Source organism: Kitasatospora sp. NPDC004614, from assembly GCF_042873675.1.
Taxonomy (GTDB): Bacteria; Actinomycetota; Actinomycetes; order Streptomycetales; family Streptomycetaceae; genus Kitasatospora.
The window spans coordinates 1-57,671 of the sequence record NZ_JBIALR010000026.1; the positions used below are offsets into that span (position 1 = coordinate 1).

General features: G+C 72.1%; 42 protein-coding genes, 4 pseudogenes and 1 riboswitch (1 of these 47 running past the window's edge). Of the genes and pseudogenes, 26 read left to right on the forward strand and 20 right to left on the reverse strand.

Annotated elements, in window-relative coordinates:
• Positions 1-874: 874 nt before the first annotated feature.
• Together ACFYST_RS33325 and ACFYST_RS33330 are read left to right on the forward strand one after the other, a co-directional pair.
• Positions 875-1,312, forward strand: a pseudogene (locus tag ACFYST_RS33325) (serine protease); the annotation flags it as partial.
• A 201-nt stretch (positions 1,313-1,513) separates the two neighbouring features.
• Positions 1,514-2,242, forward strand: a pseudogene (locus tag ACFYST_RS33330) (putative Ig domain-containing protein); the annotation flags it as partial.
• Positions 2,243-2,496: 254 nt separating this feature from the next.
• Here the strand turns inward: ACFYST_RS33330 and paaK are convergent.
• From paaK to ACFYST_RS33355, 5 genes and pseudogenes are all read right to left on the reverse strand, one after another.
• On the reverse strand, positions 2,497-3,837 hold the full coding sequence (paaK, locus tag ACFYST_RS33335) for a phenylacetate--CoA ligase PaaK (RefSeq protein ID WP_387867819.1): 1,341 nt from the start codon (positions 3,835-3,837) through the stop codon (positions 2,497-2,499).
• Positions 3,834-3,953: pseudogene (locus ACFYST_RS33340) on the reverse strand (phenylacetic acid degradation protein PaaD); the annotation flags it as partial. The gene paaK and the pseudogene ACFYST_RS33340, both read right to left, overlap by 4 nt.
• A 261-nt stretch (positions 3,954-4,214) precedes the next feature.
• On the reverse strand, positions 4,215-5,351 hold the full coding sequence (locus ACFYST_RS33345; protein ID WP_387867989.1) for a 50S ribosomal protein L11 methyltransferase: 1,137 nt from the start codon (positions 5,349-5,351) through the stop codon (positions 4,215-4,217).
• 12 nt (positions 5,352-5,363) lie between these two features.
• Entirely contained in the window at positions 5,364-6,338 is a 975-nt protein-coding gene (locus ACFYST_RS33350) for a radical SAM protein (protein WP_387867821.1), read from the reverse strand.
• A gap of 738 nt (positions 6,339-7,076) precedes the next feature.
• The gene (locus ACFYST_RS33355; protein ID WP_387867823.1) at positions 7,077-7,367 is read right to left on the reverse strand and encodes a hypothetical protein; all 291 of its coding nucleotides are present in this window, start codon (positions 7,365-7,367) and stop codon (positions 7,077-7,079) included.
• Between the two features lie 178 nt (positions 7,368-7,545).
• Here ACFYST_RS33355 and ACFYST_RS33360 point away from each other — a divergent pair, with 178 nt between their 5' ends.
• From ACFYST_RS33360 to ACFYST_RS33390, 7 genes are all read left to right on the forward strand, one after another.
• Entirely contained in the window at positions 7,546-8,379 is an 834-nt protein-coding gene (locus ACFYST_RS33360) for a Scr1 family TA system antitoxin-like transcriptional regulator (RefSeq protein WP_387867825.1), read from the forward strand.
• Entirely contained in the window at positions 8,369-8,584 is a 216-nt protein-coding gene (locus ACFYST_RS33365; RefSeq protein WP_387867828.1) for a DUF397 domain-containing protein, read from the forward strand. Before ACFYST_RS33360 ends, ACFYST_RS33365 begins: the two co-directional genes overlap by 11 nt.
• Before the next feature lie 322 nt (positions 8,585-8,906).
• Positions 8,907-12,929 carry an AAA domain-containing protein gene (locus tag ACFYST_RS33370; protein WP_387867830.1) on the forward strand — a complete coding sequence of 1,341 codons (4,023 nt, stop codon included), beginning with the start codon at positions 8,907-8,909 and terminating at the stop codon, positions 12,927-12,929.
• Positions 12,930-12,965: 36 nt separating this feature from the next.
• On the forward strand, positions 12,966-16,382 hold the full coding sequence (locus tag ACFYST_RS33375; protein WP_387867832.1) for a DUF4132 domain-containing protein: 3,417 nt from the start codon (positions 12,966-12,968) through the stop codon (positions 16,380-16,382).
• A 356-nt stretch (positions 16,383-16,738) separates the two neighbouring features.
• Positions 16,739-17,311, forward strand: a complete 573-nt coding sequence (locus ACFYST_RS33380; RefSeq protein ID WP_387867835.1) for a transposase — start codon at positions 16,739-16,741, stop codon at positions 17,309-17,311.
• 172 nt (positions 17,312-17,483) lie between these two features.
• Complete coding sequence (locus tag ACFYST_RS33385; protein WP_387867838.1) at positions 17,484-19,442, forward strand: PIG-L family deacetylase; 1,959 nt, start codon at positions 17,484-17,486, stop codon at positions 19,440-19,442.
• 264 nt (positions 19,443-19,706) lie between these two features.
• Positions 19,707-20,108: a helix-turn-helix domain-containing protein gene (locus ACFYST_RS33390; RefSeq protein WP_387642120.1), complete on the forward strand. Its 402-nt coding sequence runs from the start codon at positions 19,707-19,709 to the stop codon at positions 20,106-20,108.
• Between the two features lie 47 nt (positions 20,109-20,155).
• On the opposite strand, the gene ACFYST_RS33395 is transcribed toward ACFYST_RS33390, so the two are convergent.
• The 3 genes from ACFYST_RS33395 to ACFYST_RS33405 all read right to left on the reverse strand — a co-directional run bounded on the left by ACFYST_RS33395 (position 20,156) and on the right by ACFYST_RS33405 (position 24,514).
• Positions 20,156-20,977 (reverse strand): SWIM zinc finger family protein, encoded by an 822-nt coding sequence (locus ACFYST_RS33395; RefSeq protein ID WP_387867840.1) that lies wholly within the window; start codon positions 20,975-20,977, stop codon positions 20,156-20,158.
• The gene (locus ACFYST_RS33400) at positions 20,974-23,811 is read right to left on the reverse strand and encodes a DEAD/DEAH box helicase (protein ID WP_387867841.1); all 2,838 of its coding nucleotides are present in this window, start codon (positions 23,809-23,811) and stop codon (positions 20,974-20,976) included. The genes ACFYST_RS33395 and ACFYST_RS33400 overlap by 4 nt, the downstream gene beginning before the upstream one ends.
• A 64-nt stretch (positions 23,812-23,875) precedes the next feature.
• Entirely contained in the window at positions 23,876-24,514 is a 639-nt protein-coding gene (locus ACFYST_RS33405; protein ID WP_387640842.1) for a PadR family transcriptional regulator, read from the reverse strand.
• A gap of 129 nt (positions 24,515-24,643) precedes the next feature.
• On the opposite strand from ACFYST_RS33405, the gene ACFYST_RS33410 reads away from it, so the two are divergent.
• The 3 genes from ACFYST_RS33410 to ACFYST_RS33420 all read left to right on the forward strand — a co-directional run bounded on the left by ACFYST_RS33410 (position 24,644) and on the right by ACFYST_RS33420 (position 27,046).
• Positions 24,644-25,582, forward strand: coding sequence for an ATP-binding cassette domain-containing protein (locus ACFYST_RS33410; RefSeq protein ID WP_387867844.1), 939 nt, complete (start codon positions 24,644-24,646; stop codon positions 25,580-25,582).
• A complete protein-coding gene (locus ACFYST_RS33415; protein ID WP_387867846.1) occupies positions 25,579-26,373 on the forward strand; it encodes an ABC transporter permease in 795 nt (264 codons plus the stop codon). The genes ACFYST_RS33410 and ACFYST_RS33415 overlap by 4 nt, the downstream gene beginning before the upstream one ends.
• A gap of 271 nt (positions 26,374-26,644) precedes the next feature.
• The gene (locus ACFYST_RS33420) at positions 26,645-27,046 is read left to right on the forward strand and encodes a hypothetical protein (RefSeq protein ID WP_387867847.1); all 402 of its coding nucleotides are present in this window, start codon (positions 26,645-26,647) and stop codon (positions 27,044-27,046) included.
• A 76-nt stretch (positions 27,047-27,122) separates the two neighbouring features.
• Here ACFYST_RS33420 and ACFYST_RS33425 read toward each other — a convergent pair whose 3' ends face one another.
• The 3 genes from ACFYST_RS33425 to hcp form a co-directional block, all read right to left on the reverse strand.
• The gene (locus ACFYST_RS33425; RefSeq protein WP_387867849.1) at positions 27,123-27,551 is read right to left on the reverse strand and encodes a hypothetical protein; all 429 of its coding nucleotides are present in this window, start codon (positions 27,549-27,551) and stop codon (positions 27,123-27,125) included.
• Positions 27,552-27,766: 215 nt separating this feature from the next.
• On the reverse strand, positions 27,767-28,756 hold the full coding sequence (locus ACFYST_RS33430; RefSeq protein ID WP_387867852.1) for a 2Fe-2S iron-sulfur cluster-binding protein: 990 nt from the start codon (positions 28,754-28,756) through the stop codon (positions 27,767-27,769).
• 32 nt (positions 28,757-28,788) lie between these two features.
• A complete protein-coding gene (gene hcp / locus ACFYST_RS33435; protein WP_387867854.1) occupies positions 28,789-30,465 on the reverse strand; it encodes a hydroxylamine reductase in 1,677 nt (558 codons plus the stop codon).
• A 356-nt stretch (positions 30,466-30,821) separates the two neighbouring features.
• On the opposite strand from hcp, the gene ACFYST_RS33440 reads away from it, so the two are divergent.
• The gene (locus tag ACFYST_RS33440; protein ID WP_387867856.1) at positions 30,822-31,481 is read left to right on the forward strand and encodes a DUF4232 domain-containing protein; all 660 of its coding nucleotides are present in this window, start codon (positions 30,822-30,824) and stop codon (positions 31,479-31,481) included.
• Between the two features lie 12 nt (positions 31,482-31,493).
• Here the strand turns inward: ACFYST_RS33440 and ACFYST_RS33445 are convergent, their stop codons facing one another.
• Both ACFYST_RS33445 and ACFYST_RS33450 read right to left on the reverse strand, forming a co-directional pair.
• Positions 31,494-32,696: a C40 family peptidase gene (locus ACFYST_RS33445; RefSeq protein WP_387867859.1), complete on the reverse strand. Its 1,203-nt coding sequence runs from the start codon at positions 32,694-32,696 to the stop codon at positions 31,494-31,496.
• 165 nt (positions 32,697-32,861) lie between these two features.
• Positions 32,862-33,533, reverse strand: a complete 672-nt coding sequence (locus tag ACFYST_RS33450; protein ID WP_387867861.1) for a hypothetical protein — start codon at positions 33,531-33,533, stop codon at positions 32,862-32,864.
• Between the two features lie 94 nt (positions 33,534-33,627).
• On the opposite strand from ACFYST_RS33450, the gene ACFYST_RS33455 reads away from it, so the two are divergent.
• Complete coding sequence (locus ACFYST_RS33455; RefSeq protein WP_387867864.1) at positions 33,628-34,848, forward strand: MFS transporter; 1,221 nt, start codon at positions 33,628-33,630, stop codon at positions 34,846-34,848.
• Positions 34,849-35,270: 422 nt separating this feature from the next.
• Here ACFYST_RS33455 and ACFYST_RS33460 read toward each other — a convergent pair whose 3' ends face one another.
• Positions 35,271-36,521, reverse strand: a complete 1,251-nt coding sequence (locus tag ACFYST_RS33460) for a hypothetical protein (RefSeq protein ID WP_387867867.1) — start codon at positions 36,519-36,521, stop codon at positions 35,271-35,273.
• A 281-nt stretch (positions 36,522-36,802) separates the two neighbouring features.
• On the opposite strand from ACFYST_RS33460, the gene cobF reads away from it, so the two are divergent.
• Both cobF and metE read left to right on the forward strand, forming a co-directional pair.
• Positions 36,803-37,564, forward strand: coding sequence for a precorrin-6A synthase (deacetylating) (cobF, locus tag ACFYST_RS33465; protein ID WP_387867869.1), 762 nt, complete (start codon positions 36,803-36,805; stop codon positions 37,562-37,564).
• A gap of 63 nt (positions 37,565-37,627) precedes the next feature.
• A riboswitch (cobalamin riboswitch) is annotated at positions 37,628-37,850 on the forward strand.
• A 147-nt stretch (positions 37,851-37,997) separates the two neighbouring features.
• Positions 37,998-40,304 (forward strand): 5-methyltetrahydropteroyltriglutamate--homocysteine S-methyltransferase, encoded by a 2,307-nt coding sequence (gene metE, locus ACFYST_RS33470; RefSeq protein WP_387867871.1) that lies wholly within the window; start codon positions 37,998-38,000, stop codon positions 40,302-40,304.
• Positions 40,305-40,718: 414 nt separating this feature from the next.
• Here the strand turns inward: metE and ACFYST_RS33475 are convergent, their stop codons facing one another.
• A complete protein-coding gene (locus ACFYST_RS33475) occupies positions 40,719-41,366 on the reverse strand; it encodes a CAP family protein (protein WP_387867873.1) in 648 nt (215 codons plus the stop codon).
• 474 nt (positions 41,367-41,840) lie between these two features.
• On the opposite strand from ACFYST_RS33475, the gene ACFYST_RS33480 reads away from it, so the two are divergent.
• The 3 genes and pseudogenes from ACFYST_RS33480 to ACFYST_RS33490 all read left to right on the forward strand — a co-directional run bounded on the left by ACFYST_RS33480 (position 41,841) and on the right by ACFYST_RS33490 (position 43,905).
• Positions 41,841-42,224 (forward strand): hypothetical protein, encoded by a 384-nt coding sequence (locus ACFYST_RS33480; RefSeq protein WP_387867875.1) that lies wholly within the window; start codon positions 41,841-41,843, stop codon positions 42,222-42,224.
• 20 nt (positions 42,225-42,244) lie between these two features.
• Positions 42,245-42,340, forward strand: a pseudogene (locus ACFYST_RS33485) (GNAT family N-acetyltransferase); the annotation flags it as partial.
• Positions 42,341-42,633: 293 nt separating this feature from the next.
• Complete coding sequence (locus tag ACFYST_RS33490; RefSeq protein ID WP_387867877.1) at positions 42,634-43,905, forward strand: response regulator; 1,272 nt, start codon at positions 42,634-42,636, stop codon at positions 43,903-43,905.
• On the opposite strand, the gene ACFYST_RS33495 is transcribed toward ACFYST_RS33490, so the two are convergent.
• Together ACFYST_RS33495 and ACFYST_RS33500 are read right to left on the reverse strand one after the other, a co-directional pair.
• Complete coding sequence (locus ACFYST_RS33495; protein WP_387867880.1) at positions 43,894-45,261, reverse strand: carotenoid oxygenase family protein; 1,368 nt, start codon at positions 45,259-45,261, stop codon at positions 43,894-43,896. The two genes, ACFYST_RS33490 and ACFYST_RS33495, sit on opposite strands and share 12 nt — an antisense overlap.
• Entirely contained in the window at positions 45,258-46,010 is a 753-nt protein-coding gene (locus tag ACFYST_RS33500; RefSeq protein WP_387867883.1) for a TetR/AcrR family transcriptional regulator, read from the reverse strand. Before ACFYST_RS33500 ends, ACFYST_RS33495 begins: the two co-directional genes overlap by 4 nt.
• 235 nt (positions 46,011-46,245) lie before the next feature.
• Between ACFYST_RS33500 and ACFYST_RS33505 the strand changes: the two genes are divergently transcribed.
• Positions 46,246-47,307: a TolB family protein gene (locus tag ACFYST_RS33505; protein WP_387867886.1), complete on the forward strand. Its 1,062-nt coding sequence runs from the start codon at positions 46,246-46,248 to the stop codon at positions 47,305-47,307.
• 34 nt (positions 47,308-47,341) lie between these two features.
• Here the strand turns inward: ACFYST_RS33505 and ACFYST_RS33510 are convergent, their stop codons facing one another.
• Both ACFYST_RS33510 and ACFYST_RS33515 read right to left on the reverse strand, forming a co-directional pair.
• Positions 47,342-48,943 (reverse strand): multicopper oxidase family protein, encoded by a 1,602-nt coding sequence (locus ACFYST_RS33510; protein WP_387867888.1) that lies wholly within the window; start codon positions 48,941-48,943, stop codon positions 47,342-47,344.
• Positions 48,936-49,388 (reverse strand): hypothetical protein, encoded by a 453-nt coding sequence (locus ACFYST_RS33515; protein WP_387867891.1) that lies wholly within the window; start codon positions 49,386-49,388, stop codon positions 48,936-48,938. Before ACFYST_RS33515 ends, ACFYST_RS33510 begins: the two co-directional genes overlap by 8 nt.
• Before the next feature lie 159 nt (positions 49,389-49,547).
• Between ACFYST_RS33515 and ACFYST_RS33520 the strand changes: the two genes are divergently transcribed.
• The 6 genes from ACFYST_RS33520 (at position 49,548) to ACFYST_RS33545 (ending at position 57,543) form a co-directional block, all read left to right on the forward strand.
• Positions 49,548-50,429 (forward strand): LysR family transcriptional regulator, encoded by an 882-nt coding sequence (locus ACFYST_RS33520; RefSeq protein ID WP_387867892.1) that lies wholly within the window; start codon positions 49,548-49,550, stop codon positions 50,427-50,429.
• An 89-nt stretch (positions 50,430-50,518) separates the two neighbouring features.
• Positions 50,519-51,115 (forward strand): TetR-like C-terminal domain-containing protein, encoded by a 597-nt coding sequence (locus tag ACFYST_RS33525; protein ID WP_387867895.1) that lies wholly within the window; start codon positions 50,519-50,521, stop codon positions 51,113-51,115.
• Positions 51,112-51,627, forward strand: coding sequence for an SRPBCC family protein (locus ACFYST_RS33530; RefSeq protein ID WP_387867897.1), 516 nt, complete (start codon positions 51,112-51,114; stop codon positions 51,625-51,627). Before ACFYST_RS33525 ends, ACFYST_RS33530 begins: the two co-directional genes overlap by 4 nt.
• Before the next feature lie 51 nt (positions 51,628-51,678).
• Entirely contained in the window at positions 51,679-54,012 is a 2,334-nt protein-coding gene (locus ACFYST_RS33535) for an ATP-binding cassette domain-containing protein (RefSeq protein WP_387867992.1), read from the forward strand.
• Between the two features lie 73 nt (positions 54,013-54,085).
• The gene (locus ACFYST_RS33540; RefSeq protein WP_387640770.1) at positions 54,086-54,403 is read left to right on the forward strand and encodes a trypco2 family protein; all 318 of its coding nucleotides are present in this window, start codon (positions 54,086-54,088) and stop codon (positions 54,401-54,403) included.
• A 2-nt stretch (positions 54,404-54,405) separates the two neighbouring features.
• Positions 54,406-57,543 (forward strand): NACHT domain-containing protein, encoded by a 3,138-nt coding sequence (locus tag ACFYST_RS33545; RefSeq protein ID WP_387867900.1) that lies wholly within the window; start codon positions 54,406-54,408, stop codon positions 57,541-57,543.
• A gap of 39 nt (positions 57,544-57,582) precedes the next feature.
• Here the strand turns inward: ACFYST_RS33545 and ACFYST_RS33550 are convergent, their stop codons facing one another.
• On the reverse strand, positions 57,583-57,671 hold the final stretch of the coding sequence (locus ACFYST_RS33550; protein ID WP_387867902.1) for a helix-turn-helix transcriptional regulator. The gene runs 901 nt beyond the window's last position; only the last 89 of its 990 coding nucleotides appear in the window; the start codon falls outside the window, past its right edge; it ends in the stop codon at positions 57,583-57,585.

The following is a 57,671-nucleotide window of genomic DNA, read 5'->3' on the forward strand; positions in this document are numbered from 1 at the left end:
TGACCTCAGCAATCTGGCACAACGACCGGACCGGCCAGCCGGTCATGCGCTCGCTGACCGCCTACGACCACTAACCCTTCGCATCATTCATCTAGCGGAAGATGAAGCATCCGCTGAATCCTCCCAGGTCACTGCCGCGCCTGCTCGGCGCGGAGCCCCAGAGTGTTCTGGCCCCTCGCTGGATCGCAAACCACGGTTCGCAGGTCGCCCCCGTTCGGAGGGGGAGGGGCCAGCCGTCGATCGGCGGGGCGAATCGAGTTGTCAACGTCGAGACGGAGCCGACGGCGGCCGCGCCCTGATCCTCACCACCCACGGGCGCGGTCTCCGTAGCCGACCGGCTCGTCTCCACCGCCGACGGGCGCGTCGGCCTCCAGGGTGGCAGTGGCGGTCGGACGCTCCGTCAACTCTTCGGATTCTCCGGCACTCTCTTCTCACGCCTCGCCCTGATCGCCACCGGGCAACTCGCATCCCCGGAGCGGGGGCCAAGGTGCGCGGCCCATCGGCGACGAACGGGTTTCGGTCATACGCGATTTGACGGCGCGCCAGAAGTCCGGCCCGACGGGGGCTTCTGCGGAGGGCTTCGATTGCGAGTTCCGTCGACATGGTTGACCGCATTGAAGTGGCCATGGCATTTTCGTGCGGCGCAGGCGTGCACCAACCGGTCGCACGTCCGCAATCCCCCACGAGGAGAGCCATGTTCAAGAGATTCGCCGCCGCGCTCGGCGCGGGCGCGGTCGTTGCGGGTGCCCTGACCTTCGGTGCCGCTCCCGCGCAGGCCGTTCAGGCGGGCGACCTGACCTCCACCATCGCGCTGAGCAACTGCTCCGCCTCGCTGGTCCGTTACCCGAGCTCGGTGGACACCGACCGGGCGATGATGCTGACCAACGGCCACTGCCTGCCCACCATGCCGTCGGCCGGTCAGGTCATCCAGAACGCGAGCGCCAGCCGCAGCGGCACGCTGCTCGACTCCTCCGGCACCTCGCTCGGCACCGTCCAGGCGGACAAGGTGCTGTACGCGACGATGACCGGCACCGACGTCGCGCTGTACCAGCTCACCGACACCTTCGCCGCCATCACCTCCAAGTACGGGGCGACTGCGCTGACGATCAGCGATACCCACCCGGTCGACGGGTCGGCGATGTACATACCGTCCTCGTACTGGAAGCAGGTGTGGAACTGCTCGATCAACGGGTTCGTCGGAACCCTGCGCGAGGACCAGTGGACCTGGCACGACTCGCTGCGCTACAGCACGGGCTGCAACACCACGCACGGCACGTCCGGTTCGCCCATCGTCGACGCCGCCAGCAAGAAGGTCGTCGGCATCAACAACACGGGGAACGACGACGGCGCGATGTGCACCATGAACAACCCGTGCGAGGTGGCCGCGGACGGCACCACGACCGTCACCAAGGGCCAGAGCTACGGTGAGGAGACGTACTGGTTCACCACCTGCCTGGGCACCGGCCGGGTCATCGACCTGAACGTCAGCGGCTGCCTGCTGACCAAGCCGGCCGGCGCGGCCGTGTCGGTGACCAACCCGGGTAACCAGTCCACTGCGGTCAACGGTTCGGTCAACCTGCAGATCCAGGCATCCGGCGGCACCGCGCCGCTGAGCTACTCGGCCACCGGCCTGCCCGCCGGCCTGTCGATCAACGCCTCCACCGGCCTGATCAGCGGGACCGCCACCACTGCGGGCGGCTCCTCGGTGACCGTCACCGTCAAGGACGCGGCCAACAAGACCGCCTCCGTCACGTTCTCCTGGACGGTCGCCACGAACCAGGGCACCTGCACCCCGGCGCAGATGCTCGGCAACGCGGGCTTCGAGACCGGCACCGCGGCCCCGTGGACCACCACCTCCGGCGTGGTCGACAGCTCCGCCTCGCAGGCCGCGCACAGCGGTTCGTGGAAGGCGTGGATGGACGGCTACGGCTCCAGCCACACCGACAGCATCTCGCAGACCGTCACCATCCCGACCGGCTGCAAGGCGACCCTGAGCTTCTGGCTCCACATCGACACCGCCGAGACCACCACCTCGAGCGCGTACGACAAGCTCACCGTCACGGCGAACGGCACCTCGGTCGCCACGTACTCCAACCTCGACAAGAACACCGGCTACACCCAGAAGACCGCTGACCTGTCGGCCTACGCCGGTCAGTCGGTGACGGTGAAGTTCAACGCCGTCGAGGACGCCTCGCTGCAGACCTCCTTCGTGATCGACGACACCGCGATCCAGACCAGCTGAGCCCCACGGCCCGGCGGAGCCACCCGAACGCTTCCGGTGGATCCGCCGGGCTGAGTCCTCAGCGCGGCGGGGTCGGGTGTCAAGGCGCCCAGCACAGGGTGCGGCCCGCGCCCCGCCGAGCGACCCGGCGGGCCCCGTCGCCGGGCCTCGGCGGGGGTCCGGTCGGGGACGGGGGCGCCGGGCCGGGGGACGCCGGGCCGGGGGACGCCGTCGGACGGAGGACGGGTCATGCCATCAGGGTCCCAGACGTGTGATCACGACTTCCGTGAGTCGACGACCCGGCGCAGCTTGCCGAGCGAGCGTTCCAGGGTGTCCTGGTCGACGACATCAACGCCGACGGTCATGCCGACGCCGTCCTTGACGCCCTTGGCGAGGGCTGCGGCGGCGGCCCCGCGCTCGTCGGCGGTCGCGTCCGGCCGTGCTTCGACACGCACGGTCATGTGGTCCATGCGTCCGCGCCGGGTCAGTTCCAGCTGGAAGTGCGGGGCGAGGGCGGGGATGCGCAGGACGATCTCCTCGATCTGGGTGGGGAAGACGTTGACGCCGCGCAGGATGATCATGTCGTCGCAGCGGCCGGTGACCTTCTCCATGCGGCGGAAGGCGGGCCGCGCGGTGCCGGGCAGCAGCCGGGTGAGGTCGCGGGTGCGGTAGCGGATGATCGGCAGGGCCTCCTTGGTGAGGGAGGTGAAGACCAGCTCGCCGCTGTCGCCTTCGGGCAGCGCCTCGTCGGAGAGGGGGTCGACGATCTCGGGGTAGAAGTGGTCCTCCCAGATGTGGAGGCCGTCCTTGGTCTCGACGCACTCGCCGGCCACCCCCGGGCCGATCACCTCGGACAGGCCGTAGATGTCGACGGCGTGGATGTCCAGGCGCTCCTCGATCTCACGGCGCATCTCCTCGGTCCACGGCTCGGCGCCGAAGATGCCGATCTCCAGGGAACTGGTGCGCGGGTCGATGCCCTGGCGCTCGAACTCGTCGAGGAGCGTCAGCATGTAGGAGGGGGTGACCATGATGATCCTGGGCCGGAAGTCCTGGATGATCTGGACCTGGCGGGCGGTCATGCCGCCGGAAGCCGGTATGACGGTGCAGCCCGCGCGTTCGGCGCCGTAGTGGGCGCCGAGGCCACCGGTGAACAGTCCGTAGCCGTAGGAGTTGTGCAGGATGTCGCCGGGGCGGCCGCCGGCCCCGCGGATGCACCGGGCCACCATGTCCGCCCACATCGACAGGTCGTTCGCGGTGTAGCCGACCACGGTGGGGCGGCCGGTGGTGCCGCTGGAGGCGTGGATCCGGCGGACGTCCTCCCTCGGGACGGCAAACATGCCGAAGGGGTAGTTGTCGCGCAGGTCGGCCTTGGTGGTGAACGGGAAGCGGGCGAGGTCGGCGAGTGTGCGGCAGTCCTCGGGCCGGACGCCGGCCTCGTCGAACTTGCGGCGGTAGAAATCGACGTTCCGGTAGGCGTGTTCCAGGGTGCTCCGGAGCCGGGTGAGCTGGAGTGCCTTCAACTCCTCGGGGTCCAGGCGCTCACCCTCGTCCCGCAGACCGGTCGGGAGTGCGTCGCCCAGTCGCCGGGGTCCGCTGACGGAACGCGTCGTGCTCATCGTGTCTCCTTCACGTCCTTGAGGCTGCGGCTGCGGCTGCGGAACTCCGCGATCACCTCGTCGCCGCGCAGGACGGTGATGTCGCGGATGCCGATGCGGCCGAATCCGGTGCGCTCGTGCCACTCTTGTCGCCCGACCGAACATTCGGTTACTGTCTCGATTTCGGCCAAGTAATCCAGCATCGGCAGTGCCTGTCAAGAGGTGAGCGCATGTCGCCGAACCTGGTGGTTCTCCTCCGCCCAATGCGCCACGTCCGCGCAGTCCTTCGCCTGTCCGACCTACCGTTCACCGGCAGTACAGGTCCCCAGGAAACACCGCCAAGCGTTCCTGGGGCCCTGCCCGGTCCGCGGTCACTGCCGGCGGACGCTCAGGGCGGCTCAGCCGCCGATCGTCTCCGACCAGCGGCCCCGTGACAGGTGGATCACGCCGTCGGGGTCGATGCGTGCCGTGCAGCCGAACAGCGGCAACCCGCCCTCGACTTCGCGCCAGTTCCTGATCCGCTCCAAGTCGTTCCACAGCCGGCGCGGGCCGCTCTGGTGGACGGTCGGCGGCTCGTAGCGCTCCGCCTCTGCCCGTGCCCACGACCCGTCAGGGTGCACGAGGTGGGCCACACGCCTACCCGGTCGCTCTTCGAAGTCGATCTCGATGCCCGGCACCGTGATCGTGAGCATTGACCACGTTTCCCAGTGCTCACGGATGTCCGCCACCGGGTATCGGTACGTTCGTACCTCTTCACCCTCGGACTCCCGAGCGATCTTGAACAGGTGGTCCGGACCGGCGGGGTAGTTCGGACCGTGACGAGTGACCATGAATCCGGCCCAGTCCCGTTGGACATGGCCGGTGGCTCCGCCGCCCGGGTCCTTCCACGCGGTCAGGATCAGGGCGGTGTCGGCGATGGTGGTGACGAGCCGCCCGCCACGGCGGAGCGCCTTGAGCCACGAGACCGGTACGGGGCGTGCGGCCACCGTGGCGACGATCCGGTCGTAACTCCCGGGAATGGGCCCCGTGGCGTCCAGCGTGAGGAACTCCGGTGCCAACCCCATCGCGGCGAGACGGTCCGTCGCCGCACGGGTCAGGTACTCGTCCACGTCCACGCTCGTCACGTGCTCGGCGCCCAGCCTCCGACAGGAAATCGCGGTCAACCCGCCTGCCCCGGTGCCGATGTCGAGCAGGTCGTGTTCGGCGTTGATCCGGGCGTGCCTCAGCATCTTGACGACCAGCTCCGTGAGCGTGGCAGAACTCGTCGCGCGGCCCGTCGGAACGTCGTCCGGCGCCGCATGGTCCGCGTGGAGTCCACCCACACTGGTAACGACGGAGGTACTGCCGTACGCCCGCCGGAACCACAACTCCGGGTCCTGCGCGCCGACCTGGAGTCGCCAGCCACCGGCTTCGACCGGCTCCCACCATCGCGGCATCAGCAGATGCCGGGGCACCTCCGACACCGGCCGTCGCCAGCGGGAGTCGGGGTCGGTTGTCTGCTCGGCCAGTTCCTGCGCGTATTTCGTCCAGCTCATCAAGTGCCCCTTCTACAGACCGAACTGAGGGTTGCACGCCGGCTCGGTCGGGGCACAGGACTGGCTGTCGTTCGGCGGGCAGTGGCTCAGCGTCGTCGGCCCCGGTGCGACGTCGTACTTCGGGGCGCAGGCGGGCGTGTTGGACGGGTCGCAGTCGTTGCTGTCGTTCGGCGTGCAGGCTCCCGTGACGGTGCTGCGCTTCGGCGGGATGCCGGCAGCGATCTGCGCCCACGCCGGGCCGCTGAGGATGCGTCGGAGCCCGCCCGGGTCCTTGACGTTCTCCTTTCCCAGCCACCGGCCGATGACGCACGGGGCAACGGTCCCGTCGGGGAGGATGGCCACCCGGCCACGCGCGCAGTTGCCGCACAGCGCGTCCATGGTCGGCGCCTGCCCGTTGCCGGCCCGGCCGACCCCCCGTGCGTCGTCCACGGTGATGTGGTGAACGCCCAGCGCAAGCAACTCCTGGCGAGCCTGCTCCACGAACTGCTCGTCGTGGCAGCGGACGATGCCGACCCGGAGTGGGATTCCGCGGTTCAACGCCATGACGATGTTGGCCCTGGTCCGCCTGTGGCTCCCGGGAAGGCGGGTCACCCGGTCGTGCTCCCCGGCGTTGACGGAGTAGTACGAGGTGGCCAGCCGAACGCCAGGACGGGTGACGGTCTCCCACGCTGTTTCGGTGAGGTGGTAGAGGTTGGAGAAAACCTCCACTTCCAGGCCCAGGCTCAGCGCGTGGTCCACAAGGTCTCGCCACCCGGGGAAGGCGGTGGGCTCTCCACCGATCAACTGAACTACCGTTACTCCGAGTTCGGCGCACTCGGCGATCACCTTCATCCAGTCGTCGAGCGTCATCGTGCCGTGCGACTGGTGCGGGCCGGAGTCGTTGAAGCAGTGGCCACAGTTCAGCTGACACTTGTTGGTCAGCTCCAGCTCCACCGACTCGGGCACGATGAGCGCCATGCTCTGGGGACGTTCCATGATCGCGGTCACGGGGGACCTCCTTCGCGGTTGTGTGTGGGAAAGCCCCGCCCCGGCAACTGACTGCCCATCAACCACCGGGGCGGGGTACTGCCGATCCGGGCTGTCCGACGGCCGGATCGGCGCCGCCCGGCTCAACCGGGCGGAGTCTGTGGTGTGTGACTACGCGCTCAGGTCAACGAACGGGGGCGGCGGACCCACAAGGTGCACCGCCTACCCACTTCGCGCCGCTGACGGAATCCGGGAGCGTCGTCGTACTCACAGGCCCGCCCGGCCGCGGATCGCGTCCCGGCACAGTGCCAACCCGTGCTGGCGGGCGCGACGAGTACGGACGCAGCCCCGCCTTCGACGCCACCGAGCAAGCCAGTCGGAGCCATACGCGCCGCCGATCATGGCGAGCGCGATGCCGCTGCACGCCCACACCCACCGACGGTCAGGGTCGCTGTCCACCAGGAAGAGCAGCGCAGCCGGCACAGCGGGGCCGGCGCTCACCGCGACCGTCACAGCCCGATCTGCGAGTGCGCGGCCGGTTGTTGCGGGGTTCACGTCGTACCTTCCGGTTCGGCGGACAGCTGCGCGGCCAGGATCGGGCGGACCGACGCCATCGCTTTCCTGTCACAGCTGTCGCAGCAGCCCAGCGGCCTCCACCCGGCCCGCATCCCGACCGGGGCTGCCTTGGCCGCCTTCTCGGGGCTGTAGTCGGACAGCGGGTCGTAGTTCGGGGGAGGACGTACCTCTCCCACTTGGCAGTCACGACGCTTCCCGCCCCGCCGCGTTGATCCGGCTGCCGAGCGACCGGGCCCGGAGCTGCTGACCCAATCCCGACGCCGCCGGCTGCCCGGCCAGCCTGCACCTCGCGGGATCGGCGGACCACTCCCGGCCGCCACGCGGCGGGCGCAGCCAGACCTCACCGTCAAGTTGGCCGGCGTACTCGCCGATTCGGCCGTCGGGGTCCTGCACGAGGGTGCCCTTGGCCAAGCCGTCAGGGAGTTCCGAGAGCGGCGGACCCAAGGGATCGGGGCTGGGCTGACTGAACGTCATGACTGTTGCTCCGTACTGCGATTGCACTCCGCGATGGTCACCGTCTGTGCATCAAGCGTCGCGGTTCGGCGCTACCCTGAACAGGCGCGGCACGTTCCAACCGGATCTCGGAACGCACTGGGGCTCTGGGCCTCGGCGCGTGGAACGTGTGGAACATGAAGGGGGAGAGGGAGCGGCCATGGCCTTTCAGAAGCAGCGACCTGATCCGACTCGGAGTGCGCGCCACTTCTACGCGTCCGAGGTCTTGAGGCTTCGGGAGGAACGTCGTTGGTCCCTCGCTCGTCTGGCAGCTGAGGCGCACTCCTCCCCCGCCTCCCTGTCCCGGGTGGAGAGCGGGGATCACCGCGTCCCGGAGGGCCTGTCCGAAGAGCTGGACAGGGCATTCGAGACAGGCGGTCACTTTGTACGCCTGCTGCCGCTGGCCCGCCAGGAAGACCACCCTGCGAAGTACCGCGAGATCCTGACTCTTGCCGACAGGGCCACGGTGGACGAGTCCTACAGCCCTGGTATTCACGGCCTGCTCCAAACCGAAGCGTGCGCCCGGCGCATCCTCCGCTCCGGCATCCCCTACGGTCCGGAAGAAGAGGTTGAGCAGCGGGTACGCGCGCGGATCGGGAGGCAGATCCGCATGCGGGAGAGCACAGAGTGCCGGTACTGGTTCATCCTCGACGAAGCCGCGATCCGTCGCCAGGTCGGCACCCCGGCCGAGATGGCGGAGCAGCTGCACACCATCCTCGCGGCAATGCGGCTTCCGAACGTCGTGGTGCAGGTGCTCCCCTTCGCCGCCGGCATCCACTCCGAGACCTCATCCATGTCCATCCTTGAGCTGGAGGACGGCCAGCAGGTTGCGTACGAGGAGAGCACGCGGACCGGAACGCTCTTCGTGGAAAGCCATGAGGTTGCAGAGCGCAGGGCACTCTACGATCTGCTGAGGGCTCAGGCGCTGTCCATGGCCGAGTCCGAGCGACTGATCAGAGCTGCGCTGGAAGGACGAGCCCCCGATGGCCCATGACGACCCCAAGTCACCTGCTGAACGCCGCTGGCGTAAGAGCAGCTACAGCAATTCCGACGGCGGCCAGTGCATCGAGGTGGACGACCTGCACCCGGGCCATGTCCGGGACTCCAAGGACCCGAGCGGACCGCACCTGGAGTTCGCCCCCGCCGCCTGGGCGGCCTTCGTAACTGCCACTGTGGCCGGCGAGTTCGGCGACGTCTGACCGCGGACCGGTCTGGAGACCCCACTACCCACCCGAGTAGTGGGGTCTCATCGTGTCAGGAAGCACTTATCCGCTCGCGCCGAACTCCGCACCCGCACGGGCGGGTTGACGGGAACGGCCGCGATCCGGCCGGCCAGCACGGCTGCGACGCTCTTGAAGATCTTGGCGGGCAGGAGCGCGGCCGGCGACGAGAGCAGGGTCTCACGCGGTGGGCCAAGGCCCCACACGCGACGATCCGTACAGTGACTGTCCGGTAGATTCGGCACGCAGCTGATCGACACAGGGGCGGCCACATGCCGCACGTTCAACGCGGGGGCAGTGGGTGCGGAGCGGACACGCGCAGGACCGTCGCCGGGAGGCCCTGCTGGAGTGCTGGCGAGCGATCGAGCTGTTCAGCCCGCCGGCCATCCCTGCGCTGCCGCGCCGGCGCCGCGCCGCACGCTCCGGACCCGCGGACGAATACGTCGTCGACATGGATCCGCAACCGGGCCGGGAACGGCTGCCGTTGCCGTGGGATCCGCAGCACCCGGACACCGCCAAGCGCCGGGCCCCGTACGGCAGGATGTGGCGCCACGAGGTGTACGGGGGCGTCTTCGACCTGGAGCTGCTGCGCCAGGCAATGATCGCGATGCTGCCCGAAGGAACCGACCCGGATCCCGGGGTACCGCAGGCCGAGCTGGTGTTGCCGGGGCAGAGTGCGATGTTCGCGTTGGTCCTGGACGAAGAGGGCCGGCCGATCGAAGACACGTCGGTGATCTCCGCGTGCGCGTGGGCGACCGGTCGACTCTTCGATCCCGGACCGTCCGTACCGGAGTGGCTGGACGGCTTCGAGGACCTGAATGACGCCTTCGGCAACGCGATCGACACGCTGGCCGCCACCCCCGTTCCCTACACCTCGGGCTCCGGACCGGTGCCTGAGCACCAGCCCGACCCGCAAGCCCCGGCGACTCCCGCACCGGCGTCGACGGCCTCCGGATGGCGGGAGTTGCTGGCCGAGATCCTGGGTGGCGCCGCCGTGGGCGCGGTGGGGGCACTGTTCGGCGAGGTCGCCGGCGCCGCGCTGAAGGGCGCGACCGAGCCGCTGGTACGGCGCGCCGCCGACTGGGCTGCTGCCCGCCGTGTCGCCCCGGAGGACGCGGACGACGGCCGACCGGGCCAGACCGAGCGCGGCTCCTCCGTCGAGCCTGCGGCACCCAACCCTGCGGCGTCCGACCCCGGCCCGCCGGCAGGGGAGGACGCCGCGGGTCCCCGGGCGGTGGGTCTTGCCGACTTGGTGGCACTGACCGCGCAGATCGCGGACCTGTGCGGGGTGGAAGCACACCTGCGTCCCCGGGTGATCCGCGTGCGCAGCCGACTGGTCCACCGTCCGCGTGATCCGCGGGCAAAGGTCGCCGCCGCCGCGCCGTTCCTGAACAGCCTTCTTCCGCCCGACCTGGCCCGGGTGCGCGCGGCGGCCGGCCAGGGGCTCGGGCCTGCGCTGGACGCCTACCTGACCGAACAGGGCTCGGTGGACATGGCGGCGCGCACCGATGTACGGCAGGTGCGCGAGGCCGTCCTGGCGGGGGTGGCTCCGGCCCTGGTTCCGGCCGGGCGGTGGCCCTCACCGGCTCGTTTCCCCCTCGCGTTGAGCCAGCAGTTCGCCGTGGACCGGATGCTCGCCGACCGCGACGGCACCGAGGGTGGGCTGTTCTCGGTGAACGGTCCGCCGGGCACCGGCAAGACCACGATGCTGCGCGACCTGGTGGCCGCCCTGGTGGTCGAGCGGGCAACGGTGATGGCCGGCTTCGACCGACCCGGGCAGGCATTCACCGGCCGTGCCTGGCGGGGCCTGGACCGGCAGGGCAAGCACCGGCGCTACGTCGCCCGGCTGGACCCGCGGCTGACCGGGTTCGAGATCGTGGTCACCTCCTCCAACAACGGCGCGGTGGAGAACATCACCGCGGAACTGCCGGGGCTGGACGCGCTCGACGAGCACTGGCGGGGCGGCCCGGACCACTTCTCCGATCTCGCCTCGGCACTCCTCGGCGGCGCTCCGGCATGGGGCCTGGTGGCAGCCGTGCTCGGCAACAAGACCAACCGCAAGGAGTTCGGCGAGCGGTTCTGGTGGGGCCGCCTGCCGGAGAACGAATCCGACGCCCGCACGGCTGCCGGCCTGCCGCCGCTCAGCGGCATGAAGGCGATCCTCAGCAGCTGGATCCCGCCGAACTCGCCAACTTACCGACAGAACCCGGCCGTTGGGACCGGCGCTGCCCCGACCGCGGCCACGACCACGACCGCGGCCCCGGCCCGGCCCGTGCCGTCGTGGCGTGAGGCCGTCGCCGCGTTCCGCGTCGCCGAGGCCGAGGTGGAGCGCCTGCGCGGTCAACGAACCCGCCTGGCCACCGAGTTGGAGGCCGTCGAATCTCCGCGCGCCCGGCAGCGGATCACGGATCTGGACGCCGCGATCGCGCTGGCCGACGAACGGGTGGCCACCTCCGTGACCCGCCTGGCCGCGGCCAACGCCGCCGTCGCCTCCGCCCGTGCCGCCACCGCGACGGCCGAGGCCGAGCTCCGCGCGGCCGGCGGACTGGTACCCGCAGCCCGCCAGGAGCTGGCAGCCGCCCGCGCACGCCTGTCCGGCGCGCGGGAACGGGCCGCGCACCACCGCGAGTACGTGGACGCGCTGACCACCCGCTACGACGCTTCCCCCACCGTCGAACGCGGTGTGCGCGGCGGTCTGCGCCGACTGCTGCAGAGCACCGCCGACCGGCAGGCCGCCGAGCAGCAGCGCGAACGCACCCAGGCCGAGATCCTGGACCTGCTCGTCCAGCAGCGCCGCGCCCTCGACGACGCCGTGGAGCAGGTCGCCGACGCCGTCCACATCGAAGCCCTGGCCGCCGGCCTGCACGCCGACGCCGACCGCGTGGTCGCCGACGCCGCGACCGCACTCGCCAACGCACAGACCCGCGAGCAGGCCGCCCTCGCCCGGGAGAACGCGGCCAGCGCCGACCTCGCGGCCGCCCGCACCGCCGCGACGGCGGCCCGGCGCGACCTGGACGCCGCCGTCGCCGACCTCAGCGTCCGCCACCGCCAACTGCGGGATGCCGCATCGACGTTGCCCTCCCTGCCGCTCGACTGGCTCCACCTCGACGAGCGCGAGCAGGAACTCGGCTCGCCGTGGTCCGACGAGGCCTGGTCGATCGCCCGCAGTGACCTGTTCCTGCGTGCCCTCGACCTGCACCGCGCCCTCGTCGCCGGGGCAGCCAAGCAGGTCCACGGGAACCTCCAGGTCCTCATGGAGCTGATGACGAACACCAACGGGCCGATCCCCGACGAGGAGGTCGAGCGCGCCTGGCAGACCCTCTTCCTCCTGATCCCGGTCGTCTCCACCACCTTCTCCTCCATCGGCAGCATGTTCGCCCGTCTCGGCCAGGGCACCATCGGCTGGGTCCTCGTCGACGAAGCCGGCCAGGCCACCCCGCAAGCCGCCGTCGGCGCCCTGTGGCGCGCCCGCCGCGCTGTCCTCGTCGGCGACCCCCTCCAGCTCGAACCCGTCGTCACCATGCCCACCGTCCTGCAACGCCGGCTGCTTGGTGCCTACGGCGTCGACGACCAGTGGCTGCCCTCGGCCACCTCCGCCCAGGCCGTCGCCGACCGGACCAACCGTTACGGCACCTACCTGCCCGCTCCTGACGGCGACGACGAACACGTCTGGGTCGGCTCCCCCTTGCGCGTCCACCGCCGTTGCGGAGAGCCGATGTTCACCATCAGCAACGAGGTCGCCTATGGCGGCCTCATGGTCTACGGCACGCCACGCAAGGCCTTCCCCGACGAGGAACGCGACGGCCTGCTGCCGAGCCGCTGGCTCAACACCGACGACCCCACCCGGCCACCGGACGCCCCCTGGGGAGAACGCGACCGCCGTGCCTTCGAGTTCGTCCTCGACCGCCTGGACCAGCACGGCATCGATCTCACCCGGCTGCGCATCATCGCCCCCTTCCGCTCACTCGTCTCCGAGTGCAAGAAGATCTGCGGCGATCGCCCCGGCTGGACCTTCGAGGTCCTCGACGAACGCTGCGCCACCGTCCACCGGGCCCAGGGCAAGGAAGCCGACGTCGTCATCCTCGTCCTCGGCGGCGGCCGGCCCGGCGCCCGGGGCTGGGCCGCCCGCACCCCACACCTGCTCAATGTCGCCGCCAGCCGCGCCAAACACCGCCTGTACGTCATCGGGGAACGGAGCCTGTGGGCCCCACTCCCCCACTTCGACGTCCTGTCCGGCGAGGTCGAGGAGTTCGACCACATCCGCGACCGAACCGCCTGGCCTTCGGGGGCAGTCGGCCAAGGGCTTGTCGGTGGGACTCGCTAGCGTTCGCCTCTTGATCATCAGTTCGAGGAGAGGGGCGTGGCTGTGCGGCGCTCGGAGTTCGTCGAGGGCGGCTCGGACAGGGCCGTCGGCCCCGAGGACGAGGACGTCTTCGTCATGCCGGACGCCTGGCGTCGGGCCCTGATCCCGCGCCGGGGCGGCATTCCCCGGAAGCCGTCCGCGCCGGGGAAGAGCCCGGTGACCTCGTACCGCGACGGGCTGCGGCAGCGGGGGGACCGGCTGGAGCAGGCGCTCACCTCGGAGCACAGTGACCCGGAGCTGGTCGCGGCCGCCCGCGCCCACCGGTCCGGCAGCCGGGACCCGCTCGGTGCGGCAGTGCTCGCCGCCGTGTTCTCGTATCCCCGCTGCAACGAGGTCGGCGTGGCCGTGGACGCCTGGGTGGCGGAGTTCGGCCTGCCGTTCGCGGCCAGGGCCACCGTCGAGCTGTTCGCGACGGCTGTCGAGACCGACTGGATCAACCAGATGTCCGTCCACCCCCGCGTCCGGCACGGGGCCGACCACAGGCGCGGCGGGTACCGTCCCGCCGCGGACCGGGTCCGGTCGCTGCTGGCGGACTGCGACGAGGAGACCCACCGCGCGGCGGTCGAGGCCCTGACGGGCTGCCGGAACGACCTGACCCGCCTGGTGGTGGCGGCGTACCTGGTGCCGTCCGAGACCGCCTGGGTGAAGGAGTGCGTCGCGTCGGGCTCCCGACTGGACGGCGTCGAGTGGTCGATGCTGCTGTGCTCGCTCTCCTCGGCGGAGCCGCTGGAGAAGCTCCCCCCGCTGCCGAGCCTGGGCTATGACGGTTGGTCCACCGAGATCATCGCGACCGTGGTGGAGGGCCTCGGCGGCGACGCAGCACCGGTGATGCTGCACGACCTGACCACCAGCTACCACCACAAGGACGGCAGGAAGCGGATCCTGGACGCGCTCGCCGAGCTCCCCTCCGACGAGGGCTTCCGGGGGCTGCTGACCCAGCAGGACGGCATCAAGTCCACCCGCGCTGCCCTTCTGGCCGGTGTCCGCCGCTTTCCCCGGCGTGCTCTGCGCCTGCTCGCCGAGGCCGTGGCGGCCTCCACCGACCCGGTCGCGCAGCAGCTCGCCCGGCAGCTCCTCGCCGGCCACGTCGCGGTTCACCGCGCGACCGCGCTCGAACTGCTGCCGGAGCTGACGCCGGAGCAGGCGGCCATGGTCGAGCCGCTCACCGACCTCGGCGAGCGGGTGCCGGAGGTCGGCCCCGACGCGCTGCCGGAGCTGTTCACCAGCCCGCCGTGGACGCGGCCGCGCTCTGCCGGCAAGCCCCGTGCACTGACCGGCCTCGCCGCGCCGCAGGAACCGCAGATGCGGTGGCTGCCGGGTGAGCGCGAGGCGTGGGCGGAGAACCCCGAGCCCCGGTACACGTACTGGTCGGCCGACGACTGGCAGCGCGTCGCGGCCACGATCCGGGCCAGGATCGGGCAGCCCGAGGCCATGCGACTGCCCGGCGAACAGTACGCCGAGCTCGGGCTGTTCGTGCACGGCAAGGAGGAGTTGGCCAGGCCCCTGATCGCGCACTGGAGCGTCGGTGAGCGCGTCGGGTACGCCGGGGACGACCTGCGCCGGGTCGCCGCCCGCTTCGGGACGGACGCTCTCGAACCGATCCTGGCCGCGGCGATGAGGAACCCGGCCACGCTCGCGCCCCTGCTGCTTCCGTACCTGGACGCCCGGGTGGCCGAGACCATGGCGGACTGGCTGGTGCGCCTCAAGTCGGCCGGGAACACCGCGAGTTCCTGGTTCGTCCGACACGGCACGGACGCGGCCCGGTTGCTGGTGCCCGCCGCGCTCGGGAAGGCCGGGGCAGCCCGGTTCGGCGCCGAGCAGGCCCTGCGGGTGATCGCCGAGGCGCGCGGCGCGGCCGCGGTGCGCGCGGTGGCCGGCGAGTTCGGGCCGAAGGCGGAGGAGGCCGTGGGCACGCTGCTGTCGGCCGACCCGCTGGTGACCGCGCTCCCGGCGAAGCTGCCCCCGCCCTGCGACTGGGCGGAGCCGGTGACGCTGCCGCAGCTGCTGCTGCGCGGCGGCGAGCGCGCCCTGCCCACCGAGGCGGTGCGGCACGTGCTCACCATGCTCGCGCTGTCCGGCCCCAAGGCGTTCTACCCCGGCCTCGACGAGGTGGCCCTGCTGTGCGAGCCGCAGTCGTTGACGGAGTTCTGCTGGGCGGTGTTCGAGCAGTGGCGGCTGGCCGGCATGCCCGCCCAGGACGGCTGGGCGCTGCACGTGCTCGGCCGGTTCGGTGACGACGGGACGGTCCGCCGGCTGACGCTGGTGCTCCGCGCCTGGCCCGGCGAGGGGGCCCACCACCGAGCGGTGGACGGCCTGGAGGTGCTGGCCGCCATCGGCACCGACGTGGCCCTGCTGCACCTGCACGGCATCGCGCAGCGGGTGAAGTTCAAGGCGCTCAAGACCCGGGCCCAGGAGAAGATCTCCGAGGTGGCGGCCGGTCTCGGCCTGACCGGGGAGCAGCTGTCCGACCGCCTGGTCCCGGACTTCGGGCTGGAGGCCGACGGGACCACCGTCATCGACTACGGCACCCGGACGTTCACGGTCGGCTTCGACGAGCAGCTCAAGCCGTACGTGCTCGACGCGGCCGGCGCCCGCCGCAAGGACCTGCCCGCCCCGGGAGCGCGGGACGACGCCGAGCTGGCGCCCGCCGAGCGCAAGCGCTTCGCCGCGCTCAAGAAGGACGTCCGCACGGTGGCGGGGGACCAGATCCGCCGCCTGGAGGAGGCGATGGTCACTGGGCGCTCTTGGACGGCACAGGAGTTCGACCAGCTCTTCATCGGGCATCCGCTGCTGTGGCACCTGGTGCGCCGCCTGGTGTGGCTGTCCGGGACGGACGGCACGGTGACGGCGTTCCGCCTCGCCGAGGACCGCACCCTGGCGGACGTCCGGAACGAGGCGTTCACGCTGCCGGCCACGGCCTCCGTCCGGCTGGCGCACCCGCTCCTGCTCGGCGACGGCCTCGGCGACGGCCTCACCGACTGGTCGGAGCTGTTCGCCGACTACGAGATCCTGCAGCCGTTCCGTCAACTCGGCCGCCCGGTGTACACGCTGACCGACGAGGAGCGGGCCGGCCACCGCCTGACCCGCTTCGAGAACGGTCCGGTGCTGCCCACCGCCCGGCTGGTCGGCATGGAACGACGCGGCTGGCGCCGCGGCGAGCCCGCGGACAACGGCATCGAACGCTGGCTGTCCCGCCGGGTCGGCCCCGACCTCTACGTGGTGATCGCCCCGGACGAGGGCATCGCCGTCGGCATGCACGACTCCTACCCCGAGCAGCGCCTGGAAACGGTGTGGCTCGACAGGCGCCCGGGCGACTACTGGACCCACAACCGCACCTTCCCGACCTTCGCCGAGCTCGACCCGGTGATCGCCTCCGAGGTGATCGCCGACCTCACCGAACTGACCACGCGGTGACACCAAACCACCCTCTCGACCAACACCCCGGGAAGGTTGCCATGACCACGACCACTGCCGAGGAGGAGCTTCAGCAGCCGCCCGCCGAGGTTCGGTAGGCCGAGAAGCCGGCGGCATCGCCCGCCGAAGACCGCGCCCCGTGCCCGCACCGGGAGCCGAGCCTGCGCACGGTCCGCCGGTTCGTCGTCGGCGACGAGGCCCCTCCATCACCCGCGAGTTCGTCGGGGGCCGACGGTCCGCGTAACGCGCACCCGACGAGCTTGAAACACACGTCGTCTGTCGTACCCGTGTCTCAAGTTCGGCGGGTAGGTACCAGCCTTCGCTGGTGGGTGCCAGGAGGAGGTGTCGGATGCGGAGTGGGCGGTGGTGCGGCCGCTGCTGTCGTTGCCGGGCCGGGTGCGCGGGCCGAGCAGGATCCGGAGCCGAGCGCGGGCGTGATCGACTCTCGGTCGGTCAAGGCGGACGCCGTCGTCGGCCCTGACAGCCGCGGCCTCGACGGCGGCAAACGGGTCAACGACCGCAAGCGGCACGCGATGGTCGAAACCCTCGGCCTGCCGCTGGGGGTGATGGTCACCGCGGCGGACATCGGCGACCGCGCCGCCGCCCGGGTGCTGCTCGGCCGAGTCGCCGCCGCGCACCACCTGCTGGCGCTGGTCCGGGCCGGCGGCGGCTACCTCGGCAGCCCCCGGCGGGCGGTGGGCGACGTGCACAGGAGTCCTTTCGCCGGGTGCGGAGAAACCCTTTGCCCGCATGGTTCGCGTGACGAAGAAAATGGCGGCGATCCGTTTCCCGGAGGAGGCGGCCCGGGAATGCGCCGAGAAATCTCGGAGCCCGCTCGCCATCCGCCATGCAATCACCTTCGGCCCGCATTCCGCCAGGAGGAACATCAGGCGGAAACCATGGGGAAGTTCCAGCAGAAGCCGCACTGAACAGGCAAGATCGGCGAGAAACAGCCGGAGTGGCTTGATCGTACGTCAGTTGACTGTCGCGCCTGACGGGATTTGCGATATACCGTCCCGGGCACTTCCTGCCCGGCAATCCGCCAATCTCCTCCTGGCGTGATCACCTGCCGACCTCGAATCTCGAATGAGGGGAAATCACATGGCAATCGGACGACGGCAACTCCTCACCTCCGTCGCGCTGACCGCCCTCGCCGCACCCGTCCTGGCCAAGGGGAGCACGACCCGCGCCGCCGCGGCCACGGATACGGGTACGGGCACGGGTACGGCCGCGCGGATGGCCGCCGGCTCCGGGCCGCTGTTCATGCAGGTCGTCGCCCACGAGGACGACGACATCCTGTTCATGAACCCGGACCTGTCCAACGCCCTCGCCAACGGCACGCCGTCCGTCACGGTGTTCGTCACCGCAGGGAACATCACCGGCGACCCGTGCGCGGGCGGCTGCTGGGACCCGGCCGGCGACCCGCTGCGCACCTGGAACCGCCAGATGGGCGCCGTCAACGCCTACTCCCGGATGAGCGGGGTCGGCGACAACGACCCGGCGACCGACGAGATCGGGCACTGGGTGGTCGAGGCGTGGACGGTCGCGGGCAAGCAGGTCGAGCGGTACATGCTCAGGGACCGGTCGGTTCACCTGATCTTCCTCAACCTGCACGACGCCGGGCTCGCCAACGTGCTGAACGGCGGCACCGACACCACGGTCGTCCCGAAGGACAGCCCGCTGTCCGGGCCGTCGGCCTACACGGCGGCGGACGTCGTCGAGGTGCTGCGGCAGATCATGGTGACGTACCGGCCGACCGTGCTCCGGGCCCAGGACGAACTCCCGGACACCCGCTACAAGGACGACCACTCGGACCACATCTCCGCCGCGAAGTTCGCAGGCATGGCGGCGAGCCAGTACGGCGGCTCGCTGATCCAGGTGAACTACCGGGACTACAACATCAGCGACTGCCCGGTGAACCTCGACCCGGCGACGGTCGGCGCAAAGGGTGTGTTCGTCTCCGAGTACGCCAGCCACGACCACTCGGGGAACTACGAGACCGCCTGGTTCTCCCGGATGTACTACCGCTGGTCGCGGGGCACCTCCTGGGCCGGGCTGAACCAGGACGGCCGGCCGCAGGTCTTCGTCGTCCGGGCGGGCTCCCTCTACACGTACTGGCGCCAGGGAGACGGCAGTTGGGGCGGCCCGGCGCGGTTCGCCGACCCGGGCGGGCGGCTGGCGCCGGGCATCGCCGTCGGCACCAACGCGGACGGCCGGATGGAGGTCTTCGCCCGCCGCCTGACCGACCACCACATCGTCTCCGTCCCGCAGACCACGCCCAACGGCGTGTGGCGGGACAGCTGGGCCGACCTCGGCAACCCCAACGCCGGGCTCAGCAACGCGGGCCAGGTCGGCGTGCCCGCGGTGGTCGCCTCCCAGGACGGCCGGCTGGAGCTCTTCGTCAAGAACGGCGGCGGCGGCCTCAGCGCGATCCGGCAGACCAGCCCGAACGGCGCCTGGACGACCACTTGGGACGACCTGCGCGGCACCGACATCCAGGACCCGGTCACCGCGATCCGCAACGGCGTCGGGAGGATCGAGGTCTTCGCCAGCACCCGCGACGGGGTCGTCAACTGGTGGCAGACCGCTCCGAACGACGCCATCAACGGCCCGGGCCCGATCCCGAACTCCCGGCCGGCCAGCCCGCCCAAGGCCGCGCTCGACCAGGACGGCCGCATCGAACTCGCCTACCGCGAGGCCGGCACCGGCGCGATGCTCGTCAGCTACCAGACCCAGCCCGGCGGACCGTGGAGCCAGTACCCGACCAGCCTCGGCGGCCACCAGGGCGTGGGCGAGCCGGCGATGGCCAACCTCGGCGGGCGGGTCGTCCTGTTCGAACGCAACGGCGGCGGCGGCGTGAGCACCACCGCCCAGACCGCCCCGAACGCCGGCTACGGCGCCTGGCAGGACCTCGGCGGCACCGTCCTCGACTACCCGACCGCACTCGTCGACGGCGCCGGTGTCCTGTACGTCTTCGCCATCGGGACGGACGGCCGCGTCTACTACCGCACGGGCACGACGCCCACCAGCCTCGGCGGCTGGCAGGCCATGCCCCTGTGACCGCCGGTCCCGCCGACCGGTCGGGCACCTTCCCGACCGGCCGGCGGGCCGGGTCCGCGGAAGCGCCGGTGGGAGCGCTCTCACCGTTGCTGAGAGGCCGTCACGTCCCGTTGTTCCTTGCTGAACCAGTGGCGCGTGTCGCGGCTGACCTGGACATTAGGTGCTGCTACGCTCCCGATCCGTGTGGGATCGCTCCCATACATCACCAAGATTCTGGGGGGTGACGTGTCGAAGGCACAACAAGGGGATTCGGCATTCGGGGGCATGCTGAGGGCGCTCCGTCGTGAAGTGGGATTCACACATGAGGAACTCGCCCGGCGTTCCCGGGTGAGTGTGAGGACGATCAGCGACATCGAGCGGGGCCGGGTGCGCCGACCGCAGCGCCGCTCCGTCCAGCAGCTCGCGGAGGCGCTCGGCCTGGGTTCCTCGCGATTGGAATGGTTCCTCCGCGCCGCACGAGCCGTTCCCGGCAGCGGGCTCGATCAGCCGGACGGGAGCCGTCACGAGACCCCGGCCGCCGGGGAGGTCGGCGAACAGCCGTCCGCAGTGGTCGTGATGGTCCTGCCGTTGAACGCGATCGGCGAGAGCGGTCCGTGCTGTCGGCGCCGCCGACGCTGTCCGCAACCCCGCCCGGCCGGCCCCCGCCACCTGCGCCGGGCGGGCTGACGGCCGGCTACGACCTGGAGTGGGCAACTGAAGTGCCCCGGCCGTAGTTACCCGGGGGCCCCGGCCTGGTCGTCCAACCCGTGGGCGTACGCCAGCAGTTCGCGGGCCCGCACCGCCGCGTCGGCGACCAGCCGCTCCAGCGGGTCGGCCGCGTCCTGCCGGGCGGGCGGGGCGGGCAGCGGCGGCAGGTCGGGCAGCGGTGCCGGCCGGCGGCCGAACACCTCCTCGGCCGGCGTGCCGTCCGGCAGCTCGACCTCCGCCTCTTCCTCCCCCAGGCTGCCGACGATCGCCTGCATCAGCACGGCGGCCCGGACTTCCTCCCGCACCTGCTGCGCGCCGCGCCCGCGCAGCAGGAGCAGCAGCGTCGGGTCGTCGTCCAGCAGCCAGGACAGCTGGTAGCAGAGCGCGGCCGTGTGCTCGCAGGGGTGGTCGAACGCGTCGCAGTCGCAGTCCGCTTCCAGATCGCCGTAGCCGGGCAGCAGCCGGACCCGGGCGTCCTCGGCGGCTTCCAGCAGGTCGGGCGGCAGGTCTCCGGCGAGCAGCTGCTCGATGACGTCCGGCCGGTCGGCGGCCTTCTCCCAGAGCAACTCCCAGTCGTCTTCGTCGAGTTGCTCCAGGGTGAGCACCGTCGTGAACGGGGTGTCGCCGTCGTGGCCGGTGGTGGCGAGGCGCCCGGGGCTGACGGTGATCGGCCCGAGCCGGCCCGTCCGCGCGCAGGCCCGGCCCTTCTTCAACGTGCGTTCTCCGAGGGAGGTGTCCTCCAGCGCGTCCGCCCAGGCCCTGCCCCACCAGGACTGGCCGCGTACCTGGCTGCCCCGGCGCGCGGTGAAGGCCGGGAAGCCCCGTGCGCCCGTGTCGTTCCCGCTCATCCCGCGCTCCTCAGTTCGACCAGGTCGGCCAGCTCTTCGTTGGTCAGCTGCGTCAATGACTGTTCCCCGGCGCCGAGTACCGCGTCCGCCAGGCCCTTCTTCGCTTCGAGCAGGGCGGCGATCCGGTCCTCGACGGTGTCCTCGGCGATCATCCGGTGGACCTGGACGGGGCGGGTCTGCCCGATGCGGTGGGCGCGGTCGGTGGCCTGCGCCTCCACGGCCGGGTTCCACCAGCGGTCGTAGTGCACGACGTGGTCGGCGCGGGTGAGGTTGAGTCCGGTGCCGGCGGCCTTGAGGGAGAGCAGGAAGACCGGCACTTCGCCGTCCTGGAACCGGCGGACCATCTCCTCCCGCCGCGGCACCGGGGTGCCGCCGTGCAGCAGCAGCGTGGGAACGCCGCGCTCGCGCAGGTGTGTCTCCAGCAGCCGCGCCATGGTGACGTACTGGGTGAAGACGAGCGCTGCTCCGCCCTCGGAGATGATGGTGTCGAGCAGTTCGTCGAGCAGTTCCAGCTTTCCGGAACGGCCGGCCAGTGGGGTGCCGGCCGGTTCCTTGAGGAACTGCGCGGGGTGGTTGCAGATCTGTTTCAGGCCGGTGAGCAGTTTGAGCACCAGTCCGCTCCGGGCGATGCCGTCGGTGGCCGCGATCTGTGCCATGACCTCGCGGACCTGGGTCTGGTACAGGGTCCGCTGCTCGGGGGTGAGGGCGACCGGGCGGTCGGTCTCGGTCTTCGGCGGGAGTTCGGGGGCGATACCCGGGTCCGACTTCTTGCGGCGGAGCAGGAACGGCCGGACCAGTTCGGCCAGCCGCTCCGCGGTGGGCCCGCACTCCCCCGACTCCGCCTGATACTCCGCGCGTTCGGCGTCGATGGCGGCGATCCAGCGTCGGCGGAACTGGCCGTGGGCGCCGAGGAGTCCGGGGGTGGTCCAGTCGAGGACGGCCCAGAGTTCGGAGAGGTTGTTCTCGACCGGGGTGCCCGTCAGCGCGATCCGCGCGCCACTGGGGATCAGCCGCAGCGCCTTCGCGGTGTCGGAGTGCGGGTTCTTGACGTGCTGGGCCTCGTCCGCGACGACCGCGCTCCAGCGGTGCGCGGCGAGCCGCCCGGCGTCCAGGCGCATCGTGCCGTAGGTGGTCAGGACGAAGCCCGAGTCGGCGCCGTCCAGCGTCCGCTCAGGGCCGTGGTAGCGGCGGACGGGCGTGCCGGGCGCGAACTTCTCCACCTCGCGCTGCCAGTTGCCCAGCAGGGAAGCCGGGCAGACCACGAGGGTGGGACCGGCGCTGTCCGGGTGCTGCTGGCGCAGCAGGTGCAGCGAGATCAGCTGGACGGTCTTGCCGAGGCCCATGTCGTCGGCGAGGCAGCCGCCGAGGCCGAGCGAGGTGAGGCGGTCCAGCCAGCGCAGGCCGCGCAGTTGGTAGTCGCGCAGGGTGGCGGCGAGCGCGGCGGGCGGCTCGACCGGCTCGGTGCCGCCGTCGGGTTCGGCCAGCCGTCGGCGCAGCGCGAGCAGCCAGGGGCTGGACGCGATCCGCACCTGCGTGCCGCCGATCTCGGTGTACCCGGTGAGGGCGACGGCGAGTGCCTCGACGGCGGTGAGCGGCGGTAGCTCGCGTTCGCGGATCTTGCGGGCGAGGTCGGCGTCGATGAGTACGCACTGGCCGCGCAGCAGGGCCAACGGCCGTTCGTTGGTGGCGAGTTCGGCCGTCTCCTGCTCGGTGAGGGGTTCTCCGTCGAGGTCGAACTGCCAGCGCAGATCGACCGTGCCGTCACCGCCGAAGAAGGCTCGCGGGTCGGTGGGCGCGGCCCGCTCGCCGCCGAGGACGGCACGGGCGGTGAGGGAGCGGACGGCGTGCTCGGGCCACTGCACCTCGACGCCGTGGGCGGCGAGCCGGTCGGCGGTGTCGCCGAGCAGCTCCTGCACCTCGTGGTCCGCGAACTCGAGGGCCGAGGGCACCGGCAGCAGGCGGGCGAGCGGCTGCCAGATGTCGGCGGCCCGCCGCAGGGCGAGCACGGTGTCGGCCTGCGCCCGGGGCCCGAACCCGACCGCCCCGACCCCGGCGAACAGCTCGTACACGTCGGCGCGGACGGTCGGATCGGCCAGGCTGGACACCTGCGGCACCACCCGCAGGCCGGTCTCCCCGCCACCGTGCACCACATCCAGGCGCAGCGTCAGCCGGACGCCCGAGTCGAGGCCGGCGGAGATCTCCTCGGCCCAGCCGCGCAGTTGGGGCACGTACTGCGGCTCGACGGCGGCGAACGCCTGGCGGCCGGCCAGCGCGGGTGCGTCGGCGGTGCGCGGCAGCGTGTCGGCGACCGCGTCGACGAAGGACCGCAGCAGCCCGTCGACGTCGGGCAGCAGCAGCGGCCCACCGGGCGGCACGGGCAGCGGAACGGCGAGCGCCTCCGCCGGTGCCGCCGCGGCCAGTTCGCGCAGGCGCCGGACGTCCTCCGGGTCGAGCGGGCCGACCCGCCAGGTGTCGTAGCCGGCGTCGGACACGCCGGGTAGCAGCCGTTCGCGCGCGACGAGGTGCAGGGCGAGGGCGGTGGCGGCGCCCCAGAACGCGGCGCTGGGCGTGCTGGATTCGCCGTGCGGCCGGCGGGCCAGGGTGAGCGCGGGCAGCGCCTCGGCGATGGTCAGGCGCAGCACCGGGCAGCGGCGCACCGCGAGCGCGCCGCCGTCGGCGGTGACCAGGTCGGCCTCGCCGGGCTCGCCGAACGTCAACTGCGCAGCGTCGGCGTACCGGTACACGAGCCTCCCGGTGCGCGCCGGATCACCTGGCTCGAAGGCCACCGCGCACTGCGCCAGCAGTTCCGCCTGCTCGCGCGACATTCCCGTCATCTGTTCCGCCCCCTGCATCGTCCTGATCTCAACTCCCGCCGCCCGCATAGCCATTGGCCCCCGTCTACTGCGGATCCTCGGGGTGCGGCCCGGTCGCGTACGGGTTCGGCTCGCCCTCGGCGAGCACCCCCACGAACGGTTCGCCCTCCCCCGCGAAGGTGTACGCGCCGCCCTCGATCCGCCCGATCAGGCCGTGCGTCCATTCCGCTTCGCTGTCGGCCGAGTGCACCCACATGTTCATGATTTCGCCGATGTGCCCGAGCTGTTCGGGCCCGTCCTGCGGCACGTAGTACCCGGTGACCTCGGCCCGCCACCGCTCCAGCCCCGCGATCCGCTCCCGGAGCAGCGCGACGGCCTCGTCCCGCGGCAGGTCGACGATGAATCCGATGGCGGCCGAGAGCACGTCGAGCTTCTGGTCGTACGAGGTCAGCGCCTCGCGCAGCAGCTCGAAGTACTCCGCCGTGCCCTGCTCGGTCATCTCGTACTCGACCCGCGGCGGTCCGCCGACGGCGCTCGGCGCGACCTCGTGCGCGACCAGCAGCCCCTGCTTCGCCATCTGCTTGAGCGCGTGGTAGATCGAGCCCGGCTTGGCGCTCGACCACTCGTGCGCCCCCCAGAACTCCAGGTCGTTGCGCACCTGGTAACCGTGCGCCCGTCCGTGCTGACGGACCGCACCGAGCACCAGTAGCCGGATGGCGGACATGAGTGGCTCCTTCCTCGCCGGGACCAGACTAATCAAATTTGACCAGCTGCGCGCAACAGATTACCGTCCCGGGCTAGTCAAGTTTGATTACTGCACTACTGTCTGGATCACTTGCTGGAGGGGAACGCCTTGAACGACCACGACCCGGCGATCGCCGTCGAGGACCTACGGAAGAAGTACGGACCCAAGCAGGCCCTCGACGGCCTCGACCTCACCGTCCACCGGGGCACCGTCCAGGGCATCCTCGGCCCGAACGGCGCCGGCAAGACCACCGCCGTCCGCATCATGTCCACCCTGCTGCGCCCCGACGCGGGCCGGGTCCAGGTGGCGGGAATCGACACCCTGACCCGCGCCGCCGAGGTCCGCTCGCGCATCGGCCTGCTCGGCCAGCACACCGCCGTCGACGAGGAACTCAGCGGTCGGCAGAACCTGGAGATGTTCGGCCGCCTCCACCACCTCGGCACCCGCCGCGCCGCCGCCCGCGCCGCAGAACTCCTCACCCGGTTCGAACTCGCCGACACCGGCCCGAAGGCCGCCAAGCACTACAGCGGCGGAATGCGACGACGCCTCGACCTGGCCGCCTCCCTCGTCCGCGACCCCCAGGTACTCTTCCTCGACGAACCCACCACCGGCCTCGACCCCCGCGGCCGCACCGAGGTGTGGAACGCGGTCCGCTCCCTGGTCGACGACGGCACGACCGTCCTGCTGACCACCCAGTACCTCGAGGAGGCCGACCAACTCGCCGACCACATCGCGGTGATCGACCACGGAAAGGTCATCGCCCAGGGCACGCCGGACGAGCTCAAGACCACCACCGGCGGCGACCGCATCGACGTAGTCCTCCGCGACCCCGGCCAACTCGCCCTCGCCGCCGCCCTGTTGCCGGGCAAGACCACCGTCGACGAGGACCGCCGCCTGATCAGCGCCCCGGTCCGCGACCGGATGGCCGCCCTGACCGAGGCCGTGCGCGCCCTGGAAGCTGCCCGCATCGTCGCCGAGGACATCGCAGTACGGCGGCCGACACTCGACGAAGTCTTCCTCCACCTGACCAGGACGGAGACGGCATGAGCACGGTAACGAACCTCCACTGGGCCACCGCCGACTCCTGGACCATGACCAGGCGCGAACTCGCCCACTGGGCACGCCAACCCGTGCGGGTGGTCGTCGGGTTGGCCTTCCCGGTGATGATGCTGCTGATGTTCCACTACCTGATCGGCGGCGGCCGGGGTGTCGAGGGCGAGTTCAAGAACTACCTGCTGCCCGGCATGCTCACCATGACCATGGCCTTCGGCCTCGAATCCACCATGCTCTCCGTCACCCAGGACCTCGGCAAGGGCATCATCGACCGCTTCCGCTCCATGCCGATGACGCCCGGCGCCGTCCTGATCGGCCGCAGCATCGCGGACATGCTCCAGTCCGCCCTCGGCCTGACCGTCATGCTCGCCGTCGGCTACGCAATCGGCTGGCGCCCGCACAGCACCCCCGCCTCGTCCCTGGGCGCGGTGGGCCTCCTCCTGCTCCTCCGCTTCGCCATGCTCTGGATCGGCATCCACCTGGCCATGCTCGCCGGCCGCCCCGAACTGGTACAGGCCGTCCAGATCCTGGTGTGGCCCGTCAGCTTCCTCTCCAACGCCATCGCCTCCCCCGACTCGATGCCGGGCTGGCTGGGCGCAACCGTCGAATGGAACCCCATGTCCGCCACGGCCACCGCAGTCCGCACCCTGTTCGGCAACCCGCCCGGGGCGGACGGCTCCTGGGCCACGACCCACGCCGAACTGCTGGCGGTGGCCTGGCCGTTGGCCCTGGTGGCGGTGTTCCTCCCGCTCGCGGTGCGGCGCTTCAGGGGCCTGAGCCGGTAACCGCCCGACAGGGGACAGTGGCGGGCCCTCGGGGTACCCCGATTACTGTCCGCACTTCGCCTCTCTTACTGCGGCGCGGGCTGCCGACCGCGCGCCGCTGTCCCCACCACAACTGGCCGTCAGCCCTGTTAGCCCGGCCAGGCAGTGGTGTTCCACCGACCGAGTCACCGCCGCGGCCGTCCTCGCAGCCGGGCGGGCTTCCGGGTACGCATCGGGCTCAACGGGGACCGCCCCGTCCGACACACCCCAACCAGAACCTCAGGAGGCCGCCATGGCCCGCACCAAGCCCCGCGTCCTGATCGCCCTCGCCGCCCTCGGCGTCCTGGCCGCAGGCGCCGCGACCGCCGCCGTCGCCGGGGCCGTCGACAAGCCCGCCGGCAAACCCGCCATTGCCGCCCCCGACACCCCGGCCGCCGGGGATCGCTCGGCCCAGGCCAGGTACGACCAGGTCGTCAGCGACTTCGTCGACGTGGCCGGCTCCCACGGGAGCGCATTCGCCACCGCGACCTGCCCGCCCGGCGAGGTACCCATCGGCGGTGGCGCCGCGACCAGCGACATCGACATCTTCCTCACCGACTCCCACCCGAACGGCGACTCCTGGATCGTGGCGGGCACCAACACCAGCTCCCAGACCGAGTCCATCCGCGCCTTCGCTGTCTGCACCACTCCCTGACCCACGAGTCGGACCGCCCCGGGCCCGACGCCCGGGCCGTCCGCCAACCGCGCAGGCCGGACGTGTACCGGCGCGGTCAGCGAGGACCGGCGACCGGCTCCAGGCAGCCGGTCTCCAGGTCCATCAGGTAGGACAGTGCACGGCGGTCGGCGCCGAGCACACCCAGAAAGAGATCGACCGCGCCGTCGACGTCCTCGTACGAGCGCTCCACCGCGAGCTCGACAAGCTGGTCGGGATACATCAAGCGGCTGACCATGAACTTGACGCCCTTGATCCCGAAGCCGGCGCCCTCCACCTCGCCGAGGTCGTCCCAGCCGTGTTCCAGCGTCAGCCGCAGGCGCTGGACGACTGCCTCCATCGGCACCCGCAAGCACGCCACGAGCCGATAGTTCCGGGAGGCGAGGACCAGCAGGCTCTGCTGGAGCGCCGGATTCCTGCCCGGGCAGGGGCCCCGAACGGCCGGCTCCCACTCCCGTTTCGGCCCGGGAATCTCGATCTCCGCCATCGCCAGGCTCCCCCTTCTGCGACCTGCTCCAGCTCAACGCGCCAACGGTAGCCGGGAGCCGGCATTCCACGACAGGTCAGCCTGCCGGACCGGCCGGGCAGCCATCCCCGCGCTCGTCGGCGTTGCTCCCTCAACGATGAGACTGCCCTGGAGTGCCTGCGGCCACCTGACGGCCCGGGCTGTGGGTGCCGGGCCCGTCAGGTGGCCGCGGGCTTTCAGGTGGCCAGGAAGCGTTCGTGGAAGACCTGGCAGTCGGGGGCGGCGCGGCGGACCGCGTCGACCATGGGTGGGGGGCCGCAGACGTAGAGGTCGGGGGCGGGGCCGGTGTGTTCGGCGAGGGCGGCGGCGAGCAGGTCGGCGGGGGTGCCGACCGGGCCGGTCCAGGTGGGGTCGGGCTCGCGGACGCAGAACTCGTGGCGGAACGCGGGGAGTTCGGCGGCCACTGCCTTGAGCTCGGCGTCGCCGAACAGTTCCTCGGGCGTGTTGGCGCCGAGGAACAGCCGGGCTGGCTGCGGGTCCTGCCACTCGGCCATCTGCCGGGCCATGGCGAGGAGGGGGGCGAGGCCGGTGCCGCCGGCCAGCAGCCAGCGCGGGCGCAGCCCGGTCTCGTGGAGGCCGAAGGCGCCTTGCGGGCCGTGGACCGTCAGCGGGTCGCCGGGGCGGACGCGTTCGGCGAGTGGTCCGGAGAACGCGCCGTCGGGGCGGAGCCGGATGTAGAACTCCATCCGGCCTTCCCAGTTGCCAGTGTTGGCGAGCGAGTAGGCGCGTTTGACGCCGGTGCCGGGCAGTTCGAGTTCGGCGAACTGGCCGGCGTCGAACTGGCAGTCGGGGCTGTCGGTGAGGGTGACCTCGAGCCGGACGGTGTCCCGGGCGACGGTGGTGATCGACGCCACCTCGGCCAGCCGTTCCGGTACGCCGCCGTACAGGATCCGCGACTGCGGGTACGGGAGTTCGGCGGTGAGCGGCCCGCGTGGGACGGTGCGGCACAACAGGACGCCGCCGCAGGCGAGTTGGTCGGGCGGGAGGGCCTGGTCGCTGTGCGGGCCGAGGTCGTACTCGCCGGAGGTGACGGTGGCGTGGCAGGAGCCGCAGGTGCCCTGCTTGCAGGAGGCGGGCAGTGCGGCCCCGGCCTCGGCGGCCGCCTCCAGGACGGTGCCGCCGGGCGGGCAGCTCAGCTCCAGCCGGGCGCCGTCGGTTGTGGTCAACACCACTTGGTGGCCGGGAATCTGACGGTCAGTCATTTTGCGGCCGGTTCCAGCGCGGCGGCGAGGTCGGCGGCTTGGTCGCCGATCAGCCGCAGGTCGAAGCGCTGGACCAGGGCGTCGACCAGGTTCGGGGTGAGGAAGCCCGGCAGCGTCGGGCCGAGGTGGATGTTGCGGATGCCGAGGGCGAGCAGGGCGAGCAGTACGGCGACGGCCTTCTGCTCGGTCCAGGAGAGGACCAGGGTCAGCGGCAGGTCGTTGAGCTCGCAGTCGAAGGCCTCGGCGAGGGCGGCGGCGATCCGGATCGCCGAGTGGGTGTCGTTGCACTGGCCGAGGTCGAGCAGTCGCGGGATGCCGTCGATGTCGCCGAAGTCGTGCCCGTTGAAGCGGTACTTGGCGCAGCCGAGGGTGAGTACCACGCTGTCGGCGGGCGCGCCGACTGCGAAGTCGGTGTAGTAGTCGCGTCCGGGGGTGGGCCCGTCGCAGCCGCCGACCACGAAGAAGTGGCGGATGGCGCCGCTGCGTACGGCGGCGGTGACCCGGTCGGCGACGGCGAGTACGGCGTCGGCGCCGAAGCCGACGGTGAGCATCCGCTCGGGCTCCTCCTCCGGCGAGGCGGGGAAGCCGGGCAGTGCGCGGGCGGCTTGCAGGACGGGGCCGAAGTCGCCCTGGGCGAGGTGGCGCACGCCGGGCCAGCCGACGGGGCCGGTGGTGAAGATCCGCCGCCGGTAGCTGACGTGCGGTTCGATGATGCAGTTGGAAGTCATCAGGATCGGGCCGGGGAACGCGGCGAACTCGCGCTGCTGGTCCTGCCAGGCGCCGCCGTAGTTGCCGACCAGGTGCGGGTATGCCTTCAGCAGCGGGTAGGCGTGCGCGGGCAGCATCTCGCCGTGGGTGTACACGTTGATGCCCTGGTCGGCGGTCTGCTTGAGCAGCTGCTCCAGGTCGTGCAGGTCGTGGCCACTGACCAGGATGGCCTTGCCCGCGACGGGCGTGGTGCGCACCGCGGTGGGCTGCTGGGCGCCGTACGCGCCGGTGTTGGCGGCGTCGAGCAGTTCGATGGTGGCCAGGTTGAGCCGGCCCAGGCCGACGGCGCGCTCCACCAGGTCGGCGACGTCGGTGGGTTCGCCGGCGAGGTGGGCGAGGGCGCTCTCCACGCCGCCGAACACCTCGGCGCTCTCCTTGCCGAGGACGTGCGCGTGGTGGGCGTACGCGCAGATGCCCTTCAGCGCGTACAGGTGCAGCGCGCGCAGGCCGACCACGTCCGGTCCGACCAGGGCCAGGCCGGCGTCCACGCCCACCTCGGCGGCCTGCCGCAGCAGCGCGTCCGGGTCGTCGGCGGGCTGCCAGGCGGCGGGGCCGGTGAGTTCGCGCGGTTCCTGTCCGGCTGCCCGGGCGGCCTCCTCGTAGGCGGCGCGGGCGCGTTCGCGGTGGGCGACGGCCTGCTGGATCAGCGCGCCGAACCGCGACGGGTTGAAGTTCACGTTGGTGAGCGTGGTGAACATCGCGTACAGCACGAACCGCGACGCCTCGTCGTCCGCCGCTCCGAGGGTGCGAGCCTCCGCGGCGTACTGGGCGATGCCCTTCGCCGCGTGGATCAGCAGATCCTGCAGATCGGACGTGGCGGCGTCCTTGCCGCAGTTGCCGATCGCGGCCGCGCAGCCGGGAACCGTCCCGGTACGGTCGGTCTGCTCGCACTGGTAACAGAACATGCGGTCCTCCTGGACTCCTGCATCTCGCCCCGGGACCGACGGACCCCACGCACGGGCGTGCCTCCACGCTACGAACCCCGCCCGCGCCGCCGCAGGTCCCGTACGTCCCCGCGCCCCGGGCCGTCCGGCCCCTCTCGGCGGGCTCGGCCGGGCCGCAAGTCCCTTGCCGTGACCGGCCGGTGGCAGCCGTTCGATTCTTCCCGGGCCGGGCGTCCGATCGCTGTTGATCCGTTGTTGATCGGCGGGGGCCAGCATGGGGGACGTGCCGGTCCCGGGGGTGGGTTCGAGTGGTGATCGGCCATCAGTTTCGGCGCGGCCCCGCTGCGGGGCCGCCGAGATCACGGGTGGAACAGATCATGCGTGTCCGTCAGCTCTCCGTCGCCGCCGTGGTGGCGGCCCTGGGTATGTCCCTCGCCGCGTGCGCCGACGACCGGCCGTCCGGCCCCGTCGCCCCGGCCGCGCCCGCCGGGCCCGCCGCCCCGGTGGCGCCCGTCTCGGCGGAACTCCCGGTGTCGCCCGTCCTGGCGAACGCGCCCAGCACGCCCAGCACGCCCAGCAGGCCCGCCACGCCCGCCACGGAGGGGGCGCGCCCGTGCACGGCGGCGGACCTGCGGGCGACGGTGGCGGCGGGCTCGGTGGTGTCGGCCGCGGACCGGCCCGCGGTGGAGCGGATCGAGCTGGCCAACCGCAGCGCCGCCACCTGCACCATGCAGGGCTTCCCGGGCGTCGACCTGGTGAGCGGCGGGACGACCTGGAGCCTGCCGCGTTCCCGTTCGACGCAGGCCCGGCAGGTGACGCTGCCGCCCGGCGGGACGGCGTACGTGCTGATCGACTACCTGCCGTACCGGGGTCGCGGGCAGCGCGGCCAGTCCGAGTTCAAGGTCACCTCGATGGTGCTGACCCCGCCGAACGACACCGGCAGCCTCACCGTCCACTGGGAGGGCGCCAACCCGCAGGACCACCGCACCACCACCCAGCCGGACACCCAGGTCCGTCCGGTCACCGCCACCCGCTGAACCCGCAGCCGGTCAGGACGCGGACGGGGACTCAGGGTCCGGACGGACCGCGCCGAGGATGGGGAGCATGGTGATGGGCGCGAGCTTGATCACCGTCCCCGGGTGCGGGGCGTGCACGACGGTGCCGCCGCCCACGTAGAGCGCGACGTGGCTGGCGTCGTTCTGGTAGATGATCAGGTCGCCGGGCCGCAGGTCACGCAGCGGGATCCGGTGCAGCGCCGCCCACTGCTCCTGGCTGGTGCGTGGGACGGGGACGCCGGCCGCCAGCCAGGCCTGCGAGGTGAGGCCGGAGCAGTCGAACGCGTCGGGGCCGGTGCCGCCCCACAGGTACGGCTTGTCGCGCTGGCCGAGCGCGAAGGCGATGGCCTTGCGCCCGGCCTCGGACGCGCTGCCGCCGGGGCCGAACACCCCTGCGGCGAGCATCTGCTGACGGGACTCGTCGGCGCGGTCGTAGTCCAGCTGCTCCAGTAGTTCGAGCTGGTCGGCGGGGGTGGAGTCGAGCAGCTGGGCGGTCCGGGCGGCGGCGGTGCGGGCCTGCTCCACGGCCTGCTGGGAGTCCTGCGCGGCGGCGGCCGCCGCCTCCTCGGCCTGCCGTGCCTGCTCGGCCGCCAGCACCAGCCGTCCGCGGGCCTCGCGCACTTCGTTCAGCACGTCGGCGGCGCTGTGGGACCGTTCGAACGCCTGGTGCTGGTGGCCGAGGAAATCCTCGGCCCGCTCGGAGAGGAACAGCCGGGCCAGCGGGCCGAGCGACCCGAGCGGACCGTTGCGGTACTGCTCGGCGACCAGCCGCGCGGCCTGCGTCTCCGCCTCCTCGACCCTGGCCCGCTGATGGTCGGCCTCGGCCGCCGCGTCCGCCGACTCCTTCTTCCTGCGCTCGAGTTGGACGCCCGCTGCGGTGGAACGCTGCTCCGCCGTCTCGGCCTCGTGCCGGACCTCGGCGAGGTCCTTGCCCAACTGGTCGAGCGCCGCCCCGGCCGGCTGACCGGCCACCTCCTCCCCCGCTGCCTCGCCACCGGCCACCTCCTCCCCCACCGACTGGCCGGCCCCCTCGCCGGCCTGCTCGCCCGCCGTCTCGCCGTCGGCCGCCTCCTGGACGGTCTCGTTGTCCGGAACGGGCAGCGGCTCGGCGACCGCGGGTGCGGCGATCGTCAGCAGCAGCGCCACGACCAGCGCCAGCACTGTCGCTCGCCAGGACCGGGAGGTGCCACGGGACATGAAAGTCCACCGCCCTCGTTCAACTGCACCGGACGCGCCACTGACCGGTCGGGCCCCCTGAACCCACCGGCCGCCGCACATCCATCGGATGATCGGAACCCGGCCACTCTGCCACCCGCCCCACCCACTCCCCCGCAGGCCGGGCCCCGAATCCCCGAGTCTCACTCACCCGGCGGCAGCCTCCCCCACGACGGCCCAACCCAGCTTGCGGGCCTGCCCGGCGACGATGTCGAAGTCCGCCGAGGCCCGGAGCGACGCGACGACGGCCCGGGTCAGCGGGGCGCCCGCCAGGACGGCTGCCACCGCGTCCCGATCGACGGACCGCTCGTAGTAGTCCTCGGCGAAACCCACGAAGGCGTCCGGGCTCCCGTCCACGACGAGGTCGAACAGCCAGCCGCCGCCGTCCGACTCGTGGGGGCCGAACTCCACCGGCCCGCACCGCCAGGCGCTGTCACCGGCCTCGCGCCACGCGCACACCGAGGCGTCGAAGAACCCCTCGAACTGGAACTCCGGCTCCTTCGCGTAGCGGGCGAGCGAAGCGGGCAGCCCGTCGAGCAGCCCGGGCCAGTGCGCGCGGTCCTCCTCCCGCCACGGCGTCGCGTCGCTCTCGTGGTCGAAGCCGTAGAGGAACACCCCGGCCGGGTCGAACACGATCGCGTACAGGTCGCCCCCGCCGTTCTCCATCCGCGCCAGATCCACGCCCTCCCGCCAGCCGGGCACGAACGTGTGCATGAGGCCGTACCCGTCAAGGATCACGTCGAGCATGGCGATCGCCCGGCAGCGGTCGCGCAGCACAGCGGGTTCGGGCAGCAGGGACACCAGTTCACGAACAGTCATGGCGCCCATTCAACAGTGCGTCACCGACACCCCTGACCTGCGCCTTCGCTCCGCCCGGGAGCGGGGGCGGCGGGCCCGTGGTTACGTGGGGCGCATGACCGGTCGTCAGCGTTCGGGGTACCTGGGGGCGGCGGGCGCGTTCGCCGTCTGCATGGCGGGCACCACGCTGCCCACGCCGCTGTACGGGCTGTACCAGGAGCAGATCGGCTTCTCCGAGCTGATGGTGACGGTGGTGTTCGCCGTCTACGCGCTCGGGGTGATCGGCGTGCTGCTGCTGGTCGGCAACGTCTCGGACGCGGTGGGGCGGCGCCCGGTGCTGCTGGTCGGGCTCGGCTGCGCGGCGGCGGCCGCGGTGGCGTTCCTGGCGGAAGGGGGTCTGCCGCTGCTCTTCCTGGGCCGGCTGCTGTCCGGACTGTCGGCGGGCCTGTTCACCGGCACCGCCACCGCATACGTGCTGGAACTCGCCCCGCCCGGCCGCCAGGCCCGCGCCGGGTTCGTGGCCACCGCCGCGAACATGGGCGGCCTCGGCCTCGGCCCGCTGCTGTCAGGGCTGCTCGCCGAGTACACCTCCCACCCGCTGACGCTGCCGTACCTGGTCCATCTGGCGCTGCTGGCCGCCTCGTTCGCCGTCACCTGGTCGCTGCCCGAGACGGTGCCGGACGCCGAACCGCTGCGTGCGGCGCGCCCGCGCCGGCCGAGTCTGCCGCCGCAGGTGCGCGGGGTGTTCGTGCCGGCCGGGATCGCCGCGTTCGCCGGGTTCTCGTTGCTCGGGGTGTTCACCTCGGTCAGCCCGGCGTTCCTCGCCGAGAACCTGGACGTGCACAACCACGCCGCGGTCGGCGCGATCGTCTGCCTGGCGTTCTTCGCGTCCACCGGCGGCCAGCTGCTGGTGCCCCGACTCGGCGCGGCCCGGGCGATCCCGCTGGGCTGCCTGGTGCTGATCGCCGGACTCGGCCTGCTCGCCCTGTCCCTCGCCACCGACACCCTGACGCCACTCGTCCTGGCCGCGCTGGTGGGCGGCACCGGCCAGGGCATGGGGCTGCGCGGAGCCGTCGGCGAAGTGGCGGACGCGGCCCCCGCCGAGGAGCGCGGCGGGGTGCTGTCGGCGCTGTTCGTGGTGGCGTACTTCGGCATCTCGGTACCGGTGATCGGCATCGGCCTGCTCAGCGGCCCGCTCGGCCTCACCCACGCCGGCCTGGTCTTCGCCGCCTGCATGGCCGCCCTGGCGGCGGCCTCCGGCATCTACCTGCTGCGCCGCGACGTCCGCCCGCCCGCGGTACTACGGAATCACCGCGACGAGGACGCCAGACGATGAGCGGTCGGGGACGAGCGGTGGCGGCGGCGCTACCCGCCCGACGCCCCGTCAGTGAACCGCCTCCGGGAAACCCTCAAGACGCCGCCGACCCGCTTCCCGCGGCAGCGGCCCCGCCGGACAACCACCAGCAGGACCCGACCTGCCACTGACCACCGTCACCACCCACGCCGGCACAGCCCCCGCCGCACCGCCAACCCCTCGGCGCAGGCGAACAGCGGCTCCACACGGTCGACGAAGACATGCGCGGACGTCAGCACCAGCCGTCCGCCGACCGCGTACCAGGACCCGGGTCCGCCCGTCCCGTTCACTCCGGCGATCCGAAGCCGTTCCACTCATGCCCACTGAAACCCGTTCCCGCTGTGGGAACCGTGGAGCCCGCGCGCCGGCCCCGCAGGTGAGAGCCCGGCGCGCGGGGCGGAGGGTCAGGAGGTCTTGGTGATGAGCAGCACGGTGTACGTCCCGCACTGGGAGCCGTTGACCTGGTTGCTGACCACCCAGCCGGCCGGGATCGGGGACGGGCCGCAGACCACCAGGTAGGTCTGGGTGGTGACCTTCGTCAGCGTGTACACGGTGTAGACCCCGCACAGTCCGGAGTTGCCGAACGCCTGGGTGATCACCCAGCCGGCGGGGATCGGCGACTGTCCGCAGACGGTCAGGCTGGTCTGGGTGGTGACCTTCGTCAGGGTGTTGACGTTGTAGGTGCCGCAGGCCGAATTGTTGCTCTGCACCTGGGTGATGACGTACCCGGACGGGATCGCGGACTGGCCGCAGACCTGGAGCGTCGTCTGGTCGGCGACCTTGACCAGCGAGTACCCGGGGTAGCTGCCGCAGCCGGCGCCGCTCTGCATCGTGGTGATCACCCAGCCGTCGGGGATGCGGGAGTTGGAGCACACCTGGAGCGAGGTCTGGGTGGTCACCAGCGTCACCGTGTACGTCCCGTAGGTGCCGCAGGCGGGCGAGTTGGGCTGGATCGCGGTGATCACCCAGCCGGGGAGGATCGCGGACTGGCCGCAGTCCTGGAGCGTGGTCTGGGTGGTGACCTTCAGCAGGGAGTACTGCGGGTAGTTGCCGCAGCCGGCGCCGTTCTGCGAGGAGGTGATCACCCAGCCGTCCTGGATCGGCGACATCGCGCAGGCCTGGTACGAGGTCGCCGTGGGCGGGATCAGCGTCACGGTGTACGTCCCGTAGGTGCCGCAGGCGGGCGAGACGGTCTGGACCGCGGTGATCACCCAGCCGGGGAGGATCGCGGACTGGGCGCAGTCCTGGAGCGTGGTCTGGGTGGTGACCTTCAGCAGCGAGTACAGCGGGTAACTGCTGCCGCAGGTCGGGCCGGTCTGCATCGCCGTGATCACCCAGTGGTCGGGGACGGGCGAGTTGGAGCAGGCCTGGATGGTGGTGGCGTCGCCCAACTCCGTGATGGTGAACAGCCCGTAGCCGCTGCACCCGGCCCAGTTCTCGCTGGTGATCACCCAGCCTGCGGGGACGGGGGTGTACCCGCAGATGGTGGTCGTCGCTCCCTGCGCCACTGCCGGAGCGGCCTGTGCCACTGCCGGAGCACCCTGTGCCACCGCCGGAGCGGCGTGCGCCGTCGGCGCGCTCACAAGCGTGACGGCGCCCAGCAGGACGGCCATCACCGCGATCCATCTGGTCAGTGTCTGCCGAAGTCCTGTCATCTCCGTTGCCCCTCCTGGTCGGTGTCCGGCGCGGTGAGCCTGGCAGGCCGCCGGGTCCGTGAACAGACCGCGTCCCACCTGCGGCGTTACCGCCGGATCGGGGCCGAAAACCGTTCGCCCACCCCTGCACCGCCCTGGTCCACCGCGCCCCTCGGGATCGGCCCCCGCGGAAGGACGACACCCGGCCGAGTTCGAAGGCGGCAGCTGGTTGACGGAGCATCCGTTCCCCAACGTGCCTCCCACCTGCGGCTGCGCGGGAGGGACCAGGCAGAATCGGCGTCATGCGTACCCTTCTCGTCATCGGCATCGGCGCGGGCGATCCCGACCACCTCACTCTGGAGGCGGTCAAGGCGATCGGCCGCACGGATGCGTTTCTGCTGCTGGACAAGCCCGAGGAGCGCCAGGACCTGATCCGGTTGCGGCGACAGATGATCGCCGAGCACGGGCGGCCCGGGCACCGGGTGGTCGAGTTGATCGACCCGGCGCGCGACCGGAGCACGGCCGCGTACCGGGAGGCCGTCGAGGAGTGGCGGGAGCGGCGGGCCGATCTGGTCGAGCAGGCGGTGATCGAGGAGCTGGCGGACGGCGAGACCGGTGCCCTGCTGGTCTGGGGCGACCCGGCGCTGTACGACAGCGTGACCGCCGTGCTGGACCGGATCCTGGCGCGCGGCCGCACCGAGTTCGAGTACACCGTCATCCCCGGCATCAGCAGCATCTCGGTCCTGGCCGCCCGCCACCGCACCACCCTGACCCGCACCGCGCGGCCGGTGCGGATCACCACGGGGCGCCGCCTCGCCGCCGAAGGCTTCGGGCCGGGCTCAGAAGACGCGGTGGTGATGCTGGACGGGCAGGCCGCGTTCACCAAGATCGACCCGGCGGGTGTGCACATCCACTACGGCGCCTACCTGGGCACCGAGGACGAGATCCTGGCCTCCGGTCCGCTCGCCGAACAGGCGGACCGGATCGCGGAGTTGCGCGAGCAGGCGCGCGAACGCAAGGGCTGGATCATGGACAGCTACCTGCTGCGCCGCACCGAGGACTGACCCCGCACACCCCATCGAGCGGACGGGTGCGGAGCCCAACTCCCCCACCCGTCCGCCTCGTTCTAGACTGATCGCGCAACTGGTTCGCGCACTGCCTCTGGGCAGGCGCGTCGTAAGAGGGAACCCGGTGGGAATCCGGGACTGCCCCGCAGCGGTGAGTGGGAACGACCGCCGTCATACGCACTGGGTCCGGACGGGCCCGGGAAGCGACGGCCAGTAGGTGTCCGGGCGTCGGCCCGGGCGGGGCCCGCGAGTCCGAAGACCTGCCCGTTGCCCGGGTGCGACGGCTCGCTCCCGGCCTCCGGTGACCTCGCGGGCGGGTCGGCCAACCATCGGTCGGGCAGGCGCAGTTGACAGCGCCGCACGACTCACGGGCCTTCGCTTTCCGCGGTGTCGTCGGACCCAGGTTCGAGGCTCGCGAAGGAGAGTCCCCTTGACCACGAGGTCCACAGCCGCGGCAACTGTCCACGGCTACCCCCGTCAGGGCGCCGACCGGGAACTGAAGAAGGCCGTCGAGGGCTACTGGAAGGGCACCGTCGCCGCTGACGCGCTGCTCGCCGCCGCCGCCGAACTGCGCTGCGCCAACTGGCGTCAACTGGCCGGCGCCGGCATCACCGAAGTCCCCACCGGCGACTTCTCGCTGTACGACCACGTGCTGGACACCACCGTCGCCGTCGGTGCGATCCCGCCCCGGCACCGGGCCGCGGTGGACGCCGACCCGCTGGCCGGCTACTTCGCCATGGCGCGCGGCACCCAGGAACTCGCGCCGCTCGAAATGACCAAGTGGTTCGACACCAACTACCACTATCTGATACCGGAGTTGGGGCCGGACACGGTGTTCGTCGCGAACTCCGCCAAGCAGGTCGGCGAGCTCCGCGAGGCACTCGGCCAGGGCTACCGGGCCCGCCCGGTGCTGCTCGGCCCGGTCAGCTACCTGCTGCTCGCCAAGGCCGCGCCCGGAACCGCGAACGGTTTCGAGCCGCTCACCCTGCTGGACCGGCTGCTGCCGGTGTACGCCGAACTGCTGGCCGAACTGCGGGCCGCCGGCGCCGGATGGGCCCAACTGGACGAACCGGCGCTCGTCCAGGACCGCACCCCGGCCGAACTGAACGCCGCCGCCCGCGCGTTCCGCGACCTCGGCGCGCTGACGGACCGTCCGAAACTGCTGGTCGCCTCGTACTTCGACCGCCTCGGCGAGGCCCTGCCGGTACTTGCCGAATCCCCGGTCGAGGGTCTGGCGCTGGACTTCACCGGACCGGCCGCCGGCAACCTCGCCGATCTCGCCGCGGTCGGCGGCCTGCCCGGCAAGCGGCTGGTCGCGGGCGTGGTGGACGGCCGCAACGTGTGGATCAACGACCTGGAGAAGTCGCTGGCCACCCTCGCCACCCTGCTCGGCCTCGCCGACCGGGTGGACGTCGCCCCGTCCTGCTCGCTGCTGCACGTCCCACTGGACGTGGTCGCCGAGCGCGACCTGGACCAGCAGATCGGCCGCTGGCTGGCGTTCGCCCGGCAGAAGGCCGCCGAGACGGCCCTGCTGGCCCGCGCCCTGCGCGAGGGGACCTCCGCCGTCACCGCCCAACTCGCTGCCAACCGGGCCGACTTGGCGTCCCGCGCGGCATCCCCGATCACCCGCGACCCGGCCGTCCGGGCCCGCGCCGCCGCCGTCACCGACGCCGACACCCGCCGCGCCGACCCGTACCCCGTCCGCGCCGCCGCCCAGCGGGCCCGGCTCCAGTTGCCGCCGCTGCCCACCACCACCATCGGCTCGTTCCCGCAGACCGACGAACTGCGCACCGCCCGCGCCGAGTTGAACGCCGGACTGCTGGAGGAGGCGGACTACCACGCGCGGATGGCCGACGAGATCCGCGAGGTGATCGCCTGCCAGGAACAGGCCGGCCTGGACGTGCTCGTGCACGGCGAACCCGAACGCAGCGACATGGTGCAGTACTTCGCCGAGCAGCTCACCGGCTACCTGACCACCCGGCACGGCTGGGTGCAGTCCTACGGCACCCGGTACGTGCGGCCGCCGGTGCTGGCCGGTGACATCTCCCGCCCGTCCCCGATGACCGTCGACTGGTACGCGTTCGCACAGAACCTGACGGACCGCCCGGTCAAGGGCATGCTGACCGGACCGGTCACCATGCTGGCCTGGTCGTTCGTCCGCGACGACCAGCCGCTCGCCGACACCGCCCGGCAGGTCGCGCTGGCGCTGCGCGACGAGGTCGCCGACCTGGAGGCGGCGGGCGCGGCGGTGATCCAGGTGGACGAGCCGGCGCTGCGCGAGACGCTGCCGCTGCGCCGGGCCGGGCGGCCCGGGTACCTGGACTGGGCGACCGGGGCGTTCCGGCTGGCCACCTCGCCGGTGCGCTCCGACACCCAGATCCACACCCACATGTGCTACGCCGAGTTCGGCGACATCCTGGGCGCCATCGGCGAGTTGGACGCGGACGTGATCTCCCTGGAGGCGGCCCGCTCGCACATGCAGGTCGCCCACGAGCTGGCCGCCGCCGGCTGGTCGGCCGAGGTCGGCCCGGGCGTGTGGGACATCCACTCGCCGCGCGTTCCGTTCCCCGCCGAGACCGTCCTGCTGCTGCGCCTGGCGCTCACCACCGTCCCCGCCGAGCGCCTGTGGGTCAACCCCGACTGCGGCCTGAAGACCCGCGGTTGGCCCGAGACCCGCGCCGCGCTCCACAGCCTGGTCGCCGCCGCCCACACCCTCCGCGCGGAGCTGCCGGGCTGACGGCCTGTCGGACTGACGCGCTGACGGCCCTGGTGGTTCAGACGTCGAACCGGACGCCGGTCAGCCGCTCCGACAGCTCCCACAGCTCCCACAGCCGCCGTGCACACGCTGGTGCAGTCGCTGCGCTACCAGGTGCAGGCCGACACGCCGTCCGTGCGGGTGCAGGAGGTGGTGTTGCCCTGGTCGACACGGCGATGACGGCGGACCGGGAGGGCGCGGTCCGCAAGCTGTCGGCCGCCGAGGCCGCCACCACGATCGTCCGGGGCATCGAACGTGGCCGCCCCGTCGTCGCGGTGGCGCCTCCCGCGCCCTGCCGGCGCTGCTGCGCGTACACCACCCGATCGCCCACCGCATCCTGCGGGACGGCTGAACACCGCCCTGGTTCTCGGCCGGAATTCAGCTCTGACGACGGCCCTACGACCTCACCACCGGCAGGACGTTCTCCCGGTACGACTTGCCCGGGTCCTTCGGATCCGCCGCGGAGTTCCCGCGCGGTGCGAAGTCGCACGCGATGTACGTGTCGAACCAGAAGTAACCGTCCTTGTCGGGGCCGCCGTCGCGCCGGCCGCCCACCCGGGCGCAGCCGATCTTCGTGGTGGACTTCCACACCAGCTGGGTGAAGTTGCCGGTCTCGCGGGAGAAACCGGGCTTGCTGTAGTCGTAGGACGCGGCCCCCGCGTACCAGGAGTCCACCGCGCCCTTGCAACCGTCCGGCGTGTAGCCGCCTTCGGGGTTGTCGCCGGCGAACGAGCTCCAGCTCAGGGTCTCGCCGTACGCACGGGCCAGACCGTCGTGCTGGAAGCCGCCCGGCTCGGAGATCTTCTGTGCGCGGGACTTGGCGTACTCCACGATCTCCGGATCGATTGCGAGCGGAGGTGCCTGGTGCTTGGCCCGGTACGCGTTGATGGCCGTGAGGCAGTCGCTCTGGAACCCGTTGTCCGTCCGGTCCGCGAACGCACGCCGCACCGGACCGGCAGCCGTCGCGGGCTGCATCACCGTCATCATCGCCACGGCCGCCGCAGCCGCCGCCAGGGCAACCCTGCGGACCTGAGGTGCAATCAAGGAGTCCTCCTACTCACGCTGATCCAACTGCCCTGCTTAACGCTCTCACCTCCCCCAGGGCACGACACCCGGCCGACGGTGCGGCGCGCACGCGGACCTGCGCAATCGTTGTTACAGCCTCGGTACGTCCGCCCAGTGTGTCGGTGGCGGGCGCTACAGTCCGCCCGTCGTCGAGTAGGAGTGCCATGAACAGCCAGATCGACTGGCCGTCAGTCCGGGAGCGGGTCATCGCCGTGGAGGAGGCGGATCGGCGTGCGCGTGGCCTCGCGCCCTCTCGGCATCCGACGTTCGAACCCGTCCTGACTCCCGACGAGATCGCGGAGGTCGAGGCGCAGTGCGGTGTCGAACTCCCCGCCGACTACCGCTCGTTCCTGGCCGAGGTCGGGGTGAACGGCCCAGGTCCGTGGGTTCGAGCTCACCTCGTTGCGCCGAGTCGACGGCAGGTGGGGGTGGGTCTGGGACGACGACGAGACCTTGCGCTGGCTGCTGGACTCCAGCGGGCCGTTCGTCGAGACCGAGGACTGGCCGACCCGCCAGGCGGAAATCCTTCGAGCCGCCGGATACGAGCCCACGCCCCAAGGCGCAGACAACCGCTCCGACTTCCGCAGGGCCTTCGGTGAGGCCGGCGGCGAACGCTGGTACCGGGAGCGCGGGCGGGGTGCGATCCACCTCAGCAACGACGGGTGCGGGGCATCCGGCTGGCTCATCGTCGTCGGCCCGCATCGCGGGGAACTCCGCGACCGGGAGCAGGGCATCAACCCGCCCTTCGAGCCGTACGTCGACGCGGCGGGAAACCGCCACACCTTTGGCACCTGGTACCTCGAGTGGCTCGAGCGGTGCGAGTCGGCGGCTCAGTGATCAAGGGCACCCTGGACGCACTGGGGTGTTTGCAGGTGACGTACATTCCGGGGCTCGGGAAGGGCGGTGCGGAGCGGGCGTTGATCGAGGCGGTGCGGGTTCGGGCGGAGCCGCGCCGCTCACGTGAACGGCCTCGCAGGCTCTCCGCCCTCGCCCGTACGGATGAACACGCGGGGCGCGGAAAGCGGTGAATCCGACAGCCGGTTGACGGCGCGTCAATCTGATACTGCCTCAAAATCACGGGACACCAGTCCTGTTGCCGGTCCGGCGCGTCCGCGTGTTGCGGGGCGCGCAACACCCTCACGATCCGGCATGCTGCTGTCCACCCCGGCGCAGCGGCGGCCGGGGTTGGCGCGACCGACCCGTGACGGGCCGGCGGGTACGGGTGGAGGATTCGGGTGCGGCGTACATGGCGACCCGGCGGATCGACGAACGGCCGACGGGGGTGTGGAGCGTGATGGCGGGGCCTGTCCGGGACGGCGGGCTCCTGCCGCTGGATCGTGAACTGAACAGGGAGTGCCGGGAGTTCGCGGAGACGTTGCGGGAGCTGTTCCTGGAGCTCGGTATCTCGGTGCGCCGGTACGCCACCCGGTGCTATCTCAACCCGGGCACGCTGTCCCGGTATTTGGCGGGGTCGCGGATCGCGCCGTGGCAGTTCGTCGAGGAGTTGCTGCACCATCTCGACGAGGACTGCGGAACCCGGCTCGACCCGCCTGCCCTGGAGGGGCTGCGCCGCAGGCATGTGGCGGCGCTGAAGACGGCGGCGTCGATCGGCCGGGCGGTGCAGCAGTTGGAGGGCCAGTTGCAGGCGGCGGACCGGGAGGCCCGCCGGGCGGGGGCGCGCGAGGAGCAGCTGGACCACGCGCTGGACGACACCCGGCAGACCATCGCCGCTCTGGACGCCCGGCTGGTCCGCCTGGAGTCCCGGCCCCTGCTGCCCGCACCGCCGGACCGCCCCGAGCCGTCCGCGCCGCAGGAGCACGCCGAACCACCCACGACGCCCGACCGCGCCGACCTGCTCGCCGAGCGCGACGCGCTGGCCCAGGAGGTGGAGCGGCTGGCCGAGGAGCTGGCCCGCGCCCGGGAGCGGGCGGCCTGCGCGGAGACCCGGTGCGACCTGTTCGAGCGTCAACTCGCCCTGGTGGAGCAGCAGCAGGGCCTCGCGGACATCCCCTTGCAGCCGGCGTGCCCGCTGGAGGAGGGTCCACCGCCGAAGGTGCTGCTGGTGGACGACCGGCCGGACAACCTGATGGTGCTGGAGGCCGTCCTGGGGCCGCACGGCCACCGGCTGGTGCGGGCCGCGTCCGGCCCGGACGCGTTGCGGGCGCTGCTGGAGCCGGACGAGTTCGCGGTGATCCTGTTGGATGTGCAGATGCCGGGGATGGACGGCTACGAGACCGCCGCGGCCATCAAGCGCCGGGCCCGGACCCGCGACATCCCGATCATTTTCGTCACCGCGATCGGCACGGATCCGGACCATTCGATGCGCGGTTACGCGGCGGGCGCGGTCGACTTCATCCCGAAGCCGGTCGATCCGTGGGCGCTGCGCGCGAAGGTCGCCGTGCACGTCGAGCTGCACCGTGAGCGCCGCCGCCACGCCACGCTCCCCGCGCCGACCCGGCACACCATCGCGAGCTCCACCGGCGCGATCCCGAAGGCCGGTGCGCCGTCAGTGAGTTGATGATCCGTCAGGTACCCAGTTGCCGTGCAGGCCGAGCGGCACCCGGACGGGCAGGTGGATGCGGGCGACGGGTTCGCCCGCGAAGTCCTGCGCGGCGAGGATGACCAGGTCGGCCGCGCCGCGTTCGGGGTCGTGCGCGTACGCCATGAGGTAGCCGTCGTCCTCGGCGGTGAGTGATTCGGCGGGGACGAACACGCCCTCGCCGACGGCGCCGAACCGGCCGAACTCGTGGGCCTCGACTGTGCCGCGCAGCAGGTCGTGCTTGAGCAGGGCGCTGCTGAACCCCTCGTTGGGGCGCGGGTCGTCGGGGCCGGTGGGTGCGGCGTACAGTTCGGCCGCGGCAGCGTATCCGTAGCGGTGCGGGCGGCCGACCCGGCGGGGGTCGACGCGCGGGAACTCCTGGGTGCGGTCGTCCATTCGCTCCTCGCGGATCCTGCCTGCTGCCAGGTCGATCCGCCACCGGTCGAGGGTGGGGCGGCTGCGGCCGAAGTCGCGGATGGTGAAGCCCTCGGGGTGGCGGACCACGTCGATCACCACCTCGGTGCCGTCCTCGTACGCGTTGAGGGTGTGGCCGACCAGGCAGGGGGCGACGTCGAACCAGCGCACCGGCCCGCCGCTGCGCGGCATGATGCCGACGCGGGCCTGGTGGGTGTCGTCCCAGGTGAACGGCACGCCGGTGGGCAGGTGGGCGGGGCTGAACACCACGGGGGCGTCGAACAGGACGACGTGGTGCTCGGTGAGCGCGAAGTCGTGCATGTACGGGTTGCCTGGGGTGTGGATCAGCGTGGTGCGGCGGACGGTGCCGTGGTGGTCCATCACGATGTGCTGGACGTGCTCGGTGCCGTACCGGAATGCGAGCGAGTGCAGTTCCCGGGTGTGCGGGTCGTAGACGGAGTGCGCGTTGGCGCTGTAGCCCTCGGGGGTGGCGCCGAGGTCGCAGGGGCCCAAGGTGTCGAGTTCGTAGCCGAGTTCGTAGGGGCGGATGCCGCCTTCGATCAGCGCGAAGGTGCGGCCGTCCAGCCCGGCGACCTGGACGTTGGGCGCGAAGTCCAGCCGGGGGTCGACGGGGGTGCCGCGGCGCGGTTCGCCGAGGTGGTCGGCGACGGCGGCCGAGCGCACCCAGCGGTTGCGGTACCACTCGGCGCGGCCGTCGCGGATCCGGACGCCGTGCACCATGCCCGGGCCGAGGGTCCAGATGTGCGCGGCGGGGTCCTCGATGCCCAGTGCGTTGGGGCCGTTGCGCAGGTAGCGGCCGTTCAGGTGGGCCGGGATGCGGCCGGTGACGGGCAGGTCGTGGGCGGTGATCTCTTCGGTGACCGGAGTGAAGCTGCCCGTCAGATAGCGGTTGATCGTCATGCCGGCTGTCCTTGTCCGTGCGGTTGGGCGGGGGAGTCTTCGACGGCGGAAGGTCCGTATGCCGGCTGTCCTTGTCCGTGCGGTTGGGCGGGGGAATCTTCGACGGCGGAAGGTCCGTTCGGGTCGCTCGGAAACCGTCCGTGCGGTTCGGCGAGGAACGCCCGGCCCACCGCCGCCATCAGTGCGTCGAAGCGGTGGGCGGCGCTCTCCGGCGGGAAGTGGCCGGCGAGTTCGAGGCTCACCGCGCCGTGGGCGGCCGCCCAGAGGAGCTTGGAGATCTCGTGCGCGTCGCCGGGCGCGAAGACGCCGGCGTCGATGCAGTCCTGGACGGCCGCGACGGAGGCGTCGAAGGCGTGGTCGGCGTCGGCCAGCGCCTCCGGTCCGGGCCGGTAGCCGGGCACCGCCTGCTCGAACATCACCCGGTAGTAGGCGGGTTCGGCGAGGGCGTGCACGCGGTAAGCGGCGCCGAGGTCGTTCAATACGGTCAACGGGTCGGCGGCGCGCGGGACTTGCTGCTGAGCGCGGCTCAGCCGGGCGAACCCCTCGCGGTAGAGCGCGTCGGCCAGGCCCTCCTTTCCGCCGAACATGGTGTACAGGACCTTGGTCGAGGCACCGATGCCGGTGGCGATCCGGCGCATCGTCAGCGCGGCGGGCCCCTCGGTAACCAGGAGGTCGATGGCGTGGTCGAGGATCGCGGTCCGCACGGCACTCTGGCCGATGCGTTGGGCGTCCTGGTAGGGCGTGTTCACGGGTAACACCGTAGCCCGCCGGCAACAGTGTTACCCACACTTTCCGACAATCCGTTGCGTCGTCAGCCTGCCTTTCCCGTACGGCAGTTCGCGGTGGCGACTTATCCGGACTTACTGGTAGGAAACTTTCCTTTCACCTAATCTCCGAAGGAAACGGCTCGGCGCGGCCCACCCATGGTGTAGGGCCGCATCCCCTCACCGCCGGCCGGCGCATCCCGCCCGAAGGGAAACCCTCATGACGACCGAGACCACACCAGGGGACGTATTCGACGCCACCCAAGACACCGGCTCCGCACCGGACTTGACGGAGCGGCCGACGGCCGCGGCCCGCCTGGTGGTCCTGGTGGTGGTCGTGGTCACGACGCTCGGCGCCGCACTCGGGTTCGCCCTGCACACCTGCCACCGCGACGGCCCGCACCGGAACGTCCCCGCCGACGCCACCTTCACCCTCGACGAACCCGGCCTCTACTACCGCGACGCCGCCTCCGGCCGGATCGCCCGCACCCCGCGCGGCGGCGACGGCCCGGCGACGGTCGGCGGCCCGTCCTGCGAACGCTTCTACGCCGCGGGCGACCGCGCCCTGTGCCTGCGCATCAAGCCCGGCCGGCCCGCCTGCACGGAAGCGGTGATCTACGACCGGCACTTCCACCGGCTGCACACCCTCGTCCTCCCCGGCGTCCCGAACCGGGCCCGGGTCTCCCCGTCCGGGCACGTGCTGTCCTGGACGACCGTCACCCGGGGCACCCACGCCACCGCCGGCTACGCCAGCCGCACCTCGGTCCTCGACCTGCGCTCCGGCTACCTGGCCAAGTCCGTCGAGGACATCCCGCTGACCGTCGACGGCGTCCCCTCCCACGCCACCGACCTCAACTACTGGAGCGTCAACGTCGCCGCCGACGACAACCACTTCTACGCCACCGTCTCCGCCGACGGCCACACCCACCTGGTCGAGGGCGATCTGAAGACCTGGACGGCACACACCCTGCGGGAGAACGTCGAGTGCCCGACGCTCTCCCCCGACGGCACCCGGATCGCCTTCCGCAAGCGCGTCTCCGCCGGCCCCGCCGACCCCTGGCGCCTCTACGTCCTCGACCTCGCCGACCTGCACGACCACCCCGTGGCCGAGACCCGCGCCGTGAACGACCACGCCACCTGGCTGGACGCCCGAACGCTCGGCTACGCCCTCCCCGCGAAGAGCGGCCACGGCACCGACCTCTGGTCCGTCCCGGCGGACGGCACCGGCCGACCCCACCTGCTGGTGGCCGGTGCCTCCTCGCCCGTGATCATCGCCAACTGACGCCCACCGGCTCCCTCCGCTGCCCGCAGGCGTCTCACCGCACCTCCAGGTTCGCCATCATCCCCATGTCCTCGTGCTCCGCGTTGTGGCAGTGGAACAGGTACCGGCCGCGGTAGCCGTCGAAGCGGGTGATGATCTCGGCGGCCTCGCCCGGCCGCAGCGAGACGGTGTCCTTGAGTCCGGCGTCGTGCGGCTGCGGCGCGCGGCCGCCCCGGCTCAGGATGCGGAAGCCGACCAGGTGCAGGTGGATGGGGTGGTGGACGTCCGCAATCAGGCGCCAGACCTCCAGGTCGCCGAGCCGGACGCCGACGTCCTCCCGCGCCGGGTCGAACGGGCGCCCGCCGATCAGCCAGCCGTGGCCCTCGCCCATCCGTCCGGAGCGGAACGCGAACTCCCTTGTCCGAACGGCCTCTTCGCGCCGCCACTCGGGCAGGTCGGTGGCCAGCGCCTGCGGCACCCGGGTGTCCTCCCGCTGCGCCCGGACCACCCGGAACGCCATCACCTCCCGGGTCCGGCCGCTGCCCAGGCGGTTCAGCAGCCGGACCGTCCCGCCGACCGGCACCGGGCCGAAGTCGACCAGCAGGTCGTACCGTTCGGCCGGCGCGAGCGGCAGTCGGCGGTGCGTCACGGGCGCGGCCAGCAGGCCCTGGTCGGCGCCGATCTGCACCAACTCCAGTGCCCGCCCGTCCTGGTCGACCGCCTCCAGCTCGTAGTGGCGGGCGTTGGAGCCGTTGAGCACGCGCAGCCGGTGCCGCACCGCCGCCACCTCGTGCACCGGCCACGGCGCGCCGTTGACCAGGATCACATCGCCCAACACCCCTGCCATGTACGGCTCTTGCACCCCGGGGCGGTCGCGCAGCGCCGGGTCCAGCGACGGGTACACCAGGCTGCCGTCGGCGGCGAACGCCCGGTCGGTGATCACCAGCGGCAACTCACGCTCGCCGTCCGGGAGTTCGAGCGCCTTCTCGCTGTCCTCGCGGATGATGTGCAGCCCCGCCAGTCCGCGCCAGATCGCGGGGGCGGTGTAGTCCATCCGGTGGTCGTGGTACCAGAGCATGGTGGCGCGCTGCTCGTTGGGGAAGGTGTACTCGCGCACGACGCGGCTCTGCACGGCCCGCGGGTCCGCCATCCCGCCACCATGACCGCCATGTCCCCCGTGGCCGCCGCTATCGGGCCAACTCTCGGGCAGCACAAGGTCGGTGGGGTAGCCGTCGAACTCGGCGGGAGTACGTCCCCCGTGCAGGTGGACCACGGTGGGGACGGGCAGTTCGTTGCGGTGCGTGACCACGGTGGGGCGGCCGCGGCGGGCCTCGATGGTCGGGCCCGGGAAGCTGCCGCCGTACGTCCACACCGGGGTGCGCACGCCGGGCAGGATCTCGGCGACGGCCTCCCGCTGGGTGATCTCGTACCGGTCGACGCCCCCGCTGGTGGACACCGGCGCCAGCACCTGCGGCCTGGGCAGCGGCACTTGGAACGCGGGCGGCAGCTCGATCCCGCTGCGCAGCAGCCCGCCCGTCCCGGCGGGCCGGTGCGCGAGCGCCGCGGCCGAGGCCAGGCCGCCCGCCGTCAGCAACCCGAACGCGCCGCCCAGCGCGAGCAACCGCCGCCTGCTGACCATGAGTTGGCGCTCACTCACCGGACACCTCCGGCGCCCGGCCGGGCAGCGGGGCGCGCAGCAGGCCGACGGTGAGGACGGTGAGGCCGGCGATGGTGGCCACACCGAGCGGCAGGTGCAGCCACAGCGCGCCGTCGATCCCGGCGAAGTACTGGACCGTCTCGGCGATCACCACCAGCGCGGTGCCGGTCAGCGGCCAGCCGACCCGGCGGCGGTACCAGAACACCATGGCGGCGATCAGCTGCGCATAGCCGAGGCTGGTGACGGCGTTGGCCCCGGCCAGGTGCCAGCCCAGACCGTCGTACGAGCCACTGAGGTAGACGCCGGCGAACACCGGCTGCCCGTACACGGCCACCATGTGCACGGCGGCCAGCACGCGCAGCACCTGCCCGGCGGCACCGGTCCGGCCGGCACGACCGGCACGGTCGGCCGGTTCGGCGGGTTCGGGGACGGCTGACACAGCCATGACGGGGTACTCCCTCAATCCTGGTACGGGGTACGGAACTTGCACCTCCTCGACGCTATGTCCCCGCGGCTATCCCGTCTAAGATCAATATTGCTATGGGGTTATGCCGTTCCCGGCATGGACGGCGATGACCCGTTGCAGCAACACGGGGGGGCGGCCATGGACCTGCACGCACTGACCCAGTTCCTGGTGGTGGCACGGCTGGAACACCTGAGCCGGGCCGCCGAGGAACTCCGGGTCGCCCAGCCCTCGCTGAGCCGCACCATCGCCCGGCTTGAGGACGAACTCGGCACCCCGCTGTTCGACCGGGGCGGGCGGCTGCGCCTGAACGAGGCGGGCCGGCTGTTCCGCGGCTACGCGGAGCGGGCCCTCGGTGAACTGGAGGCCGGGCGCCGGGCCGTCGCGGAGGCGGCGGGCGACGGTTTCGGGACGGTCCGGCTGGCGTCCGAGACCTTCCTGACCTTCACCGCCCCGCTGGCCGCGTACAAGCGCGCCCACCCGGCCGCCGAGATCGACCTGCGGCAGCTCTCGGCCGATCTGATGGACCGTCAGCTCCGCGCGCACGAGGTGGACTTGTGTGTCGCCTCGCAGCCGGTCCGCACCGAGGGCCTGAAGAGCGCCCAACTCCTGGACGAGCCGGTCTGGTTGGCCGTGCACCGTGACCACCCGCTGGCCGGCCGCGGCTCCGTCGCCCTCCCCGACCTCTCCGCGCTCCCGTTCATCACGGCCCGGCCCGGCCACTGGAACCGCCGCCTGCTCGACCAGCTCTTCGGCTCGCTGGGCCACCCGCCCCGGATCGTCTGCGAGAGCGACGAACTCGCGGCCATCGCCGACCTGATCACCGCCGGCCTCGGCGTCGGCCTGATCCCCGCCGTCGGCCGCCAGATCGCCACCCGCCTCCCCCTCGCCCTCCTCTCCGTCGACCACCCCGCGTGCCGGCGCACCCTCACCCTCCACTGGTCCGAGTCCGCCCGCCTCTCCCCCGCCGCCACCCTGATGTGCGCCACCCTCCTCAACTGGCGCTGGCCGACCGGCCCCTGAGGATTCCGCTACGGCTGTTGCGTAATGACGCCGCTCCCACTAGCCTCATCCTCATTACGAGACACGCGTAGCGGAATCGGGGTGGGGACATGGCCAGGCCGCGGGACACCGCCGTCGACGCCAAGGTGCTGGAGGCGGCGCGCGTGCTGCTACGCGAGCGCGGCTACGCGGGGTTCGCGCTGGACGAGGCGGCCGCCCGCGCCGAGGTCGCCCGCACCACCGTGTACCGGCGCTGGCCCACCAAGGACCACCTGGTGGTCGCCGCCTTCGCCACCATGTTCGAGACCGCGCCGATCCGGGAGACCGGCGACGTCCGGGCCGATCTGACCGCCACCCTCACCGCGATCGCGGCCGGCCTGCGCCTGCCCGCCACCCGCGCCCTGGTGGCCGAGCTGATCGCCGCCGGCACCCGCCACCCCGAACTCGGCGACGCGCTGCGCCCGTTGTGGACGCAGCGCCGCACCGCGGCCGCCGAACTGCTCGTCCGGGCCGCCGCCCGCGGCGAGTTGGCGGCCGACGCCGACCCGGCGCTGATCATCGACCAGCTGGTCGGCCCGCTCTACTACCGGGTGCTGATCAGCGGCGACCCGATCGACGACCGCTTCGCGCGCGCCCTGGTGGACACCACCCTCGCGCGCCACCACTGGCACCCAACGACCGAATCACCACGGGGGAAACCATCATGAGCCTGTTCACCTGCGAGGTCAGCGCCGAAGCCGAGTTCCCGGGCACCCCGGAGACCGTCTGGCAGCTGCTCACCGACCACGACCGCTACCCGCAGTGGCACCCGGTGGTGGTCCGGGTCGAGGGCGAACTCGCCGTCGGCGCCCGCCAGACCGAGGTGGTCCGCACCGCCTCCGGCCGCGAGCTGACCTTCCACCCGGTGCTCACCGTGGTCGACCCGGGCCGCGAACTCTCCCGCGCCGGACGCCTGTTGGTGCCCGGGCTGCTCGACAACAAGCACTCCTACCTGATCACCGACCTCGGCGACGGCCGGGTCCGGGTCGTCCAGTCCGAACGCTTCACCGGCCTGCTCGCCGCCTTCTTCCACGGCCGCACCGCCCGCGACACCCAGGCCCGCTTCGCCACCGCGCTCGCCAACCTCGCCCCGCTCGCCGCCGTCGGCGTCACCGTCGCCGTCGCCTCCGACCAGGCGGCCCCGGTGGCGCAGCCCGCCGCGGGGTGCGTCGCGGGGTAGCGTGGCACGGTGAACGGCACGGAGATCTTCAGCGGCGGCAACGACGACGGCATGGTGCGGGTGCGCGGCGCGCGGGTGCACAACCTGCGGGACGTGGCGGTGGCCGTGCCGCGCGGGGCGGTGGTGGCGTTCACCGGGGTGTCGGGGTCGGGGAAGTCCTCGCTGGCGTTCGGGACGCTGTTCGCGGAGGCGCAGCACCGGTACCTGGAGTCGGTCTCGCCGTACGCGCGGCGGCTGTTGCGGCAGGTGGAGGCGCCGCAGGTGGACTCGGTGACGGGGATGCCGCCGGCGGTCGCGCTGGAGCAGCGCCGTTCGGTGCCGTCCTCGCGTTCCTCGGTCGGGACCATCTCCACCATGTCGAACCTGCTGCGGATGCTGTTGTCGCGGTGCGGCGACTACCCGGAGGGCGCGGCGCGGCTGGATTCGGACGCGTTCTCTCCGAACACTCCGGCCGGCGCCTGCCCGGAGTGTCACGGGCAGGGGGTGCTGCACCGGGTCACCGAGCAGTCGCTGGTGCCGGATCCGTCGCTGTCGATCCGGCAGGGCGCGGTCGCGTCCTGGCCGGGCGCGTGGCAGGGCAAGAACCTGCGGGACATCCTGGGCGCGCTCGGCCAGGACCTGGACCGGCCGTGGCGGGAGCTGCCGGCCCGCGACCGCGAGTGGATCCTGTTCACGGACGAGCAGCCGGTGGTGACCGTCCATCCGGAGCGCGAGCCGGGCCGGATCCAGCGTCCGTACCAGGGCAAGTACAGCAGTGCGCGCCGCCTGGTGCTGAAGGCGTTCTCCGAGTCCCGCAGCGAGGCGACCCGTGCCAAGGCCGCCGCGTTCATGACCCAGTCCCCGTGCCCGACCTGCCACGGCCGCCGACTGCGCCCCGAGGCCCTGGCGGTGACGTTCGCGGGCCTGCCCATCACCGAGCTCGCCGCTCTGCCCGCCGACCAACTCGTCGCCCTGCTGCGCCCGTTCACCGCCGGCGAGGGCCCGACCGGTCTGCTCACCACCGACCTGACCGACCGGCTCGCCGCCCTGCGACGCCTCGGCCTCGGCTATCTCTCGCTCGACCGCGCCGCCCCCACCCTGTCCACCGGTGAGCTCCAACGCCTGCGCCTGGCAAGCCAGTTGCGCTCCGGCCTGTTCGGCGTGGTGTACGTGCTGGACGAGCCGTCGGCGGGCCTGCACCCGGCGGACACCGAGGCGCTGCGCGAGGTCCTCACCGAGCTGCGCGCCGCCGGCAACACCGTCTTCCTGGTCGAGCACGACATGGCGGTGGTGCGCGGCGCGGACTGGCTGGTGGACGTCGGCCCGGGCGCGGGCACCGGCGGCGGCCAAGTGCTGTACAGCGGACCGGTGGACGGCCTGCGCGAGGTGCCCGGCTCCGCGACCCGCCGCTTCCTCTTCGACCCGCCGCCCCCGCCCGCGTCCCGGGGCCGCACCCCAACTGGCCTGCTGCGCCTGCGCGGTGTGACCCGACACAACCTGAGCGGCGTGGACGTCGACGTGCCGCTGGGCGTCCTGACCGCGGTGACGGGCGTCTCCGGCGCGGGCAAGTCGACGCTGCTCGGCGCGGCCGCCGACGCGGCGGCCACCGACCCGTCCGTGGGCCGGGTGGTGACGGTCGACCAGACCCCGCTGGGCCGCACCCCGCGCTCCAACCTGGCCACCTACACCGGCCTGTTGGACACCGTCCGCAAACTGTTCGCCGCCACCGACGAGGCCCGCCGGCGCGGCTACGACGCGGGCCGGTTCTCGTTCAACGTCGCCTCCGGACGCTGCCCGACCTGCGAGGGCGCGGGCGCGATCGAGGTCGAGCTGCTGTTCCTCCCCACCGCCTGGAACCCGTGCCCCGACTGCCACGGCAGCCGCTACAACCCGCAGACCCTCGAGATCACCTACCGCGGCGCCACCATCGCCGACGTCCTCGCCCTGACCGTCGACGCCGCCGCCCCGTTCCTCGCCGACGTCCCCGCCGCCGCCCGCATCCTGACCGTCCTCCGGCAGGTCGGCCTCGGCTACCTGCGCCTCGGCCAGCCCGCGCCCGAACTCTCCGGGGGCGAGGCCCAACGCGTCAAGCTGGCAGCGGAGTTGCACCACGCCCGCCGCCACCACACCCTCTACCTCCTCGACGAACCCACCACCGGCCTGCACCCCGCCGACAGCGAAGTCCTCACCGCCCAGCTCCACCGCCTGGTCGACGCCGGCGCCACCGTCCTCCTCGCCGAGCACCACCTCCCCCTGATCGCCACCGCCGACCACCTCATCGACCTCGGCCCCTCCGGCGGCGAGGCCGGCGGCCGCATCCTCGCCACCGGCACCCCGCCGGTGGTCGCCGCCACCCCCACCAGCCCGACCGCGCCCTACCTCGCCGCGTACCTCGGCTCAATTTGACCCAACCGCACCACCGTTGACATCCTCACCCCCTACGCTCGGCCCCGAACACTCCGAGCCGTGGGGGCGAACAATGGACCGTCATGACATCGAACTGGCCGACGCGATCGAGGCGATCCGGCTCGAACTCCTCGACGCCTCCGAACGCGGCCGCGGCCAGGCCATCCAGTTCGAAGTCGGCCCCGTCACCCTCGACTTCACCGTCGAACTGAAGCGCGACGCCCGCGCCAAGGCCGGCATCAAGGCCTGGGTCCTCTCCGCCGACACCGAGGCGGGCGTGGCGAGCACGCGGACCCACAAGGTGTCCGTCACCCTGACCCCGAAGGACGCGGACACCGGCGGCAGCGTCAACATCTCCAACGACGACCTGGGCAGCCGGGACGGATTCTGACCTTGGCTCTTCGCCCCCACCACGTGGCGGCCGTCCGGGGCGCCACCCAGGGCAGCGGCTTCCTGCTCAGCCCGAGGCTGATCCTGACGGCAGCCCATGTCGGCGGGCCGTCACCGGAGGCCGCCGTTCTGGGCAGCGGCACCGGCTGGACGCCCTGCACCACCGTCTGGCGGTCCGCCGGCTTCGACGCCGCCCTGCTGCTCGCCGATCGCGACCTGCTCCCCGCCGACGCGGCAGCCCGCTTCAGACCACTGCGCTGGGGAACCCTCGACACGCTCGATCCCTTACTGGGCTGCCATCTGACAGGCTTCCCGCTGGCAGGGCGTGACCAGGAGGGCCGCCTCGACACGGTCCAGGTACTGGCCACCCTGACCCCGGCCGCCGGAACGCGAACCGGCCGCCAGGTCCTGGTCGTCCAGCAGCACCTGCCGCGGGCCCAACGCGGCATCGGCTCACCGTGGCTGGGCCTGTCCGGTGCCGGCGCGGTTGCCCGGGACCACCTGCTCGGCATCGCCGTCCAGGACCGAATGCCGGCCATCTGGGAACACTCCCAGTTCGAGCTCGTCACGGTGACGGCGTTGCTCAGCCACCCCAGCTTCTGCGAGGCGCTGTACGAACACTTGGGTGAACTCCCGCGTGCGGAAGGCCTCTCCGTGACCGAGATCGCCGACCGCAGGTTCGAACGCGACTACGCGAAGGCCATCGAGGCGGACTACGGCCGGATCCGGATCTTCGGCCTTCGCCAGGCGACCGGCCACGGCCGCCGCGGCTGGGACCTCACCACTTCCTATCTGAGCCTGGAGATCCGGTCCACGACCACCGGTCCCGACCTCGGCCCCCAGCGCGCAGAGCGGATCCTCGCGGGCCGCCGCCGGGTGCTGATCCGCGGCGAGGCGGGCTCCGGCAAGACCACCCTCGTGCAGTGGCTGGCCGTCGGCGCGATGAACGGCACGCTCGGCAACGACCTCGCCGCGTTGAACCACCGCATCCCGCTGGTCCTCCAACTCCGCAAGCTGCACCGCAAGGGCGTCATGCAACCCCGGCCCGAGCAGTTCCTCGCCCTCGACGACCGAATGTGCGCCGACCGCCAACCGGCCGGCTGGACCGACCGGCAGCTCCGCCGCGGCCGCGCCGTCCTGCTCGTCGACGGCCTGGACGAGGTGCCGAACGAGCAGCGCGACGAGGCACTGAGCTGGCTGGAACGCCTCCTCGAGCACTACCCCGACCTCCTGACGGTGGCCACCGTCCGCCCCTCCGCCGTCCCCCGCGACTGGCTCGCGCACCTCGGCTTCGACGAACTGCTGCTCTGTCCGATGAGCAGTCAGGACCGCCGCGAGTTCATCGAACGCTGGCACCGAGCCGCCCTGCGCGAACTCCTCGCCTCCCCGCACAGCGACGCGGAGGAGCGGCGCTGGCAGCAGGAGGTCGAACAGGACCAGGCCGATCTGCTCCGCGCACTGGAGTCGGTGCCGGAACTCTCCCTGCTCACCGACAGCCCACTGCTCTGCGCGATGATCTGCGCCCTGAACCGGGAGTCGGACGGCGCACTGCCGCGTCACCGGATGGCGCTGTACCGCGACGCGATGGCGATGATGCTGGTCAAGCGCGACGAGGGCCGCAAGGTGCAGGGCGCGGAGCAGCTCCAGGCGTCCGAGGAGGAGCAGCTGGCGATGCTCCGTCGGATCGCTCACTGGCTGGTGCGCAACAACCAGTCCGAGGGCCATCGCCGCGACGCCGTCGCCCAGCTCGCCAAGGCCCTGCGCGACCTGCCCGCCGTCGCCCGGCACACCGACGCCGAGCCGGCCTACATCCATCTCCTCAACCGCACCGGCCTGATCACCGAAACCGGCCCCGAGACCTTCCAGTTCATCCACCGCACCTTCCAGGACTACCTGGCCGCGATGGAGTTCCGCGAGGAACGCGACTTCGGCCTGCTGGCCGGCCACGCCGCCGACGAACAGTGGGGCGACGTCATCCGCATGACGGTCGGCCACTGCGGCCGCCGCGAACGCGCCGAACTCCTCACCGCCGTCCTCGCCGCCGCGAAGGCCGCCCCCGACCATCTCAGGCCCGTCATCCATCTCCTCGCCGCCACCTGCCTCCCGAGCGCCCCGGAACTCGACGGCGAGGTCCGCGACACCGTCCTCGCCCGGCTCCGCGACCACCTCCCCACTCTCCTCACCGGCGAGGTCGCCGCCCTCCAGCTGGCCGGCGTCGGAGAAGAACTCGTCCCCCTGCTACGGGAGATCGCCGAGCACGACCCGGACCTGCTGGCCGAAGCACACCCCCTGGTCCCGACCGTCCTGGGTCTCATCGGCGGGGCCGACGCACTCGCCCTGCTGGCGACCCTGGCCGAGCAGGAGGACCCGCTGCCGAATGTGATCGACCAGTGGCCGCACTTCGAGGTCGACACCTTCGCCCGGCAGGTGGTGGACCGGGCCGATCTCTCCGGCGTCCCTGTGCAGCTCCGGTCGCCCGCGCAAATCGACGCACTGGTCGGCCACCCGACGCTGCGTCACGTCTGGCTCGGCGGACCGGCGATGCCCGTCGATCCACGGCGATGGAGCCAGCTGGCCGACCGGATCGAATACTTGACCCTGTCGACGCTCCCCGGGCTGCGGGACATCTTCTTCCTCCGGCAGTGGACGCGCCTCAGCAGTCTCGGCCTCTACCAGTGCCCGGAGCTGGACGACCTGACTCCGCTGCGCAGCCTGCCACTTGAGGCCCTCGCCATTCGCTCCGTCCGGGCCGAGCAACGGTTCGACGAGCTGTGGGCAATCCTGCGGAACATGCAGAAACTGCTGGTCCTCACCCTGCTGACCCCCGACCCCGCCGCACTGCCCGGACGAGAACCACTGACCGGCGTCAATCACCTGACGCTGATCGACGTCCCTTCCGGCTACCCGATCGCCCACCTTCGCCGCCTGTTCCCCGACCTGGAACAACTGACCCTGGTGGCCGACCACAACTGCACCTCGCTCGACCTGACGCAGCTCCCCCACCACCTCCGGCTGCACCTCACCATTCCCGACGCGACGGCCCCACCCCACCTGGCGGGCCGAAAACACTTCCCGCCCGACCACCTCACCGTCCACCAACTGGGCAGCCCTGCACACCTGTCCAGGCCCGGCCGTGGCTGATGCCCGTCCACACCTGCGGCCGAGAAGTAGCCTCAACTGTCAGGTTTGGCGGGCGTGGGACGCGAGGCGGTCGGCGAGCGCGATGACGCGGTCGCGTAGTTCGTCGGGGCGCTCGATGACGAATGGCC

What these genes read in the sequence shown, in the direction of transcription:
- paaK (WP_387867819.1), bottom strand. Translation starts at nt 3,837, where the DNA reads ATGAGCACGACGCGTTCCGTCAGCGGACCCCGGCGACTGGGCGACGCA.
- ACFYST_RS33345 (WP_387867989.1), bottom strand. Translation starts at nt 5,351, where the DNA reads ATGAGCTGGACGAAATACGCGCAGGAACTGGCCGAGCAGACAACCGAC.
- ACFYST_RS33355 (WP_387867823.1), bottom strand. Translation starts at nt 7,367, where the DNA reads ATGACGTTCAGTCAGCCCAGCCCCGATCCCTTGGGTCCGCCGCTCTCG.
- ACFYST_RS33360 (WP_387867825.1), top strand. Translation starts at nt 7,546, where the DNA reads ATGGCCTTTCAGAAGCAGCGACCTGATCCGACTCGGAGTGCGCGCCAC.
- ACFYST_RS33365 (WP_387867828.1), top strand. Translation starts at nt 8,369, where the DNA reads ATGGCCCATGACGACCCCAAGTCACCTGCTGAACGCCGCTGGCGTAAG.
- ACFYST_RS33385 (WP_387867838.1), top strand. Translation starts at nt 17,484, where the DNA reads ATGGCAATCGGACGACGGCAACTCCTCACCTCCGTCGCGCTGACCGCC.
- ACFYST_RS33390 (WP_387642120.1), top strand. Translation starts at nt 19,707, where the DNA reads ATGCTGAGGGCGCTCCGTCGTGAAGTGGGATTCACACATGAGGAACTC.
- ACFYST_RS33395 (WP_387867840.1), bottom strand. Translation starts at nt 20,977, where the DNA reads ATGAGCGGGAACGACACGGGCGCACGGGGCTTCCCGGCCTTCACCGCG.
- ACFYST_RS33400 (WP_387867841.1), bottom strand. Translation starts at nt 23,811, where the DNA reads ATGACGGGAATGTCGCGCGAGCAGGCGGAACTGCTGGCGCAGTGCGCG.
- ACFYST_RS33405 (WP_387640842.1), bottom strand. Translation starts at nt 24,514, where the DNA reads ATGTCCGCCATCCGGCTACTGGTGCTCGGTGCGGTCCGTCAGCACGGA.
- ACFYST_RS33415 (WP_387867846.1), top strand. Translation starts at nt 25,579, where the DNA reads ATGAGCACGGTAACGAACCTCCACTGGGCCACCGCCGACTCCTGGACC.
- ACFYST_RS33420 (WP_387867847.1), top strand. Translation starts at nt 26,645, where the DNA reads ATGGCCCGCACCAAGCCCCGCGTCCTGATCGCCCTCGCCGCCCTCGGC.
- ACFYST_RS33425 (WP_387867849.1), bottom strand. Translation starts at nt 27,551, where the DNA reads ATGGCGGAGATCGAGATTCCCGGGCCGAAACGGGAGTGGGAGCCGGCC.
- hcp (WP_387867854.1), bottom strand. Translation starts at nt 30,465, where the DNA reads ATGTTCTGTTACCAGTGCGAGCAGACCGACCGTACCGGGACGGTTCCC.
- ACFYST_RS33440 (WP_387867856.1), top strand. Translation starts at nt 30,822, where the DNA reads ATGCGTGTCCGTCAGCTCTCCGTCGCCGCCGTGGTGGCGGCCCTGGGT.
- ACFYST_RS33445 (WP_387867859.1), bottom strand. Translation starts at nt 32,696, where the DNA reads ATGTCCCGTGGCACCTCCCGGTCCTGGCGAGCGACAGTGCTGGCGCTG.
- ACFYST_RS33450 (WP_387867861.1), bottom strand. Translation starts at nt 33,533, where the DNA reads ATGACTGTTCGTGAACTGGTGTCCCTGCTGCCCGAACCCGCTGTGCTG.
- ACFYST_RS33455 (WP_387867864.1), top strand. Translation starts at nt 33,628, where the DNA reads ATGACCGGTCGTCAGCGTTCGGGGTACCTGGGGGCGGCGGGCGCGTTC.
- ACFYST_RS33460 (WP_387867867.1), bottom strand. Translation starts at nt 36,521, where the DNA reads ATGACAGGACTTCGGCAGACACTGACCAGATGGATCGCGGTGATGGCC.
- cobF (WP_387867869.1), top strand. Translation starts at nt 36,803, where the DNA reads ATGCGTACCCTTCTCGTCATCGGCATCGGCGCGGGCGATCCCGACCAC.
- ACFYST_RS33490 (WP_387867877.1), top strand. Translation starts at nt 42,634, where the DNA reads ATGGCGACCCGGCGGATCGACGAACGGCCGACGGGGGTGTGGAGCGTG.
- ACFYST_RS33495 (WP_387867880.1), bottom strand. Translation starts at nt 45,261, where the DNA reads ATGACGATCAACCGCTATCTGACGGGCAGCTTCACTCCGGTCACCGAA.
- ACFYST_RS33505 (WP_387867886.1), top strand. Translation starts at nt 46,246, where the DNA reads ATGACGACCGAGACCACACCAGGGGACGTATTCGACGCCACCCAAGAC.
- ACFYST_RS33515 (WP_387867891.1), bottom strand. Translation starts at nt 49,388, where the DNA reads ATGGCTGTGTCAGCCGTCCCCGAACCCGCCGAACCGGCCGACCGTGCC.
- ACFYST_RS33520 (WP_387867892.1), top strand. Translation starts at nt 49,548, where the DNA reads ATGGACCTGCACGCACTGACCCAGTTCCTGGTGGTGGCACGGCTGGAA.
- ACFYST_RS33525 (WP_387867895.1), top strand. Translation starts at nt 50,519, where the DNA reads ATGGCCAGGCCGCGGGACACCGCCGTCGACGCCAAGGTGCTGGAGGCG.
- ACFYST_RS33530 (WP_387867897.1), top strand. Translation starts at nt 51,112, where the DNA reads ATGAGCCTGTTCACCTGCGAGGTCAGCGCCGAAGCCGAGTTCCCGGGC.
- ACFYST_RS33535 (WP_387867992.1), top strand. Translation starts at nt 51,679, where the DNA reads ATGGTGCGGGTGCGCGGCGCGCGGGTGCACAACCTGCGGGACGTGGCG.
- ACFYST_RS33540 (WP_387640770.1), top strand. Translation starts at nt 54,086, where the DNA reads ATGGACCGTCATGACATCGAACTGGCCGACGCGATCGAGGCGATCCGG.